This is a genomic window from Haliscomenobacter sp., from assembly GCF_041740695.1.
Lineage (GTDB): Bacteria > Bacteroidota > Bacteroidia > Chitinophagales > Saprospiraceae > Haliscomenobacter.
On record NZ_JBGSLK010000016.1, the window covers coordinates 1 to 50,911 of the forward strand.

Genomic DNA, 50,911 nt, shown 5'->3' on the forward strand with positions numbered 1-50,911 from the left:
TTTTTACTGCTCCTAGGCCAAACCTAGTGTACAATGTTTTAAATTTGCGTAGGTGCGAGGGAAGCATACGTTCTTAGCGTCTTGGTAAACTCTAATTTCGCGCTTTTCCTCGCATTTTTCAAAAATGTCCAGTAGTATGAAGATGTCCTAAAACCTTGGCTAATTCACTCGTATCTTCCTTCAATACAACTCCTTCTCGATCAGTGATGTATGTTTCTATATAAGGTTTAGCATTGACATCAATTGGTTCATCGATGTTTTTAGATTTTTGAGTTTTTAAATGTTCTTGTTTCACGCTTAACTCTGATTTATTTTTGCAAAAGGCGAGCAAAAACAAAAGCGATAATAATAGACAATACTGTTCTGATTTCATAAAGATAAAATGGCATATCCTTTGTTTTTATTTTGTTAGTAAAGTCAAATTTTAAATAGCCCTCCCAGATGAATCCTACACCAACAACTCCGTCTTCAAAACCACCACAAGGAAAACACAATGTAATCGATTGCTAAAATATCTGTTCTTTTGTCGACTTTTGGCGCTTAGCAATGGTGAAAATGTGAATTAATGGTATAGTATTTTGAACATATGAATAAGCTGCCGTGATCGCAATAACAGTTGAAATCGATTGAATAGAAAAAAATAGTGGAGGTTTATAAAATTATTTTTTGTTGTGATGCCATATAGCCAAATTAATAAGGAAAAAGTAAAAAGTCTTTTTTAAAAATGCAATCGATTACATTGGTTTTTTCCGGTGTTTTTTGACTAGCTTTGCTGTAGCCAATCACGGAAGCATGTAAAATGCTCACATTTTATTGTTTTCCATTGATTTACGCTTTTGTTTCTGTTTCTGAGTGTCAGACTACAAATGTTCGTGCGTGTTATGAGCAAGACAAAAAAGGATGTAACCATCTATGATATTGCGGCCCAACTTGAGATTTCCGTAGCCACGGTGAGTCGAGCCTTGAGGAACGATCCGGTGGTAAGCGACAAAACCAAAAAAAGAGTCTTTGAATTGGCCGAGAAAAACGGCTACCAAGCCAATCAGTTTGCCCGTAGTTTGCGTCAGCAGCATACGAATACCATTGGGGTGATCATTCCCCGACTCAATAGCTATTTTATGGCATCGGTGATTGCAGGCATCGAAAATGTGGCCAGCCAGGCGGGTTACAACCTGATCATCAGCCAGTCGTCAGAATCAGCAGAAAGAGAAGGCAGCAACGTCCGCACCATGTTTAACAACCGGGTTGATGGGCTCCTGGTGTCTCTTTCTTACCTTACGAGCAATTTGGATCCCTTTGAAAAATTTGCCAAAAAAAACATCCCCGTCATTTTTTTCGATCGTACTCCTGAGAGTAGTTCCTTTACCAATATCCGCATCAACAACGTTCAGGCTGCTTATGAAGCTACCAAACATTTGCTCAGCCAGGGGCGGCGGCGGATTGCCCACGTTACGGTATCGAGCACGCAGAGCATCTACAAGGAGCGCTTTCAAGGCTATGCCATGGCCCTCGCTGAGTTTGGGATTCCCTTGGATAAGAGTTTGATTTGTTTGGTCGACTTAAGTGTGGAGTCGGGGACGGATGCCGCCAAATACCTGCATGCCCTGCCCAATCGACCAGACGCTGTATTTGTGGCCAACGACAACTGTGCCGCAGGCCTTGTCATTGGCCTTAAAGCCCAAGGCATCCGGGTACCGGAAGACATTGCGGTGGTAGGCTTCAATGACGATCCGGTGAGTAGAATTGTAGAGCCCAATTTGACCACCATCCATTATCCGGGGCATGAAATGGGCGAATTGGCAGCGCGCAGCCTGATCAATCACCTGACTGGTGCCGGCGACATCATGTTGACCCAAACGATTTTGTTGCGTTCTGATTTGGTGGTACGGCAATCATCGGGTGTTCCCGTGGCCAGCCGTTGACCTCATTTTATGATCAAGTCTCAACAACAAACTTCATTTTACGCAGCTTCGCTGCTTATTTTTAACACGACGGCGCGACGGTACGACGACACGACGTTTAGCTACCGCTACAGCCCAACGCTAAGCGTTGGACCCACTCAGCGCACAGCGCTGAGGACGTCGTGTCGTCGTTTCGTTGCGTCGTCGTGTTGAAAGATTTGGCGAAGCCGAATCCAATTGATTCATCGTGTTTAGGCACACACAACGATCGGCAGCATGATTACTTCTGCTGCATGAATCTGGCCAGATTGCCCATCACCGTGCTGTTGACTTTTTTGCGGAAATAAGGAGTCCAACCCAGGAGGATGCCCGTAAAGCCAAAAGCCTGTCTGGCCCAGGCGTAAAAATCAAAGCGGTCGACGTGCTTTTTGATTTTGCCGTTTTCAAATTCAAAACTGGCCTTGATTTTATTAAGGACTTTTCGCCCAGTGGCAGAGAGGGTATAGCTGGCTTCCCAATAAGCGCTTCCTGTGTCTTCATCCGCAGTAACCTTACTAAACTCCAACTGTAAATCCTTGCCATTGCGAATCAACATCTCCCACATGGCCCGCACCTGAATAGCATCCAGGTTGTGAAATACCTCGTCGCTGAAGGTGGCATCGTCGGTATAGCAGGCTTGCATGCCCGCGTAGTCTTTGTTTTGGAAGGAAGTGTAGAAGTGTTCGAGGAGAGCTTGGTTGGGATGTTTGGACATGACGCTAAGTGTTAGTGTAGCGAAATGTACATCAATTTTCCCAAATTGGCACAAAGAACAACAAGGGAGCAGCAATAAATCGGCACCTCGTCAACAGTTGACGAACATCATTGGTGCTGCCTTGGTCCTTTGTGCTTACTACTTAGCGTAATGAAAGGTAAAACGAGCTTAAGGTTTATTAGAGTGTTGTTTGAGTCCCGTAATCATTGCCGTTGGATGATTATTTATGATACAAAAATGCGGCATGATTTTTATGTTAAAAAGTACAATTTCACTAAAAATTGGAATTATAAAAAAGCCCTAATTGTCATAAAAATCAAATTTTCAGACAATTAGGACTTCTTTTTTTATCTATTTCTGGTTTTTCAATACTTCAGCTGCATATTTGGCGCGTAGGTAATTGTAGGAATATTTTTGGCAATCAGCCGATTGATGTCGCGCAAGTAAGCTTTTTCTTCACTGTCACAAAAAGACAGTGCGATCCCGCTGGCCCCTGCCCGCCCGGTACGACCAATCCGGTGTACGTAGGTTTCGGGGATATTGGGCAAATCGTAGTTGATCACGTGGCTGAGGCTGTCTACATCGATGCCCCTGGCCGCAATATCGGTAGCGACCAATACACGGATTTTACCTTCCTTAAACCCAGAAAGTGCGCTTTGGCGTGCATTCTGTGATTTGTTGCCGTGGATGGCATTGGAACGAATACCAGCTTTAACAATGTCGCGGTTGATTTTATCAGCGCCGTGTTTGGTACGGGTAAAAACCAGCACCGACTTGATCTTGGCTTGTTTCAGCAACTGGATCAAGAGTTCACGTTTGTCCCTTTTTTCCACAAAATAAACCAGTTGCTCCACGGTTTCAGTGGTAGACGAAACGGGGGTAACCTCTACTTTAGCCGGGTTGTACAGGATGGTATTGGCCAGTTTCTGGATTTCCGGGGGCATGGTTGCCGAGAAAAACAGGGTTTGCCGACGTTCAGGCAATTTGCTGATGATCCGTTTTACATCGTGTACAAAACCCATGTCCAACATCCGGTCGGCTTCATCCAACACAAAGGTATTGAGGTATTGTAAACTGACCAGTTTCTGGTTCATCAAGTCGAGCAAACGCCCGGGAGTAGCAATCAGGATGTCCAAACCTCGGCGAATGTTTTCCACTTGTTTGGTCTGGTTGACTCCACCAAAAATCACCCCATGCCGCAAGTTCGTATGCCGTCCATAGGCACTGAAACTTTCGTTGATCTGGATGGCCAGTTCACGGGTAGGCGTGAGAATCAAGGCTCTGATTTGGCGAGTCCCGATTGTGGGCACTCCGTCATTGTGCAACAATTGTAGGATCGGGATGGCAAAAGCTGCCGTTTTCCCGGTTCCGGTTTGTGCACAACCCAGTAGGTCTTTTCGCTGTAAAAGAATGGGGATGGCCTGTTGTTGAATGGGTGTTGGAGTGGTGTAACCCTCAGTTTCCAGCGCACGCAGGATGGGGTCAATCAAATTTAAATCCTTAAAAGTCATGTGGTAATGTTAGCTGCTACCTTGGTATCTGTTGTCTCAGTAGCAATAATGGTACAGCAAGGGAAAAGATAGACTCTCTCCAGTTTGCACCGTAATCTCCTGAAATTGAATGAATCACAAGGTGAGCAAGGCAAAAATACCGAGCCGGAAAAACAAATGTAAAAGTGGCTCTTCCGTATCTTGAGCTACAAATCAACATCAAGTATTTTAAATATCGCTACAAAGGTACAGTTTTATCTGGTACTGTGCAGCTTTTTGTTTTTAACCTTAAAAATCCACCTTCCTTGTTTATATTTGTTACCATCGCTCTTTGGGGCGATAAAAAATAAGTGTTTCATTTTGCCAAAGGATTAGATGAGTAAACGGTTCATTTTAAGTTTCTTATCTAATCCTTTGGCTCAGAAAAAATGAACACTTATTTTTGCCCCACTACTAAGCTTATAAAGTATGCTGCACCTTTTTCTGCTCCTATTTTTTGTCAACATGCACGAACAAAACACCAATACCATCCAGCTCCGACCTGGCCAATGGACGCCTCTCGAGACTTCCACTTTTTTCCACTCTACCGATGGCACTGCTGCCGATTACCCAACCTCGGTGCAACTAAAAGCGGATGAGGACTACCTACACGTCGCTTTTTTGTGTGAAAAAGATGAGTACGTAGCGCAAAACACCTACGTTGAGCACAACCTCCCATTGTACAATCAAGAAGTGTTTGAGGTATTTATTGCCCCCGGAACTGCCGACCCAACGCAGTACCTGGAACTGGAGATCAATCCCAACAATGCCATATGGGTGGGTAAAATCACTTATCCGTCTTTGGGGGATAAAGGTGACATGAAGGGGGAGTTGCTAGACCCGGCCAGTAGTAAAATTGTGCACCAAGCCAGCAAAGGTCAACAGGCCTGGTCGGGCACCTTATCAATCCCCTGGGGCTTGATCTCGCCTGAAAAGTCGCCCCAATACCGCATTAATTTTTACCGCATTGTGGCCAAACAAATGCCCCTTGAAAAAAACTGGAAATGCAATGTAGACAATTGTGCTTTCCTCTGTTGGAGCCCTACGATGAGTGGTAAAACTCCAGCATTTCACCGGCCACGCCGTTTTGGATTGCTTAATATTCTTCCGCGTTAATTATCCTTTTTTTTAATAGGTTCGTTCTAAAATAAGGGATTTTTTTACCGCAGAGTTTCGCAGAGTACACGCAGAGTTTCTCAGAGTTTTTTAGCTTTTAGGAGTTCTGCCACCTCCGGTGGCTGGAGAAGGTGGCCTAAACTCCGAGAAACTCCGTGTGTACTCTGCGAAACTCTGCGGTAAAAAAATTAATTAATTCAAAACTCACGTTAACATATCTTGTAGAGACGCACGGCCGTGTGTCCCTACTTCAAAATCCCCCGCAACCCCTCCAAATTTCCCCGCAACACCAACTCCACATCTTCATCATCCCGGTGCCCCAGTACCCCGATCCGCCCTTTGTAGCCACTTTCCCGAATCAATTGAATCATTTCTTTTTCACTTTTCCCAGTGCCAATTGGGAGAATTTGGCCTTTGCTCAAATCCATACCATCCAGATTGATGGCCACGAGGTAAGGCAGCATATTTTTCAACATGCTGTAAAAACGATTGATTTGGTGGTGGCCATGGTGAAAACTGTACACGATGCCGACGCCTTTCAATCCAGCTTTTTTGATGATTTCAATTTCGTTTTCTGGTTCACCAAACCAGCCGCCGTGGTTGTACAAGGCAATTTTGCACTGCAAGGGAGTCAGGACGGAATGCAGGTATTTCAAAAATGCGGCGCCTTTGGCCACCCTTTCGTGGTGCGTTAGTCCCTCAAAAAAACCATTGTCAAAACCCAGCCAAAAGGTGGTTTTGAGCTTGTTTTTGGCCACAATATCGATCACTTTTTGGTTGTCGGCGCTCAATTGCCCCGTTTTATCCAGCTGGCTGTTGACCCAAAGCCAAACGCCTTCCATGGCGATGTTGTGCTGTTTGGCCAATTTGATTTCCTGGTCAAAAGAAGGGATGTGCTCACTACGCCAGTCGTATACGTACTGCTTGAAGCCCAATTTTTCCAACATGGCGATCCGCTCTTCCGGGCCACGTTTCAGTTTGTCGAAGGGGACGATGCACCAGGCCGTGAGTTTGTTTTGGTCAAAAATATCCTGGGCTACAGCAGGTATACTGTTTAGTGAAAAGAGCAGGATGAGCAATGGTACAATTTTCATAATGTAGCGGTTTGAGTGGCTAATTTAAGCAATCCCCGCAATCCAGCTCCCGCAATAATTGCCTATTTTTGCACCATGAAAAATGTATTGATTTTAGGGGCAGGTTTGACTGGCCTCACCTTGGCTTATCAACTCAAAAAGGCAGGCATCGCCGCCACCCTCATCGAGGCGCGCAACCGCCCCGGTGGGCGCATTCACACCCTCTACCCCACTGGTGAAGCACCAGTAGAAATGGGGGCGACTTGGCTGGGCGAAAAGCACGAAACTTTAGTCGGCTTGTTGAACGAATTGGCCTTACCCGTTTTTGAGCAGTTCCTGCAAGGTTACACTTTTTACGAACCCATTTCCACCTCGCCGCCTCAAGTCTTTTTGTTGCCAGAACAGGCACCCAACCTGCGCATTGCCGGAGGCAGCAGCGTTTTGATCAACAAACTACTGAGTCATTTGGCTCCAGATCAACTCCAGTTGGGGCAACACGTCCAAAAGATAGCCTACCTGGATGGCGTTTTTAGCGTGGAAAGCACTGATCAAAGCTTCACAGCGGACATAGTAGTATCCACCATTCCGCCGAAGTTGTTGGTTGAAAAACTTACCTTCCAGCCATCTCTGCCAGAGCCCCTGCTGCGAAAAGCCCAACAAACCCATACCTGGATGGGCGAATCCATCAAAGTAGCCATCACTTATCCAAGGGCTTTCTGGCGGGAGAAAAAATACTCGGGTTCGGTATTCAGCAATGTAGGGCCGATCAGTGAACTGTACGATCATTCCAATGTGGAAGCATCCCATTTTGCCCTAAAAGGCTTCATGAGCGGTGCCTTGCACGGGGCAACGCAGGAACAAAGAAAAGCACTCGTATTCCAGCAATTGCAAAAGTATTTCGGCGACGAAGCCCTGCAATATAGTACCTACTACGATTGTGTTTGGCAACAGGAGCAGGATACTTTTGCCCCCTATGCTGGCTACATTTTGCCCCATCAAAACAATGGAGATCCAATCTTTAGGGACACCTATTTTGATGGTCGCTTTATCATTGCAGGCACGGAAACGGCCGCTACATTTCCCGGCTACATGGATGGGGCTGTAGTGAGTGGACTGGAGGCTGCAGAGCGGGTGTTGAAGCTGCTTTAAGATTTTTTTGGTAGAAATGCCTTGATCTTGTACTTTTAGTCAAAAGACCTCGTGTCCAAAATCAATCAGTCCATGAAAACCTACTTGCGTAAAACATTATACTTATTGATGATCCTGCTGGCTGGATTAGAGGGCTTGGCCCAAAGTGGCCATTACCACGAGCCCCAGCGCCCCCAATTCCATTTCTCCCCACCCCAAATGTGGATGAACGACCCCAACGGCATGGTCTACTACAAGGGGGAATACCACCTCTTTTATCAGCATTACCCTGAGGATAAAGTTTGGGGCCCGATGCACTGGGGGCACGCGGTGAGCAGGGATTTGGTGTATTGGCGCAATTTGCCCATCGCCCTGTATCCCGATTCACTGGGGCTGATCTTTTCGGGCAGTGCCGTGATCGACTGGAAAAACACCAGTGGATTTGGCATCAATGGCCAGCCACCGATGGTCGCCATGTTTACCCACCACCTGATGTCGGGGGAAAAGGCTGGCCGCACTGACTTTCAATACCAATCCCTTGCCTACAGCAACGACGCTGGCCGCACCTGGACCAAATACAAGGGCAACCCCGTGATCCCGAACCCGGGCATCCGGGATTTTCGCGACACCAAAGTGATCTGGCACGAGGGCAGCAAACAATGGATTGTGGTATTGGCTGCGCAAAATCAGGTGCGGTTTTACGGCTCGCCCGATTTAAAAAACTGGACTTTCCTCAGCGACTTCGGGGCCGAGCACGGCAACCACGGTGGCGTTTGGGAATGCCCCGATTTTTTCCCTCTTGCGGTAGCGGACAGCAAACAAACCAAATGGGTGTTGCTGCAAAGCATCAATCCCGGCGGCCCCAACGGCGGCTCGGCTACCCAATACTTCATCGGCGAGTTTGATGGAAAAACCTTCCGCAACGACAATGCCCCCGATAAAGTCCTGTGGATTGACTGGGGCCGCGACAATTACGCCGGGGTAACTTGGTCGGATGCACCCGCTGGGCGGCGTTTGTTCATGGGCTGGATGAGCAATTGGGACTACGCGCAGAATGTACCCACCCACCCCTGGCGGAGCGCAACTACGGTTGCCCGCGAACTGAGCCTTCGGCAGACCTCAGAAGGCCTAAGGGTATTTTCTCAAGCGATCCCCGAACAGAAGAAGTTGCGTGCCAATGGGTTCACCTTACCTGCTCAATCCCTGACAGGGACTTTGGATTTGGGCAAAAAAAGTGGCCTCTCTCCGGCTCAACTGGAAGTGGAACTGGAGGTTATGCTGCCCAGTGATCCACAGGTAAAATGGGGACTTGAACTCAGCAATGCCAAAGGGGAAAAATACCGCATTGGGATGGATGCCGCTCAAAATCAATTTTACAGCGACCGCAGAGCGGCGGGCAATCAAGATTTTTCCAAAACATTTGGCAAAGACATTCACTTGGCAAACCGGGAAAACAAAGACCGCAAGGTGAAAATGCATATCCTAATTGATGTTTCTTCTATCGAACTTTTTGCGGATGGTGGCCAGGTGGTGCTTACGGATTTATTTTTCCCAAGTACTCCTTTTGATTCGATTTCCTTGTTTTGTGAGGGGGGAAAAGTGGAGATTGTGAAGGGGCAGTTGTGGAAGTTAAAGGGGATTTGGAAGTAGTTTCACCGCAACCACTCCCCCACCACAATACCCAATACCTCAAAAACCAGCTTAATCAGCCCCGGAATCAAAAACAACCCGATCCAGTACCCCCAACGGTACCCACTCGTGCACAAAGGCGCATGATATTCTCGCCCGGTAAACAGGCCAATGAACCCGTTTTGCACCGCAAAAAAACCGTGCTTGATCCCCGGCCAAAAACCATAGGTGATGGCCGGATCGATCCAGGCGGTATAGGCTGCGAGGATGAACATAATGAAGACCAACACGAACAAAAACATAAAATACAAACGTTGGGCAGGTGTAAACATGGTGAATTGATTTTGGGACAAAGTTCTGGAAATGGAGTGAAGGTTTACTCACGCAAATGGGTGATTTTATCACTAGTACAGGGAACTTACAGCCCCCTGAAGTGACTCTTAGGTGCCTTAGGTTTCTTTGGTGGTGAAAAAGAAAAAACCTGCGGAGCAGGGAATTATTTTACCACCTAAGAAACCTAAGGCACTCAAGAATCACCTAAGGATACTACTTGATTCAAAACCTCCCAAATCCATACCCCTTCCCCTTCAACTCCGCAATCAACTGCGGCAGCCGCCGATAAAACTTGTCCTTCCGCGCCGGATCCGTCCCCAAGTGGATCAGCACGATGGCCCCATTGAGGTGAGTGGTATTTTTTTGTTCAAAATCCAGCAAACGCTCGTACAGTTGATCACTACTGCGGTAGTTGCTCATGCTGGGCGTAGTGTAGTCTGCGTTGGTGCCCGTGCCGGGGCTGAAGTTGATCAGTTGTAGCCCCTGCTGCTGGCTCCAGCGGGTAATTTGTTCGTTGTACCACTCGTAGGGCGGCATAAAATGGGTGATGGATGCCGTGGGTGCAAAGCTTTTCAACACCTGCAAATTGGCTTGCAAGTCCTGTTCAAATTGCGGACGACTTAGCAGCAACGAGTCCCTTTTTCCCCAATCACAATACAACAAGTGTTTGTCCGAATGAGGCCCCAAGTAATGCCCATCCACGACCATTTGTTGAATGCTGCTTCTGAACTGCGGTGTTCGCAAAAAATCGCCCGTCAAAAAGAACGAAGCTTTGACCCCCTGTTTTTTCAAAGTCTTCAAGATGAACTTGCCGCCTTCACCGAAATCGTGGCCAGTAAAAGTCAAGTAAACGGTAGGTTCCTGCGGGTTCATCCCTTGAATGCCACCGTACACATCCCGCTGCTTTTGATCCGTCGCCGCTTTGCCCTCCTTTTCATACGCTGACAGGATGTAACTCAAGCTCGCGGTGCCATCCATGGTGGGTTCATTGCTGGAGTAATCGCCATTGTCGTCGTGGTACACCACCAGTTTGGATTGAAACTCGGCGTATTCATCCGCTTCGTGCATGGTGATGCCAATCAATCGGCCAAAAATGCTCCCGTAAATGGGGCCATCCACCAAGCCGCCGTCAATTGGATAATTGTAGAGGTTGGTAAAAGCGGAATGTGGATCCACCGGGGTATCGCCATCGGCTGGCAGGCCGTAAATCATACTTGTACCCCAGGGATTGCAGCCGAAGAGCCAGTCGCGCATGGCAGCCTCTAGTTCCTGGTATTGATCGTCTTTGGTCAGTTGGCGGTACAGGTGCATTTGGGTCAAAATGCCCACCGTGAGGTTGTTTGAGCACCAGATGAAGGGCACACCGTTGAGGAAAGGATTGTTTTGCCCCCGGACTTTTACCTTTTCAATGCCCGCCTGGAGGTATTGGCGAAAAGGTGCGCCCACTCCCCCACCCTGTTGGGCCATGAGGTAATGCCCCAAATTCACGAAGGGGTACCATTGGTAATGCCGCGCTGTGTCTGCACCCATCCAGGGGGTTGTGGGTTCAGCCTGGGCGTATTCGCTGGCCTGCTGGAGGAGTTCACTGCGTTGGGGAGCCACTTGTAGGAGCTGTGCTGCGGCCAGTTCCATGTCGTCCACGTAATTGTCTTCTTCGTAAAAATAGGGGGCACAGCAGGGTGCAGTTTGACACACGCCGGGGAATTTGCGGCCAAAGGTATAAGCGTCCCAGGCTTTGGGCAACAATTTTTGGGCGTATTCGGAGTAAAAGGGTGCCAATACCCGGCTGCCCAGCGCAAAGGTCGAAGCATATTTCCCCGCCGTAGAAGCGACACCCTTCGTGCGGTTTTGGTAACGCAACAAACCCTGGGGTTGCCCGGTAATGAAGTAGACCGGGCGGCGGAGACCCTGTTTGGGGTCGTACACCACCGAATCCAGGTTGGGAAGGCGCATTTTGAGGTGGTCGCGGTCGTCGGCCAATTGGTTGTACATTTCGTCTTTGGTGGGGTTCATTTTGAGCAACCAGTCGAGGCCCCATTTGGCTTCATCCAGTACATCGGGAATGCCATTGGGCCCGGGAGTGCCACTGGCATCATGCGCGTCGCCGAAAGAACCCGGATTTTGCTGGTAGGCAAACAGCATTTGGAAAGTGGCATTCGCCGAGGTGGTGACGTATTGCAAATAATCGGAGGCATCGTGCCAACCTCCAGAAACGTCCAGGTGGGTGCCATTTTTGGCCGGATCGGGATGATAGACGATGTAGCCATCCTGGGTATGGCAAGAATCTTTCAAATAGGGGTTGTAGCCACTGCGCTGCTGCCGCATGTAACGCAGGATGAAGTCGGCGGTGCCTGCATACACTTCGGCGGCAATGCGAAAACTGGGCGAGCGCACCCCGGCAGCCCGCACGTAGTACCGCCCCTCCCGATTAAAACTGGAAAAATTGAGCCGACAACCGGATCTGAAGGCGGCATATTCCCCAAAGGTTTGAATGCTGCGGCTGCTGAAAACGACCTTATGGGTACTCGCTTCGCACAACTCAAAACTGCTGACCTGGGGTGTTTCCTTGCTGACGAGTACCGCTACTTTTTTGTCCTCTGGGAGGTAACCGAGTTGGTTGACGCGGATCCAGGTGGATTGCGCAGAAAGGAGATATGGAAAGAGGCTCCAGAAAACTAGTTTCAAGTAAATTTGCTTCATTGGACCTGATTGCTGTGATTTGAAAATCGCCAATGAAGATAACAAATAAATATCAATGAAAAATGCTGGTGTTGGATGATTGACTCACCCAACACCAGCTCTGGCAAGAAAAACTAGCGAAGCGGAGAAACCGCTCGATACTTCTTGTCTACAAAATAAGTCATCCAGGAACAGGCTGGTTCTTCCAGATAGTAGTAGGTAGCATTGCCTGTATTTGGTGCCAAAGTCATGGTCCGACCCGGGAAATTTGAATCATACACGAAGATTCTCAACTCATCCTTGTATTGTCCCAGATTTCCGGTATATCTGCCCAATTGATAGCCTATTGCCAGAACTTGATGATGGGTGTTGAATCCACCATTTCCGCCTTTGAACAAGCCAATCGGTACAGGGCGACCTGCGTCAATTTCCCCTCTTAATTCTTGTAGTCTTCCGCCACCGAAGCCTTGCAAGCCCCAATTGAAGAATTCATTCGTACGAGCACCAAAAGGATTGACCGTCAGTTCTGTCCACTTATCCAGGTTGTCCGTGGTTGAGTTTTGTTGGCGGTCATAAATGTATTGGCGTAAGGGGGTGCCCAATTCCGGAGGAGTCGTTCGTGAAGGTACAACCATGTTCCGGTTGAAATAATCCAAAGCCGAATACGCCATACCACCACATAAACCATAAAAATCAATGCCTGCAAAATTACTGACAAAGTCATTCTCGAATCTAAAGCCATGGTTGGCAGGATTAAAGCGAGTCATTACCCGAGGATTGCCCGCTCTTCTCCAGATCATCCCGCTTGAATTGGTGCCCCAAGCAGCCCCGTCTTGTCCAGCAGAGATGTTTTCCAAACCTCCATCGGTCAAGACCATTGCGGATCCATTCCAGCGGTAAACGGGAAACCCACCTGCTACAGCATTCCAGCCCACCAACCAAACTGTTCCGTCTGCGCCAATACCGACGTCCCGGCCCTGGCCGCTGACACTTGCCCAACCCGCGCCATTCCATCTAAAAATGTTGCCCGCACTATTGACGACCCAGGCATTGCCAGTTGGGTCAACATCGATCCGTACTGCACCACCAGGCATTGTCTGCCAGGAAGAACCCGTCCAGCGCAAGATGTTGTAGCCGCCAGCTACTGCGGTTCTGCCGATGGCCCAAATGGCGTTGTTGGCACCAATGCCGATGTCTCTTAATTGGCCGCTGACCGCTACCCAGGTGCTACCATTCCATCTAAAAACATTTCCCGCCTGGTTGACCACCCAGGCTGATCCAGCTGCATCAACGTCAAGCCGGGCGGCATTACCAGGCATAGCTTGCCACGCTGTTCCCGTCCAACGGTGGATGGAATACCCAGTACCAATCACCCAGGTGGTCCCATTGGCACCCACGCCGATATCGTATCCTTCACCTGGCATTCTTTGCCATTGTGCAAAAAGAGCGCAGCAACTAAAGCAGATTAAAACGATTGCAATTGCCTTTTTCATGTTTAAGGGTTTTAAATAGACACCAGGATTTTATGGTGTTTTGATTTTTGTGATGAATGGGATTGTTGATGTAACTTAAGAATGCAGTTCGGCACCAGAAGTGAGTAATCCGGTTTGTTTTTTTTATTAAAAAAGTTTGTTGCGGAATTTAAAAACACCTAAGACCATCACAATCAATAAAGTAATTCCTGCATAAATATAAATCGGACTAAATCGGTTAAGCGCAATCGGTTCCACATCTCCAATCACCACCATCGCGGCCCAATAATTTGGTGCCCGCCGTTCAGATCCATCCTGAGACAAGTAATGCAGCTTCGCGCTTTGCAGGGCAATGTCCTTGGGTTTTCCTGCTTTCAACGCGGCATAAAATGATTTCACAATGTCATCCGAATAAACATCTTGGAGTGTCCACAGACTCATCACCAAGCTGCGGCAACCCGCGTAAGTAAAAGCACGAGATAAGCTCATGATGCCTTCGCCCCTTTGCAACTGGCCATTGCCGGTATTGCAGGCACTCAGCACGGTGAGTTCATTGTGCTGGAAACGCATGCCATAAATCTCCACGGCGCTAAGGGGCTCAATGGCCTGGTTTTTCACAAACATCAGCGCCGATTTAGCGGGTTGTTTTTCGTCGATTTTGCCATGCATGGAGAGGTGCAGAATGCGGCATTGTGGGGCATGCGCCAGAAAGTTTTCTTTGGTGGCTTGTCCCTTGTGTTGAGTCCAGATTTTGCCGCCGATTTTTTTTCGCAAATAGTCAACTTGCGCCTCAGCGAGTGGGAGCTTGGCCAATTTGGTTTCAACGTTGGCGTAGCCGATTCCAAAGCCTCCAAAGCGCAGCCTGGCGCGTAGCCGAGGGTTTAACTTCTTGTCCAGTAGTTGATTGGAAAAACTGTAACCAATGGCAAACTTTTTGATCAAATAGGCGGCATTACGTGCTTTGAGGTCGGGGGAAGGAGCTTCCAATAAGGCATCAAAAGACAGGTAATGCAACAAACCGTCGGGTACAATCCGCAAGCGCCTAATTTGATTTTTGGTATTGAGCGCAGCCAATGCCGGGTTCAACAAAGTTTGATAGGCCGAAAAGCTCGCCGCAGAAATATACCGCAAGGCAAGATCATCGGGGGCAGTATGGTGTAGATTTTTGATCAACAAACCCAGGGAGTCGATAAATCCAGGCCGAAGTATTTGGCTAAAAACCCGGCAATCCGCCTTAGAAATGGCAAATACGAACAACTGCGTAGTGCCCCAAAAATATTCTACACATAGGGTTGAATCGGGCAAAGTACCTTGAATCTCCGCTATCGACTTAGCGCGGATTTGGGCATATTTCAGGCGGTAGTACTCCGGTTGTTTTTTTTCAAGCAATTGAATGAATTGTTCAAAGGAAACTTGAACCCTGGCCAGCGAGTCTTGCCAAATTCCACGCAGGGAATCACTTTCAGTATCCAGAACCTTTTTTTGCCAAAAGACCAACCGTTGGCGCAGGGTATTTTCCCGGGCAAAACTTTCGGGAGCAATCTGGGCAGATTGTTTGGCAGATTGGTCTTGCAGGGCTTGTCGCAGGACTACCGCTTTGTTGCGTTCACAAAAGTTGAGCGCAGCAAGGGTATCGTTCAGCAACAACGCCGTATGAATGGCATTTTCATAAATGGGCAAAGCTTGTTGAGCTAAACTGAATTTGGAACCATCTTCACGCAAGGAAGACCTCAATTGGGTTATCAAAGTATCCAAGCGCCGGAAATTGTACAGCGCCAGAGGATATTGATGTTGTGCAATTTGACAACGGGCCAAGCCATGTAGCGCGATGAGGCATTTGTCGGTAACGGTGTTGATCTGTTGTACCGAATTGGGGAACTTGGGTACCACAATACGCAAGGCTTGCCTAAAAAAGGTACTTGCTATGCTTGGATTTCCTGCTTGCAAATGGGCCTCACCCGCGCTGGCATAGGCGCTCGACAAGTAGCGGTGCTGAGGATAATTTTGTAAAACACCAATCGCTTTTTGCTGATTTTGGAGTGCTTCCGGGTAGCGCTTTTGGGCCAAATAAAGCTCACCCAATTCGTTGTACACGTTGCCAATCTGCAGTGCAACATCACCTAGGTTGGATTGCTGATAATATCGCTGTGCCTGCTGTAAACACCAGTAGGCCGAATCGTAGCGTTGTAGGGCCCGGTAGCTGAGGTTCATGTTGGTGTAACAATCGGCAATTTCGGCGTTGAAATGGTCGGCTACATCGGTATTCATCGAGTCGATGCAGACCCGAATGGCCAAACGGTTTTTTTCTAAAGCGAGCGGATGCTCTGCTTTGACAAGGTAGGTCTGAGCCAATCTTTTGTACAAATCTTCCAACAAAATGGCCCGGTCGCGTGGACTGTTGAGCAGATGCGGATAAGCACGGTCGTAATAGGTAATACTCTGGTCATAATCCCCCAAGTAGTCATAAATATCCCCCAGCTCCAAATATTCTTTCGCCAACATGAAATAATTCTGGCCCTTTGAACTGATCTTCAAAGCGGCATTGACTTGTGCAAGCGCAGTGTTGTAATGGCCCAGGTATTTGTGACACACCCCGATCATAAAGGCACTGCGGGCAAGGTCGTTGTGGGCAGGATCTGATAAGTTCTTTTTGCGGATAGCATGGGCAAAAGAAAAACAGCTGAGTGCTTGGTTGTAGTTGGCCAAGTCGCCATAATAGAACAAACCCAGGTCGTGCCAAAGGTCGGCAGCAGCAAGCGAAGGGCTGGGGAGTGCTTTCAGTTTGGTCTGAATCCTTTGCAGTTCAGGGAGTGCTTTTTGTGGATGGTCGCCAATACTTTCCGTGCTGAGGTAAAATTGTTCAAACAAGGGCTCAACAGGATCTAATGTAGCCTGGGTGTAGATCCATACACGTGCCGCCAGGACCAGAAAGAGCATGAAAAATGTCGCTTTGTAGTGGAACGGAGGTAAGCACGGTAAACACTTTGGCATGTATTTTTTCTCAAAAATAAAAAGATGAACCAGACTGTTGTAGCTGATTCACCTTTTAAGTATTTTTAGTAGCTTAAGTAGCAAAAGCTCATCATCTACACGAACCCAAACTGGAAAGGGCACGACCACTGTGTACCCCACCACCACTGCTGCACAATGTACTAAAAACCGGGATTGGCGTCACTCCTCTGCGGATGGCACAATCCAGTGGCTTCCAGTTGCGCGTAGGGCTGTGGGTGCGCAATGCTGCCGCAATTCCTGCAACAATGGGTGCTGCAAAAGAAGAGCCATTTACCACCCTGTACACATTTCCCAATCCGAACACCGATATATTTTCTCCGGGAGCAAAAAGGTCAACGCTATATTTTCCAAAACTCGCAAAATAAGCCCTGGTGCCACTACAACCACCAGCGGCGACTACCATTTGGTTTGCATTCGGCGCACAAGCCGGATAAATCCTGTTTTCAAGCAGGTCGATATCCGTATTGCCGTTGCCTGCGGCAGAAACGACCAAAATGCCATTTTCTCCGGCTTTGCGGATGGCCAGTTCAATCGGGGTACTGTTCTTTTTGTAATCCGTTTTGTCTGGAGAAATGATGCTGATGTTGATAATGTCTACTCCTTTTTGAATGGCGTGATCAATCCCCTGGATGAGCGCAAACAAGTTACCTGAGCCCGTATTGCTGAGTACTTTGATGGGCACGATCCGGCAGTTGAGTTTTCCCAAACGCCTGAACCCATGTACTATTACACTTGCCACACTGGTTCCATGCCCGTGCTTGTCGTTGATGTCGTACTCAGAACGGTAATCGGTGGTAAAGTTCCGGGCATCCGCTCCTTCCGCATAGCGGGCTAACTCGGGATTTCTAAACCGAATGGGCAACTTTCCTTGATCAGTTTCTAAACCCGTATCCAAAATGGCCACTTTTACAACATTGGTCCCCATGGAGGGAACCACAAAATCAATTTCCGGCATACAACTGATCAAAGGAGGCAAACCGGAAGGTTGGCCATTTGGGGTTACCGGAGCATAGGCCTCTGGCAATCGAGTGGGTGTGCTGATTTGGATGGCAGTTCCTCCGGTGCCTACACCCGATGTTCTGCCCCGAACCCTTTCGACAGCATCTAGCGGATCGCTGTAAGAATAACTACCCAATGGAGAAGTCAGGGTAGATTTGGATGAAGTGGTCATTCGCCAGAGTCTGGCCTGGGTTACGGGAGTGATGGCAAGTTGAGTGGCTCTAAAGCCCAGGCGAATGGCTTCTATCTCAGTTTGTTTGGCATCATTTGGAAAGACAATGATCAAATCAAAATAACCTGTAGGAGGAGGAGGTACGATTTGCGCAAATGAACTATGGACTAAAAACAGGGCATAAATGAAAAGCAGAATGAATTTTCTCATAATGGTTGGTTTCGGACTTGTGATTTACCTTTTCAATGCAAGTTTGCAATAAAAGTGAGGTGGCAATGACAAAACTAAGTGTCCATTTTGAAAAAAATGTGCTAAGCCCGCTTAGATTTGTTAATAAAACTTTAACAAGCAGGCTCACTTTATCGGGCGGGTTGCATTCATAAGCTGAAACGATGTCGAATCAACAAAAAAACTGGGGACTTAGTGAAGCAGGTTTCAAGGAACTACAGGACGAACTAATCGGTGGCCTCGAATCGCGCTTCCAACTGGTATTCAAACAAAACTTCCAGCGTTACTGCAACTACATCCGTAGCGAGATGAAACTCAGCTACGACGATGCTTCCGATGTAACAGTCGAAGCATTTATCAAAATTCATCGCTTCATCCGCGAAGGGCGAATCAGCTACGGCAACCTGGACGCCTACAGCATGCAAGCCATCCGCAATGAATACCTAATGCTGCTCCGCAAGCGCAAGCAGCTGCCCGAAAGTGATGTAGAAGTAAGCAATTTGGAACTCCTCGACGAAGAGTACGACGAGTCAACTTTGCAACAGTTTGAACAGGCTTTTGGCCGCTTGGGGGAGGATTGCCGCAGTCTTTTGCAACAACATTATTTCCAAAAAATGTCCCACCGCGACATCGGTGCCGCGCTGAACATTTCGGAAGATGCCTCCAAAACCCGCACCAAAGTTTGTCGCAACAAATTGCGCGATATTTTTCAATCGCTCCTCAATGCAGCATAATAAGCCTGCATGTAGAGTCACAAAAAGCTAGGATTATGATCGACAAATACAAACAAGGGGAATTATCCGAAGCAGAAATGGAGCAGCTCGAAGAAGCATTGCTGCAAAAACTGGCCGAAAAACAAGCAGAGGATAAACTCAGGCAAAACCTCCGGGGCATCGCGGAATCACTGCGCACGGAAACAAACAAAGCGGAGGAAGCCAAGGAGAAACCTGCATCTCCCCGTCCTCTAAAAGTCGCCCACCGACAACTTTGGGTTGCTTGGGCCGCTGCTGCAGCGGTATTCCTGGTCTTGCTTGCCGTATGGTGGTTGATGAGCCCGGCCAATAACACGAACCTGAATGCCCCACAAATGGCGCTGCAATACCTCAAACAGGAGAACGCCCCCATCCTGAGCAACAGCATGGCCGACGATACCCTCAGCACTGCCGAACAAGCCGCGAGAAGCGCTTATCTTGAAAAAAATTATGCAGCGGCAGTACTATTTTTTAAAAAGCTCCCCCCAACTACCGCCTCCCATCATTTTTATTTGGGTGTGGCCGCATTGAAACAGGAAAATCCGGATTTCGCCCTTGCAGAAACCCAGCTCCTGCAAGCCAGGTCGCTTGGTCAAGGCTGGCAGGAAGATGCCATCAATTGGCATTTGGCACTTTTGTATTTGGGACAAAAAAATACCAGTAAAGCTCGGAAGGAATTGGAACACATCATCGTGGTAGGCAGGGACAATGTTACTAAAGCAGATTTGTTGTTGAAAAAACTGTAACTAGAAGCTATCTTAAAACCCCTAAACCGTCGACCATTCCGGGCCAATTTTCCATTGCATCAGCGGGTGAGTAGAATCATCAGGTTACCTTATTCTTTTTTGCATAAATTGTGGGAGTTTTAAAACATAGAAATGATGCATAAACTCTGCACTACACTCATCCTTATTTTGAGCGGAACCTCCATTTTTGCCCAACAAAAATGGACTGAAGAACCCAAGGGGAGCTTCAACTTGATTCGCCAAGCTGGTAAAACCCTCGCCTATTCACCCAGTTCCGGGGTTAAAATACTCACGGTGGATGGTTTTGCCTTCAAAGACCTGAACAAAAACGGCAAGCTCGACGCCTACGAAGATTGGCGTTTGCCCGCCGATGTACGAGCCAAAGACCTGGCTTCCAAAATGAGCATCGAACAAATTGCGGGTTTGATGCTGTACAGCCGTCACCAGTCCATTCCGGCACGCCCGGGAGGTTATTTCGCTGGTACCTACAAAGGCAAACCTTTCCCCGAAAGTGGTGCCAAACCCGAAGACCTGAGCGACCAACAAATCGAGTTTTTGACCAAAGATAACCTGCGCCACGTCCTCCTTACCACGGTACAATCTCCCGAACTTGCGGCCAAGTGGAACAACAACATGCAGGCTCTGGTGGAAGGTACCGGCCTAGGCATTCCGGCCAACAACAGCTCTGATCCCCGTCACGGCACCGTGGCCAACGCTGAATTCAATGCGGCAGCGGGTGGCGCAATTTCCATGTGGCCCGGTTCGCTCGGCATGGCGGCAACTTTTGACCCAATTCTCGTGACCCGTTTTGGCCAAATTGCGGCAACAGAATACCGGGCCTTGGGCATCACTACTGCTCTTTCGCCCCAGGTTGATATTGCTACTGATCCACGTTGGAGTCGGGCCAGTGGTACATTTGGGGAGGATCCCTATCTGGCTGCAGCCATGGCTAGCGCCTACTGCAATGGGTTTCAAACCTCTACTGGATACGATGCCGACCCCGATGGCTGGGGCATGAACAGTGTAAACGCCATGGTGAAACACTGGCCAGGTGGGGGCTCCGGTGAAGCTGGACGCGATGCGCACTATGCCATTGGCAAGTTTGCGGTCTATCCTGGCAAACAATTCAAAACCCATTTTATTCCCTTCACGGAAGGCGCTTTCAAATTACAAGGTAAAACCATGATGGCTTCGGCAATCATGCCGTATTACACCATTTCCTGGGATCAAGACTCCAAGAACAAGGAAAATGTGGGGAACAGTTACAATCGTTACATCATCCAGGACTTGTTGCGCGACAAATACAAATACGATGGGGTAGCCTGTACCGACTGGGGCATCACCGGAGACGAAACTGTGCTGGACAATTTTACGGCGGGCAAACCTTGGGGTGTTGAAAAACTAAGTGTAGCCGAGCGCCACTACAAGGTATTGATGGCGGGAGTAGATCAATTTGGCGGCAACAACGAAGCCAAACCCATCATTGATGCTTATGCAATCGGAAGCAAAGAGCACGGTGAAGCCTGGATGCGTGCACGGATGGAACAATCTGCCGTGCGTTTGTTGAAAAATATTTTCCGCGTGGGTTTGTTTGAGTTCCCTTACGTCATTCCTGAGACCACAAAATCAATTGTAGGACAACCATCTTACATGAAAGCAGGTTACGAGGCGCAATTGAAGTCGATGGTTTTGTTGAAAAATCAAAAACAAACCTTGCCGCTCAAAACCGGTATCAAGGTGTATGTGCCTAAAAAATTCACCCCGGCTGGCCGCAACTTCCTGGGGGTAGAAACGCCTGAAAGCATGAACTATCCAGTGAACATCGACATTGTCAAAAAATACTTCACGGTAACCGACAATCCCGATGAGGCTGACGTGGCGCTGGCCTTCATCAGCAGCCCCAACTCGGGCATTGGTTACAGCCCTGAAGATGTCAAAAAAGGTGGCAATGGCTACCTGCCCATCAGCTTGCAATACGGCGAGTACAAAGCTACCGAAGCGCGGGCAGTGAGCATTGCTGGTGGCGACCCACTGGAAAATTTCACCAACCGCAGCTACAAGGACAAAACCAATCAAGCCATCAACTATACGGATCTTGGCATGGTGACGGATACCTACGACAAAATGAAGGGCAAACCCGTTATTGTGTCTATCACCATGGATAACCCCATGGTTTTCCATGAATTTGAAAGCAAAGCCAATGCGATTCTGGTCAATTTCCGCGTCCAGGATCAAGCCATCCTCGACATCCTGACGGGCAAAGCAGAACCCTCTGGCCTGCTCCCCATGCAGATGCCTGCGGACATGGCCGTGGTAGAAAAACAAGCCGAAGATGCACCGCACGACATGCGTTGCCACAAGGACGCGGCGGGGCATGTGTATACCTTTGGTTTTGGGATGAACTGGAAAGGGGTGATTCAGGATGCCCGTACAGCGAAGTATGTGCCAAAGAAGAAATAATTGGATTTGAATTTTTCTGAGGTGATTCCTTAAGTGTCTTTGGTTTCTTAGGTGGTGAAAAAATGTCTTCTTTCACCACCTAAGAAACTTTAGGCACCAAAGAGGCACCTAAGCTCAGCAGTAGAATAGGTCGCTTTTTGCCGCCTTGTTTACATTTTTTTCCCACCCTCGCACAAGGGTAAAGTCCTCTCTCCACGTCTATCCATCCAAGCCATCGATTAAAACAAGGCATCATTCTAGCCAATCGGGTGAAGAATCTATTCCGCACTCCCTTTGTCCATCCGATCGCTTAACTTTACGATCTAGTTTAAAGTCGCAAACAAAAAATATGAAGCATCCATTGACTAAAGTAATATTGGCGGGTATTTTACTCCTACTCTTCCTACACAGTGGTTTTGGCCAAAATAGCAAACCAGCCAACATCAAGGGCAAAATCATTGAAGCCCAAAGCAAAGCGCCCCTCGCCTACGCCGCCATCCGCATCCTCAAAAACAGCGACAGCACCCTCGTCAGCGGGGGCATCAGCGACGACAAAGGGCAATTTTCGCTCGAAGCACCCTACGGTGACTACCACGCCATAGTGGAGTTTTTGGGCTATCAAGCCATCAAAATTCCCAGCTTCAGTGTGAGTGCGGGTAAAAATAGCCTGGATCTGGGCACCATCAACCTCAGTGCCTCGGCTCAGAACCTGCAAGAAGTAGTGGTGCAGGCCGAAAAAAGCAGCATGGAACTGGCCCTCGACAAAAAGATCTTCAACGTAGGCAAAGACCTGGCCAATGCAGGCGGCACCGCCTCTGACATCCTCAGCAACATCCCTTCCGTATCGGTGGATGGCGAAGGCAACGTCAAACTGCGCGGCAGCGACAACGTGCGCATCCTCATCGACGGCAAACCTTCGGGGCTGGTCAGTTTTAAGGGGGGCGCGGGTTTACAACAATTGCAGGGCAGTCTGGTCGACAAAGTAGAGGTGATCACCAACCCCTCGGCGCGGTACGAAGCCGAAGGCATGTCGGGCATCATCAACATTGTGCTCAAAAAAGACCGCCGCCAGGGTTTCAATGGATCTTTTGACCTCATTGCCGGTAACCCCGACAACTTTGGAGCGGGTGCCAACGTGAATTACCGCAAAGACAAAATCAACTTCTTCCTCAATTACGCCCTGGCCTACCGCCTACAACCGGGTCGCAGCGAGCAGTACCAGGAAGTGTACGACGGCGCTACCACCCGTATCCTGGAGCAAAACAACAAGGGTCAGATTCGGGCGGCCAACAACAGCATCAATGGCGGTTTGGACTATTATTTTGACGACAAAAACATCTTCACCGCCTCCTACCTTTGGCGCCGCAGCGACGCCCGACGCATCACCGATATCCAATACAAAGACTACATCAATACCCTCAGCAATCTGTACAGCACCACCGATCGGCAGCAGGATGAAACCGAAGATGAACCCAACTCGGAATACGCCCTGAGTTACAAACGCAGTTTTGAAAAAAAGGGCCACGAACTCCTCATTGACGCCCGCTACCTCGACTACTGGGAGCACTCCGACCAAACATTCACTCAAAAGAGCGTTTTTGCGGATGGCATCATCAACAAAGTGGCCAGCCGCACCCAAAAATCGCTCAACGATGAAACCGAAAAGCAGTGGCTTTTTTCGGCGGATTATGTACAACCTTTCGGCAAAGAAGGCAAATACGAACTCGGTGTACGCAGCAGTTTCCGCGACATGAGCAACGATTTTTTTGTCACCGAACAAGACAGCATGGGTGTTTTTGAACCCCTGGACAGCCTGAACAACAACTTCCTTTACGACGAAAACATCAACGCGGCCTACGCCATCATTGGCAACAAATTCAAACGTTTTTCGTACCAATTTGGCATCCGCGCCGAAAATACCGACATCAAAACCACCCTGGCACAAACCAATGAATCCAACCCCCGCAATTACACCAACTTGTTCCCCAGTGCCCACTTCACCTACCAACTAAGCAACGAGAACGCCCTACAAATCAGCTACAGCCGCCGGGTGCGCCGCCCGCGCTACAACGATTTGAGCCCCTTTATGACCTTCAGCGACAACCGCAACTTCTCCAGCGGCAATCCCGATTTGAATCCTGAATACACCGATGCCTATGAACTCGGGCACGTGAAGTTTTTTGACAAAGGATCTTTTGCTTCCTCTTTGTACTACCGCTACACCATCGACAAAATTGACCGCATCCGCCGAGTCAACAGCGATGGTTTTGCAGCCACCCGCCCGGAGAACTTGCTGGACGAGCACTCGTTTGGGGCCGAATTCACCAGTTCTTATACGGTCAACAAGTGGTGGAAACTGGACTTCAACGTCAACTTCTTCCGCGCCATCACCGATGGCTCCAACATCCAGGAGGACTATCAAAGTGATACTTACGCCTGGTTTACGCGCCAAACCTCGCGTTTTTCACTGCCCAAAAAGACGGATATTCAAATCCGGGCCAGCTACGAAGCGCCGCGCAAAACGCCTCAAGGTGAGGTGAAATCCTTGTTTTTTACCGACCTCTCGGTTAGCCGCGACCTCTTCAAAGGCCAGGGCAAACTCATCCTCAACGTGCTGGATGTGTTCAACAGTCGCCGCTTCCGCAGCATCACTCGCGGTGAAAACTTTTATACGGAAAGCAATGGACAAATGCGCCTGCGGCAGATCAATTTGACGCTGAATTACCGCCTGAATCAGGCCCAACAAATGACCCGACGCCGAATCGGCGGCGAAGAGGAGTAGGGGCAGCCCTCTGTGGCTGCCCTCTGTGGCTGCCCCGCTGACGTAGCCGAAGGCTGCCCAAGCACAAATCACAAAAACAATCCCCAATCAAAAGTGTTTCATCCAGGCACCAAAGCGACACAACAGCATCGCGGAGGACGCGGATTGGGCGGATTTGCGCGGATTTTGATCCCGCCTTCGGCGTGATAGGATAAGATTAGCCACGAATTATTTTACGCCGACGGCCATTATGCGCTTCGCGCTTTAACACCTTCGGCGTAGAGCGACAGGATGGCAAAACGGATGAAACGGACTAAACGGATTGAAACGGACTTTGACTCGCCTTCGGCTCGTCCTTATCCGCCGCAGGCGGAAAAAAATCCGTTCTTATCCGTTTAGTCCGTTTCATCCGTTTTGCCATCCTGTCGCTTTTAGTAAAAAGAGGCGAAGCCTCAACAGAACCACATGAAAACCCTCATCCTCTTCGACGTCGACGGCACCCTCATCTACTCCGAACGCAGAGACAGCCGCTGCTTTGCCCAAACCTACACCGACCTCTACGACCGCCCCTTCCCCACCATCGACTGGAGCAAGTACCCCCACGTGAGCGACACCACCATTTTTGCCCACCTCATCCAGCAACACTTCCAGCGCCCCGTGACCAGCACCGAAGTGGCCCACTTCAAACGCATCTACGGCGAGCGCCTCCGCCAGCACCGCCTAGACAATCCCCACCACTTTTACGAAGTACCCGGTGCCGCCCAGGCCGTCTCCCAACTCCTGGAACACCCCGCCTACCTCGTCGCCGTCGCCACCGGCGGCTGGAAAGAATCGGCCGAAATCAAAATGCAACACGTAGGTATCCCCTCCCAGCGCTTTTGGGTCAGCGGGGCCGACGATAAGTACACCCGCGAAGAAATCCTCCAGGAGGCCATCCAGGCAGTACAAAACACCCCGTCTACCTTCAATCGCATCGTCTACGTAGGCGACGCGGCCTGGGATGTACACACCACCCGCAACCTCGAAATGGACTTTGTCGGCATCCGCCACGGCCACGACCACGATGTTTTGCTGCATTTAGGAGCCACGCAGGTACTCAGCAATTTTTTAAACTTTGACCTGTTTATCAAGGCAATAGAGGCCGCTACCCCACCACTGGCCAACAACGCCAGAGAAAATATTTAGCCTTTTTGAAAAAAAAGGAATCTTTTTCTTGGACAAACGGTTCCTGTACTCGTATATTTGCAACGCTTTAGAAAAAAGGGCGATTTACTAGCCAAATCGTTTCTTCAAAAGCCGATCTCGTAGCTCAGCTGGCTAGAGCACTTGACTTTTAATCAGGGGGTCCTGGGTTCGAGTCCCAGCGGGATCACAACTTAAAAAAAGCCATAATTGGACGGTAACGTTTGATTGTGGCTTTTTTATTTTTACTCCTTTACGCTGTGATTTGTGGGAGCAGCTAAACAACCCAAATTTAAACACATCGAATTCGAAGCGTTTAAAAATGAGTCAGGGCGTGAGGGGTGAACCTTTCCCTATTTTTCGCGCAACGGGAGCCCCGCTAGGGGCGCAACATGGGTAGTCAATACACGAGACCCCAGTGTTTCTCGGAGTCCCGTAGGGACGAAATGTGGGTATTGGGAGCATTAAAGTCGGGTTTGGGGTAACATTTCGCACCAAAAATAAAAAGAGCAAAAAGGAACCAAAATCCCCCCGAAAGTGTTTACTTTGCATTAGAAATCAAACAAAAAATCAGGTATGATCATCGCCAATCCCATCTACGATGTAGTGTTCAAATATCTGCTAGAAGATGTGGAGATTGCTCGTGAGTTGTTGTCGACCATCTTGGGGGAGGAAGTGGAAAGTTTGGAACTGAAGCCTCAAGAAACCTCCACCGAAACGGCGGGAGATATCCGGATTTTGCGTTTTGATTTCAAAGCAGTGATCAAAAAGTCCAACGGAGAGATCAACAAAGTGCTCATTGAGTTGCAGAAGGCCAAACAAGCCTTTGATGTGATGCGCTTCCGGCGCTATCTTGGCGACAATTACCGTAAAGAAGATGCAGTGCTCAATGATGACGGGCAGTCTGAGATGCGCCCTTTGCCCATCATCACGATCTACTTTTTAGGTTTCCCGTTAAATAGCATTCAGTCAGGAGTAGTCAAAATCAATCGGGTGTATCGTGACGTAGTGACCCAGGAAATTCTGGACATTAAAGAGGATTTCGTCGAATTGTTGACCCACGATTCTTATTTGATTCAAGTGCGTAAGCTAGCCAAAGCAGCACGCAACAAACTGGAGCGCGTGCTGCACATTTTTAGTCCAATCTACCAAAGTACAAACGATAAACACCAGGTGGATTTTCAGGGTGATACCAATGACCCCTTGGTCAAAAAGATGGTTGATCGTTTGGGGCGAGCCATTGCTAGCGAAGAAATTCGGGACAAGATGGATGTAGAGGATGAGTTGGATCGGATTTTTGGGCGGGAGATGAGCAAAAAGGACGAAATTATCGCCGAGAAGGAAGAGATCATTGCGGAGAAGGAAGAAATCATTGCAGAAAAGGATAAGTTGCTTATTGAGGAGAAGAAACACGCCGAAGAATTGAAGAAACGTGCAGAGGAAGAGAAAAAACGTGCAGAGGAAGAAATCCAGAAAAACTTTGACTTGCAAAAGCAAATTGAAGAACTGAAAAAGCAAATCAAGCCCTGAACGGGAATGCGCTCAAAGTGGTTTTCATTTCCTTGGTTTTTTGCCACAAATTGGCAAAATGAGCACTTATTTTTTTTATCGCCCCTTAGTCAATAAATACCCTGGTATCCCAAGGCAAAGGGTAATGAAACTGTGACGAATTGTCACGGTTTGAAAATTTAAGGCTCTTGAGTAGATTCAGGTACCAATCCATTAGCGGCCAGAAAATCACTCAATTTACCATATTCCCCATTCCAGGTGGTGTCATCAAAATCGGGGTCATCCTGGATAGCTGAATCCTGATAAACGATGTTTTCCGCAGGCACAACAAAGCCATTCTCGGTCAACAATAACGCATCTCGAAATCCCAGTTTTTGGGTTTCAAGATCCAACAATATGACATCTTCTACGCTTTGTCCTTGGTGTAATAAATCGATTGCTTCAGTGGTTGTCATTGGTTTTGCCATTGGATTCATCTTTATCGATTTAAAAAATCCTATAAAAACTTGCACTACTTGGCTTTTGCCAATGGTTCTATTTGACACTTTTGACCGTCTTCTCTGGCAATTCTTTATCATGTTTAATCCTCAATATTTCTACTTGTTTTTTGTCCACAAAAATGCTGAACAAAATCTTGAAAGACCATTTTTTGGTATAACGTACCGGAGAACTTCTATCTTCAGTCCCTGCCAAAATTGGTTTGCGATGAGGAAAAGTTTGAAGTTTTTTGGCGGAATCAATTATCCCTTTACGTACTTTGTTTGCTACTTGTGGGGATGCAACCTTTCGATGATAGCTGGAAATTTCTTGTAAATCCTCTCGAGCTTTTTTGCCAAAAATGACTTTAAACATATTTACCATTGCTCCATTTCTTTTTCTAAATCTTCAATAGAAATGTACTCCCCATTGCGTATTTGCTCCTGACTTTCTTCCAGTTCTGCTAGCAGCTCCTCTTGTGTCAGCTGCTTCCACGGACCTTTTTCCGCATGCTTAGCTATAACAGCTGCCAACTCGGGATCGTCCTCTTCCAGATCAAGCTCCGTCATTACATCATAAACCATCATCAGCAAATGCTCGTCCGCTAGATCAATCCGCTGGTGCAATTCTTCCCTTATCTGTGCTAAGCTCATTTTTCCTTTTTTACGGCAATAAAAATAAACATTATTCCAACAAAAATCAAGGTAGAGGGGTTCCTTTCAAAAAACGGTTCCAAATACCGATGAATCTGCTTCAGTACTTCCCGGCTGAAAACCACGAACCCTCAGGCCAACCGCAAAATCAAACAGATTGCGAGTATGGCGGGCATCAATACCCCCGCTACGGAAAATGGGATAAATGCTCCGAAATGGACTTTTGTACGCACCCACTCTCCTTGATGGTCCAGTCAATAAGGCATTCCCTTTCCCTCCAAAAAAACTTCCCCCTCGCTTTCTCCCTCTTTTTAAATTTTATCGTACTTTTCAGCATCTACCTTATTCCCGTAACCTTTTGCACCCGGCCAACGTATAAGGAATCATAAAACCCAAGTACCAGCACCCGACAAAACCACCCACTCATCCATGTTCGAACAAACCTTCAAAAACATCGACGACATCCTCCACAAAGACGCTGGTTGCAGCAGCGAACTGGACTACGTGGAACAAACCTCCTGGATACTCTTCCTCAAATACCTCGACGATCTGGAGCAGGACAAGGCCACTGCGGCGGAACTCACTGGCAAACCCTACAAGAACATCATCAGCCCTGAATTTCAATGGACGACTTGGGCTGCTCCTAAGGACAAAGACGGCAAACTGGACCACCAACGCGCCCTCACCGGTGACGACCTGGCCGACTTCGTCAACATCGAACTCTTCCCCTACCTCAAAAAATTCAAAACCGAGGCCGAAAGCCCCGATACCATCGAATACAAAATTGGTGAAATTTTCAGCGAGCTCAAAAACCGCATCCAAAGCGGCTACAACCTGCGGGAAGTCATCAACCGCATCGACGAGCTGCGCTTCCGCACCCACGCGGAAAAGCACGAAATGAGCCACCTTTACGAGGACAAGATCAAAAACATGGGCAACGCCGGGCGCAACGGCGGCGAATACTACACCCCCCGCCCACTGATCAAAACCATCGTCAAAGTGGTCGCCCCCCAAATTGGCCAAACCATTTACGACGGTGCCGTAGGCTCGGCAGGCTTCCTGGTGGAGGCCTTTGAGTATTTGAAAAACGGTGGTGCCGATGGTCGCCCCAATTTATCCACCAAAGACGTAGAAACCCTGCAAAAAGGCACCTTCTACGGCAAAGAGAAAAAATCCCTGGCCTACATCATCGGCATCATGAACATGATTTTGCACGGTGTGGAGGCCCCCAATATTGTCCACACCAACACCCTCGCCGAAAACCTGAGCGACATCCAGGAAAAAGACCGCTACGACATAATCCTGGCCAATCCCCCCTTTGGTGGCAAGGAACGCGCCGAAGTGCAACAAAACTTCCCCATCAAAACGGGGGAAACCGCCAGCCTCTTTTTGCAGCATTTCATCAAAATCCTCAAAGCGGGCGGCAAAGCCGGGGTGGTGATCAAAAACACCTTTTTGAGCAATACCGACAATGCCTCCATCAGCTTGCGCAAACTACTCCTGGAAAGCTGCAATCTGCATACCGTACTTGACCTACCGGGTGGAACCTTCACCGGAGCGGGGGTAAAAACGGTGGTGTTGTTTTTTGAAAAAGGTGCCCCGACCCAAAAGGTCTGGTTCTACCAACTGAACCTGGAACGCAACCTGGGCAAAACCAATGCCTTGAATGAAAAGGATTTGGCGGAGTTTGTGGCACTGCAAAAGCTCAGGGCTGCCAAGGAAGAAGGCCCCGAAACGGAAAACTCCTGGAACCTCGCGGTGAAGGATATCGACCAAAACCCCTTTGACCTGAGTGCCAAAAACCCGAATAAAAAAGAGGAAACAGCTCTGCGCCAGCCGGAGGAAATCCTGGCGGAAATGCGGGCACTGGATGAGGAGAGTGCGGATATTTTGAACGCGATAATGGAGATGATATGAAGAATGGTAAAAAATATAGTTTACCAAAAGGTTGGGAAATTTTAACCATTGGTGATGTTTGTGAACGGGGTTCTTCGAATGTTTCACAGAATCAGCTTGAAAACAACACAGGAGATTACCCTATCTTTGGAGCAAGTGGTTTAATAAAAAATGTAAATTTCTATCATCAAAATAAGCCTTACTTATCAATAGTAAAAGATGGATCAGGAGTCGGTAGAGTCACCAAAATGGATGCCTACACATCAGTCATTGGGACCTTGCAATATATTTTACCAAAGGAAAATGTAGATTTAAATTATCTCTACTACAATTTGATATCTATTGATTTCAAAAAGTACTTAGCAGGAGCAGCTATTCCCCACATCTACTTTAAGGATTATAAAAATGAGCCCTTTTTATGGATGCCCCTCCCCGAACAACAACGCATTGTCGCCATCCTAGACGAAGCCTTCGCCGCCATCACCAAGGCAAAAGCCAATGCCGAACAAAACCTAAAAAACGCGAAGGGGCTTTTTGAAAGTTATTTGCAAGGGGTGTTTGAGCAGCAGGGGGAAGGTTGGGAAGAGAAGACTCTCTCAGAACTTTGTAATATCAAACACGGTTTTGCTTTTGAAGGGGAATATTTTTCAAACTCGGGAGATTTTGTTCTTCTTACTCCAGGGAATTTTTATGAATCTGGCGGCTACAGAGATCGAGGTGAAAAACAAAAATACTATGTTGGAAAAATTCCTAATGATTATATTCTCAAAAAAGGTGATTTACTTGTTGCTATGACGGAACAAGCAGCAGGGTTGCTTGGAAGCCCTATTCTTGTTCCTGAATCAAATAAATTCCTGCATAATCAACGACTCGGATTAGTTATGCCAAAAAATAACATTCCATGGTCTAATGAATTTTTTTTCCACGTATTTAATACTCGAAAAGTTCGAAAGGCGCTACACAGTACGGGTACAGGAGTAAAAGTACGACATACCTCACCAACCAAAATTGGAGAAGTTTTAGTTAGATTCCCTTCTTCAATAAGTGTTCAAAATGAAATCGTTTCTACATTAAATTCCCTTTCCGCCCAAACCAAAAAGCTCGAAGCCATCTACCAGCAAAAGATCAATGACCTGGAGGAGTTGAAAAAAGTCATTTTGCAGAAAGCCTTTAGTGGGGAATTAAAAACCGCTGAAATGTTGGCCGTATGAACGAAGCCGAAACCCGCGCCGAACTCATCGACCCCGCCCTCAAGGCCTGCGGCTGGGGTGTCGTGGAAGGCTCTCGCATCCTGCGGGAGTACCACATCACTGCGGGCAAAATCCAGACGGGTGGCCAGCGGGCCAAAAAGCTCAGTGCCGATTATGTGCTGGTGTACAAAGGCATCAAACTGGCCGTCATCGAAGCCAAAAGCGCCGAGCTGGAAGTAGGCGAAGGTGTAGCCCAGGCCAAACAATACGCCGAAAAACTCAATGTAGAAACCACCTACAGTACCAACGGCAAAGCGATTTACAGCATTTGTATGAAAACGGGTGTGGAAGGTTTGGTGGACCAATACCTGAGCCCCGCAGAACTTTGGCTCAAAACTTACCCCCAGGCAGGCAATCCCGGCGAAGCTGAGGCAGAAGCCTGGCGTGAAAAATTCGCCGCCGTTCCCTTTGAAGACAAAAGTGGTACCTGGCAACTGCGCTACTACCAGGAGCTCGCCGTCAAAAACACCCTGGAGGCCGTCGCTCAACAGCGCAGCCGCATCCTTTTGACCCTGGCTACGGGCACCGGAAAAACCGCCATCGCATTTCAAATTGCCTGGAAGCTATTCCAAACCCGTTGGAACCTCTCCCAACAGCTCGGGGGTGCCGCCGCAGTGAGCCGCCGCCCGCGCATCCTGTTTTTGGCCGACCGCAACATCCTTGCCGATCAGGCTTACAACTCCTTTTCGGCTTTTCCCGAAGACGCCCTGGTGCGCATCAAACCTACCGAAATCAAAAAAGGGGGCCGGGTGCCGACCAATGGCAGCATCTTTTTTACCATCTTTCAAACCTTCATGTCGGGCAGCGACAAGGAAGGCCAACCCGCACCCTACTTCGGCGAATACCCGCCCGACTACTTTGATTTCATCATCATCGACGAGTGCCACCGTGGCGGTGCCAACGATGAAGGCAACTGGCGGGCCATTCTGGAGTATTTTTCCCCCGCCGTACAGCTGGGCCTCACCGCCACCCCCAAACGCAAAGACAACGTAGATACCTACAAATATTTTGGCGAACCCGTTTTTGTCTACTCCCTCAAGGAAGGCATCAACGACGGCTTTTTGACCCCCTTCAAGGTCAAACGCATCAAAACCACCCTGGACGATTACCGCTACACCAGCGATGACAAAGTCATTGAGGGTGAAATTGAAGAAGGCCGTTTGTACGCCGAACCCGACTTCAATCGCAGCATTGAAATTGTGGAAAGGGAAGCCAAGCGGGTGAAGGTCTATTTGGAAGAGGCCAACCAAAAGGAAAAAGCCATCATCTTTTGTGCCACCCAGGGCCATGCTGCCTTAATTCGGGATTTGGTAAACCAGTATAAAACCAATAGAGACCCCAACTACTGTGTGCGTGTCACTGCCAACGATGGCGAAATCGGCGAGCAGTTCCTGCGGGATTTTCAGGACAATGAAAAAACCATCCCCACCATTTTGACCACTTCCCAAAAGTTGTCGACCGGGGTGGATGCGCGGAACATCCGCAACATCGTGCTGCTGCGCCCCGTGACCTCCATGATCGAGTTCAAACAAATCGTCGGTCGGGGTACCCGCCTTTTTGAGGGCAAAGACTTTTTCACCATCTATGATTTTGTAGATGCCTACCGCCACTTTAGCGACCCGGAATGGGACGGCGATCCCCTGGAACCGGAAGAAACCAACGTAGTCAATGAACCCAGAGAGCCTTACCTTCCTCAGCCTCGCGAGAAGCAAGAAGACGATGAAGAAGGTGGAAAACGCAAACGGGTTAAAGTCAAACTGCGCGACGGGAAAGAACGCGAAATCCAGCACATGATGTCGACCTCGTTCTGGAGCACCGAGGGCCGCCCGATTTCAGCCGAGGAGTTTTTGCACAACCTCTTTGGTGAACTGCCCAAACTCTTCAGTGACGAAGCCGAGTTGCGCCGCCTCTGGAGCAACCCACTCACCAGACGCACCCTCCTGGAAAAACTGGCCGAAGCGGGCTTTGGCAAAGATGAACTGGGCACCCTGCAACAACTCATCGATGCCGAAAAAAGCGACCTCTTCGACGTCCTGGAATACGTGTTCAATAGCGACATTAAACCCATGACCCGCGCCGAAAGGGTGGCCGCCGCACAAGCCACCATCTTCGCCCTGCTCAATGATCAGCAAAAGGAATTCATCGAATTTGTACTGAGCAAATACATCGAAACGGGCGTGGAGGAACTGGATCAGGAGAAATTGCCGCTTTTGCTGGTTAATAAGTATCAGTCTTTGCAGGATGCGAAAGGGGTGCTGGGCGAGGTGCGGGATATCAGTGCGTTGTTTGTGGAGTTTCAGAAGTATTTGTATGAGGAGAAGGTGGCGTGAGGGGAAATAAACCTCTCTCAGCACCATGCTTTTTTTCATAAAAACGACTGTCAAAATTTTAAAAATCTAAACGGGCCAACAAAAATACTTTGCTTACTCGTCTTTTTTATGTTGAGATCTATACCAATACCAAGTAAACAAGAACCCTGAAATTCCTCCTCCTATGCCAGTGCCAGTAGTTTGATTATAAATAGGTAAGATTAAGACAATCAATTCAATTGCTACAAGGAAAATAATACCATATTTTGCCTTAAATGAAATTGGGAGGTATGGGATTTTAAAAAAGACGTGATTTGGGAATAAATAACCAAATGCGATCATTATTCCAAATACTGCCCCTCCAGAGCCGAGCATTGGAATATTCAAAGGATAATTTCCAGCAATAATTTCTTGTCCATGCCTCAAAAAATTTACTACTAAATAAGACATATAAGCTCCTAATCCACTAAGTAGGTATAGAAATATAAATCGCCAATTACCAATGAATAAATTAACACGCCTTCCAAAAACATCTAAAAAAAACATACCAAAAACCAAGTCACCTAAATCTGCATGCATAAACATATATGTAAGAATTTGAAAAAATTGAAAGTTACTTGATCCCGGCAAATAGGCTGCATATTTATAACGCCCTAAATGCCCTTGATCATATATAAAGGAATTATAATCAGGGTTCCCTAAAAAAACTGTTGTACCTATATACATAAATAAATTAAAAATAATCAAATGCCAAACTGCTAAAATTTTCCAGGGGGCATTAATCCATTGAATAACCTTCCAGCGATAAGGAAAGTCCAATACGGACCTATTGATAGGCCCTTGGATGTGTTTTTTCAAAAATTTCAGAACAAATATCAATAACCCTTTAACAAAGATTAAGGTTCTAACTAATTGAGATGGAAACAATTTAGAAATCAGATTAATCTTAATATAATTACTAATACTCACATATTTTTTCCAGGCTTTGGGCACCGTGAAATTGGAATGATTTTCAGGTCGATTCAAATACTGAAGGCTGACCATATCAATGCCAATACCTGCTTTGAGCAATTGAGTTACCCGTGTTTCATGCTGTTTTTTATAAGTAGAGTTTTTTTCTCCAAACCAACGCTGGAGTGCAATGGTCATTTGCCCATCGTCCCAAGCACTTGATTTTGTGGGCGGTAGAGTTTGTTCTAGTACATCAGCTAAGGCTAAACGAATTTTAGAAAGGCCATCAGGGTTTTCGCGCTCAAGCCAGTTAAGGAGGTGAATACGTGCAGTACTGGGTATCTCTCCATCGATAAACCAGGAAAGTCGAAACAAGGATAACAAATTATGGAGGGAAACGAGAGGTGCCTTATTTTCAACGGTGCTTGGATCCTTTTCCATCATCGAAGTTTCCAACCACTCGCCAATCCATAAAGTTAGGTCAAAATGTAGTGAGGGATATATAGCACAAGCTGCTACCCATTGCATCAGAGAATATTCAAAATTTAGCAAAAGGATGGGTAAAGGAAATTCTGGATCAGGCTGGACTGGTTTGAAAAATGCATCATGAACATGATTACGCCACTGATCAAATCTCGCTACTTGTCCTGACTCTAGTTCCTCCACCCAAAAAATGAGGCTTTGAAGAGTGATTGGTAGCATTGGGATGAGATTATTCAAACGACGTTCATCGCGTGTCCAACTATCAGATGGAGTTGGAGATAATAACACACGCTCTCTCCATTGAGTTATTATAGCAGTCCAGCTCAACAGCCGACCTGTTAAAGGACTAATAAAATGTAAACTGGTACCAACAACCATTAATCGAGCATCAGCATACCGAACACGGAGATCATAAATACTGATGCCATCAATATGATGTTCATTATAACAAAGACGTGGATCTGCTTCAAAGAAAAATCGGTCAATATCAATTTCTTGTACCTTGAATATTTGATAAAGGTAGTCAAGTAGGCGTGCTAGATGGTTAAGTTGAGTATTTCGTTCAATCAATAATAAGTACCTCACTGGAACAGTACCAGATTGATAACGGAATTCAGGCAAACCACCTTTTGAGGCCGTAGCATGGATTGTATTTGGCAAGTCAAGAAACAGGTTGTCATCCGTAGTTCGACGACGCAATACTTGTAGTGTTTTAGGCAGGTCGTTGCCCAATTCAATATCTCTAACTTGTTTGATGCTAATATTCCAGAAATAAGGGGCAGAGTCATGGCGTTGCATCTCTGCAACAAGTTTACTGCCGCGAGCCTTTAAATAGCGCCAAAGCACAATGATAAAAAACGAAAACGAAATAAGCAGAACCCATCGTGGCAAAATCGGAATGAAATGTTGCCCCGGATTTGGGCTTGAAATTGGTTTATCCTCTTGGACCTGGACAATGAAGCGAATTTTTATTAGCGTCCCATTGTTTGTAAATACAGAAAAGGCCTTTATCGTGTCAAGACCAGCACGATGAGCATTATAAATGAAACAATCAGAGAGCGAATCGATGTAATATTCTCCTATCGAAGTTACATATTTACTCAAGGGCGGTTTTGAGATGGTTTTAGTAATCTTCCGAAAATTGTCCCAATCTGGTATTTGTGTGAGACAAAATTTTTGAAGGGAATCTATTGGTGCTTGAACAAAAAAATACCTTTCGATGAGTTTTTGTGGACGAGGGAATGCCCACCAAAGACTCGCTAATAATATTAAAAATGTTACTACAAGCAAAGCAAGCCATTTTTTAATATTGCGAGCTGGATTGGGGTTAAGTGGTTTAGATAAATCAGAATCTGTAAACGTATCCCTCAAAATATCTACTTCAACACAACACTCCTCAAACAATCGATAAAAAAGGGTTTGTTCTTGGGAATTGCGGGCAAGTAAAGGTACCAGCGCAAGACGGAGTGTCTTCGCATCAGCATTGGCTGGCAAATGCTGCAAAAGAATTTGTATTTGCAGGTGTTTGTCAGTCCCAAATCTAAACCCTTCCTTCTCCAATACGTGGAGAAAAGTGGCGGTGATGTGATGCAAGTAAGCGATATCCGTCATTTTGTAAGGGTCACAGTGAGTTCACTATGTTTCTAAGATCATCCCGGTCCTTAGCCAAAACAGAATAGGATGCTTTCAGTAAATTGATTTCGGATTCATTAAGCTTGTCTAGATTATGTAATTTCGCAGGTGGGAAACCCATTTTTTTGAGGAGCATAGCCCAGTTAAGTAATTCAGCAGTAGCAGGCTGTTTCCGTAATTTCGCAATACGTCCAGCTCTAATATCACTAAAATGGGCAATGATTCCACTAAGTTCTACCCCTGCATAGCCATCAGTTTTGGCAGAAACTATCTTTAGAAGCTCGACATCAGTTGGAAAAGTGATGTTGAAATAAACAACTCGACGCAAAAATGCATCAGGAAGGTTTTTTTCAGAGTTGGAGGTCATTATTATGAGCGGTCTCAAATTATTTGGAGCTTCAAAGGATAAGCCTGTTTCGGGAACATCAAAACGAAGATCTTCGATAGCAGCTAAAATGTCGTTTGGAAGATCTCGGGGAGCTTTGTCAATTTCGTCTAGTAGCACCACCGATCTTTTTTGGAACTGTAAAGCATCCAAAATCGCTTTACCAAGTGCAGAAAAACGAATGAATCGGGATTCTATGTCTTCAGCTTTAAGGCTTTGGGATTGTGTTTGACTGTATTGGAAGTGCCCCAGAGCGTCATAGCGATAAAAAATATCTTTGGCAATTGATGTAGTCTGGGCGTTAAAAATGAGTGGTTTCCCTAAATCGAAAAACCATGCAAGATGGTGTGCTAGTTCGGTTTTCCCTGTGCCTGGTTCGCCTGTTAAGAGTAGGGGCTGCCCCAAAGCAATAGCTACATTAACTGCACTTTGTAATCCCTCTGAGGGCATGTAAAGAGTTGGATCATGCAGTTTTTCATACTGAGGAGTATTCGGTAATTGGCCTTTCCCGCCTGCAGTATACAATCGAAAGTCGCTCATAATTGAATGGATTGTGCTCGAAATTTACCTTTTGGCAAGATCGAAGATGTTTTGTTGCATTGGTTCAATGTCTTTCATATGAATTTTTTGTTCATTTTTATAAAGATTGCGTTCATCATGATTGAGTGTTTGTACGATGGCATCAATTACATCGTGAATTTTGTTTGGATTCACATCAGCTAATCCATCGAGTTGATAAAACCAGTTGAAAAGGTCCTCTTGATCAACAGGTAGTAGATCTGCCAGCACCATTTTTTCATTTCCTCCACAGCAGTGTTGAAGGTCTGCCAGCATATTACGTTGCAACATGGTATGCATTTCGGAACTTTTCCAAAGACCAGGACTGTCAATAACGATAAAAAAAAGAAACTCTGGTGTACCAGGAGGCAGATTGCTGAAGGTATCCAAAAGCCATTTAAAATATTGATTCATAATGCCTTCATCATCTTCCCAATTCTTGGAATTGGTTTTAAAAATGGTGATGATGTATTTAAAATTATTCAGCCGAGGTAATCCATTTTGGAGAAAACTCTCAAGTGAAGTTCCTAAGCGCTCCTCAAAAGCTTTTTTGAACATGTTTTTACACGCACCTAGATTACCATCACTGAATGGTAAGGGCTTGATGCTTATTCGTTCGCCATTAACTCGAAATGGGAAAAAAACGAGTTCTTCTAAGTCTTTTGCTGCTGCTGCTGAATCCATGTTTAAGTCATCACAAAGCACCTCATATACCAACCTTCGAGCAAAGGATTCTGGCCGCTCATCACGACAACCACAAATAAAATAGAAATAGAAAGGGCTGGCTTGACTATTTCGTTTATCATTAAAATCAGATTTGAATCTTCGGGTAATTCTTTTTCGATTACAGTTGTACAAAGAAATTTCTCCAATGCTGTTATCAGCTTCAATCCCAAGCCCAAGAACTGCCTGTTCTACAAAATTTTGTCCACCTTCTTGAAATTGATCAAGCAATTTAAGTAGACTTTGTGTTATTCGAGAACGATCAGGACCTGCTTCAGTGAAGGTTGTTACCCCTTGATCTACCTTCTTTTCTAAAAAATTATATTGTGCTGCTAGCAAAATGAGATCGTTTTGCATTTCGGGAGGTAGTAACTTAATTAAAGCCTCAAAAGCTTTGTTTAAGTCACCCTCCACTATGTCTTTAATAATTCTATTTTTTTGTTCTTTCATAAAAAAAATTTAGCTCTGTTTAGCAAAACTCCAATTCAAAACAATTGATAATCAAATACTTAAATCATTGCCTTAAAATCAATAACACTTTTTATTAGCATTCAATTATTGCTGTAGTAAGCTATTGGCAATCGCCTTACGCTTGATTCTATAGCTCAAAATTGTTAACTATGTAGAAAAAAGGGCATCAACCCATTAAAAATCACAATGAACTTGACCTTTTTTTATAACCTATAATTTTTAATGGTCACTTTGATGTACAATGCAATTCCAACAAGTATTTTTTGCATGAGCATTGGTTGTGCAGCTGTTTTTTTAAATTCATCCAACGCTTTTAAACGCATCATTATCAACAAATTTAGAAAGCGGTTTCCAATTCTACAAACATTGTATCCATTAAATTCCCAATAGATCAAAGTGAAGCTTTTAACCATGGCACTATCTTATTTATTTGGGACAGGTCAATTCCAAGCGTGACACCCAACTTTTGAAATCTAAATCTTAAAATGGACAACTTCATTTTCTTAAATTCTTTTTATTTCCACTCTCCCACTCCCCCAACCCCCTGATTTCCAAACCACTACTTTCCTCACCCCTTCCCAGCGGGATCACTTCTTTAAAAAAAGCCATAATTGGACGGTAACGTTTGATTGTGGCTTTTTTGTTTTCTTTCTCTCCTAAGCCACGCACATTTTTAATTTTTCAACAAAAATTGTTGATTGTTTTATAAAAATCAATAATTTAGAGGGCTTAAAATTAGCAAAAGAAGTAGCCCTATGCATGGAATAGAAATCTACAAAACCAAAGATGGTCAAACCGCAATCGAAGTAAAATTTGAGCAGGATACAGTTTGGCTGTCTCAATATCAATTAGTTGAACTGTTTGAGACAGATAGAACCTCTATTTTAAAGCACCTTCAAAACATTTATACCACTCAGGAGCTTTCGGAAGATTCAACTTGTGCAAAATTTGCACAAGTTCGTCAAGAAGGGAAACGAAGGGTAAAACGTGAGGTTTTGCACTACAACCTCGATGCTATCCTCTCTGTAGGTTACCGGGTTAATTCTAAGCGTGGTACACTATTCCGCCAATGGGCCACCCAACGCCTAAACGATTATCTTGTCAAGGGTCAGGCTATCAACCATAAACGCCTACAGGAACTGGGCAAAATGGTAGAGCTGATTGAACAACAAGGCAAAACCGAAAATTTGCAGGTTACTGAAGCCAAAGGTTTATTGAACATTTTAAGCCACTATACCCGGAGCTTTGTTTTGCTCAATCAGTTTGACAGTCATTCCCTCAGTACCAATAGCCTGAACGAAGCCATTACTTACGAAATACAGTACGCTGAGGCAAAAGCGGCCATTGCTGAACTCAAAAAACAGCTGATGGAGAAAAAGGAAGCCACCGATCTGTTTGGCAACGAAAAAGACGATGGGTTTCAAAGTTCCCTACAAAGCATTGTACAGACCTTTGATGGTCAATATTTGTACCCCAGCGTTGAAGAACAGGCCGCCAATCTCCTTTACTTTGTCATCAAAAACCACTCTTTCAGCGATGGCAACAAACGCATTGGTGCCTTTTTATTTGTGTGGTTTTTGGAAAAGAACAAGTACCATCTTAAAAAAAGTGGAGAACTCAAAATCAACGATAATGGGCTTACAGCTTTGGCTTTGTTGGTCGCCCAAAGCAACCCGGAAGAGAAAGAATGGGTGGTAAAATTGATTATGAATCTGATCAATAGTCCCGAGCAATAAGAATATTTGTTCTTAAATTCTTTTTATTTTTCCATTAAGATGCATATAAACAATTGATTTTTAAAATATTAGTTTCATTACTCCTTCCCAGCGGGATCACTTCTTTAAAAAAAGCCATAATTAGACGGTAACGTTTGATTGTGGCTTTTTTATTTTTACTCCTTTACGCTGTGATTTGTGGGAGCAGCTAAACAACCCAAATATAAAGGCATCGAATTCGAAGCGTTTAAAAATAAGTCAGGGCGTGAGGGGGTGAACCTTGCCCTGTTTTTCGCGCAACGGGAGCCCCGCTAGGGGCGCAACATGGGTAGTCAATAAACGCGAACCCCCAATGTTTCTCGGAGTCCCGTAGGGACGAAATGTGGGTATTTCACCCCTCTATACCCATATTTCGTCCCTACGGGACTTTGGAAAATCCGAATATCACCCATTTGCTACCTATATCGCGCCCCTAGCGGGGCTCCCGTTGCGCGAAAAAAATAGAATCAATCGGACCCTGAGGCTGGCGGGGCTGCATCAATGGTGCGGATGCTTGCATATTTCTTAAAAAACACGGAAATTGGCAAAGAAAAAGTAAAAGCATTCATCCAAACGCTGCCTAAAGTATTAAATCCAGATGCCATGAGTACTTACGATATGATTGTAGAAGAAGAGGTAGAAGAATTGAAAGAAGCCTTGGCAGAAGAGCAACAACGTGCCAAAACCGCCATTCACAACCTTCATCACAACTTCAACCTACCCCTCTCTGAAATTGCGCTGATTTTCGGTAAAGACCTGGAGTATGTAGAGCAGGTGATTGCGGAAAAGCCTGTATAATTTGTAACTGTAAAGACCGCACTACATGCCACTGTCTAGCATTCCAATATTTAAGGCTCTTGAGTAGATTCAGGTACCAATCCATTAGCGGCTAGAAAATCACTCAATTTACCATACTCCCCATTCCAGGTGGTGTCATCAAAATCAGGGTCATCTTGGATAGCTGAATCCTGATAAACGATGTTTTCCGCAGGCACAACAAAGCCATTCTCGGTCAACAATAACGCATCTCGAAATCCCAGTTTTTGGGTTTCAAGATCCAATAATACGACATCTTCTACGCTTTGTCCTTGGTGTAATAAATCGATTGCTTCAGTGGTTGTCATTGGTTTTGCCATTGGATTCATCTTTTAAAGCATTACTAAGGTACGCATTTACCTCATTCTTCACTCTGCTCCCGAGGCTTATCCTTATCTTCACAGCCGAGAGCAACAAGAAACCATGAAGAAAAAATTCAACCGCATCAAGGCAGTCCTTGCTGAAAAGGATAAGTCTTCCCTTTGGTTGGCGGAACAGATAGGCCGGGATCGATCTACTGTGTCGCGCTGGTGTACGAATGATATGCAACCGCCACTTGAGGTGTTGTACCAGATTGCGGCAATTTTAGAGGTGGATGTGTGTAAGTTGTTGGTGAGGGAGGAAAAGTGAAGAACCACATGATTACTTGTATTAATCGGGAAAACTGGTGGAACGTTGGGAAAAGTACAAAACCAAATGCCCAAAACGACCAATGCCGAGGCGAACCGCAAAATCAAACAGATCGCGAGTATGGCGGGCATCACTACTCCGGCTACGGAAAATGGAGTAACGGCACCCAAGTGGACTTTTGTACGGACACATACGGCCAGGCGGAGTGCGGTAACTAACCTGGCCATGCGGTGCCGCTGGATTTTATTGCTAAGTTGGGGGCTGGAAGAAGTTGGAGACGCTGAAGAAGTACTTACTGGCTTCGGGGTTGGAAGTGGCGATGGTGGCGGCGGAGTATGAATTTTTTAGGTATGGTTTGGATTAAGAAAAAAAAGTATCTATTTTGTAGAGATTATTTTAAATTTTTATTGTACAATTTGGTACATCCAAAGCGGAAATACACGCAACTAAGCTGGACTTTAGCCCTTTTTTGACAAGATCAAAAATTGGGAGCCTAATGAAAACAAGGAGTTTGAATTTGAAGCGATTTAATTATCAACATCAGGTAAAAAAGCCGAGGTTAATAATTAAATGTCCTGATTCTTGGAACGCTTTGTTTTATTGAGGCTTGAATTTCTCCATCGCCCTCTAAGAGCATGTCTAAAGGGATAAAGTCCAGCTAAGTAAATGTAGAAGGAAAAATCACCTGTTCAGGTGAGTTGTGCCAGTTTTTTTACCTGCACCTTTGTGAGGTATTCAATCAAATGCTAAATGATTGGAGTGTATGACAAAATTGAGGCAACGCACCGTAGAGACGCACGGCCGTGCGTCTCTACAATCCGGCATCACCCGTGATGTTTTACGTTGCCCAGATTTTGTCATGCACTCCAATGATTGAATCATATTAATTGAATCTCAAAATCCTATTGAAATGAAAAAAGTATTGTTTTTGCTCGGCATGTTCACTTTGTTTGCAACAGTTACCTTTGCTCAGGAGCGCCCCAAAGCCAAGACTAGAACCGCAAAAACCTCTGGTTGGATAAATGACACTCAATTGTGGGTTAAAAAACCAATTGACAAAAATGTGACCATCAAAGACCCAAGTGAGACTGGACGGAAAGCCAAAGAAGATAAATTGGGTAATTTCGAAATGCAGGATAAATCCTCCAAGGTGGTTAGCCCCCGTGGGCAGGCTACCGGAAAACGAAGAAAACCAGTACGTCGGCCTGGTGGTGGACGTTAAATTTCTTTCAGAACACATCTAATTTTTTTGAACAAAGGCGAAAAAAAACTTAGACCTATTCTCAGCTGGACTTTAGCCTTTTTTTGACCTTGTCAAAAAAAGGCTAAAGTCCAGCTGAGAACTAAGTAAAATACGCAATGCGGGTTTCACTTAGTCGTTAGTTGCGAATAAGCCGTGTTCGATAACATTAGTCCAAATATAACTGAAAAATTTCAAGTATTAACTGTCACGTCTAAAACGACATGAATATGGATAAAAAACCAAGGACCTCACGCATTATGCGTTCTAACGAACCGGGCTTCGAAGCGGCTTGCATGGACACTCTTTTCAATAAGAGAACTCCAATTAACTTTCCTGAAATCCTTTTTCAGGTGCATCGTGTAGAAGACATTCTGGAGGCTATTCAATTGGCGAAGGCAGAAGGGCTGAAAGTGAGTGTAGTTTCCGGTGGGCATAGCTGGTCTGCGAATCATATGCGTAAAAACAGCCTCGTCATAGACATGTCGTTCATGAACGCGTATGCTGTTGACAAACCCCGTATGCAGGCAACGGCAGAACCTGGCTGTTATGGACATACGCTGATGTCGGCCTTGGTAAAGCAGGGGTTATTTTTTCCGACGGGTCATTGTAAGGGTGTTTGCTTGGGCGGGTATCTACTAAAAGGCGGCTTTGGCTGGCACAGCGTGGAGTTGGGTTTAGCTTGCGAAAATGTCGTCGGGTTGGACATTGTAACGGCTGATGGGCGTATTGTCCATGCAAGTGACAACGAAAACCCCGACCTCTTTTGGGCGGCCCGGGGTGCTGGCAGCGGCTTCTTCGGGGTTGTTTTTCGCTATCACCTCAAGCTGTATCGCAGGCCGGGTTTCATTGGTTTGAATACCCACATTTACAAATTTGAGCACATGGATGAGGTTGTACACTGGATGATGGGACTTAGGGGGCAATTATCCGACAAGGTGGAACTCAAGATTTCAATAACCCGGAAATCCTCCGTCATCCATCAACCTTCAATAGATGTGGGAGCATTCGTATTTGCGGACTCGTGGGCTGAAGCAAGGGCAGTTACCAAATTTATGCACGACTGCCCCATAAAGAAAAAGGCATCGCTTCGTATTCCGCTCATTCCTGTCACTATGGGTATCCACTACTATTTGACATCGCTTTACTATCCTGACGAGCAGCGCTGGGCTGTTGACAATATCTGGACACATGCCCAACCCGAAGACCTTTTGCCCTCGTTTCACCAACTAATGAAGGATATGCCTCCGGAACCCAGTTTTTTGCACTTTGAATACTGGGCAGGTGCCGCACGGAAACGTCTCGACATGGCATTTTCTATGGAAGATGACTTTTTCCTGACCGCCATGGCAGCATGGAAAAACCCCGCCGATGACGAACGTCATACGAAGTTCATAACAGAAGAAATGCAAAAGTTGGAACCGTTTGCTACCGGAACACAATTAGCAGATGAAAACTTGAACCATCGCACGAGCAAATTTATGTCGACGGAGAATCTTTTGAAATTAGATAAAATCCGTGCCAAATGGGATACTGACCGCTTGTTTCATGAATGGCATTCTCGACCAACCTCTTGATGGTTATTAAACTAACGCAATGAGGATATTAGAAAACTTCGAGAGGGAATTGAAGAAAGCAAGAAAAAATCAGAAGAAAGTAAAGCAGTAATTATCCAACAAGAGAACGCAATTAACTTGCTTATACCTCACGGAGTGAGGATTTGTGCAAAAAGGTATAAAAAAAGGGTAAGCAAAGTTAGATTTGAGTCGACCAAGAATCAATCCACATGCTTACCCTCAACATCAGCGAAGCCGACATTGAACGTGCAAAATACGAAAGACTTCATAATCCTCTAGCATCAGTTCGCAAACGGATGGATGTATTATATTGGACAAGCCAGGGGAATAGTCGCTCAAAAGTAAGTGACATCTGTCAGCGGTGTTCACCGCAATAGTATAGTCACGTATATCAAACGCTATCATGAAGGTGGGTTGAATCAACTACTGAGCTTTCGGTATAAAGGACCCGAGTCTCGACTTAGCGGACATCGAATGACTCTGGAAGAATATTTCAATGTGCATCCTCCCCGTACTGCTAAACAAGCCAAAGCTGCCATTACGCGCTTAACTGGAGAGACTTTAGGCATAGATGCAGTACGCGATTTTATGCACAAGTTGGGTATGAAACCCAGAAAAGCCGGGCATATTCCAGCCAAAGCCAACCCCGAGCAACAGCAACTTTTTGTGCAAAACAAAATTAATAAACTCATCCACAAAGCTCAAAGTGGGCGCTGTTATCTTTTCTATCCAGTAAAAGCAGATTATGCCCCCATGGCAAAACTGCTACAGCTTGTAGCAGTTTTGTATCTGCCTGAAAATAACGCTCATAGAAGCGTTTCATGTTCCACAAATTTCTTGGCGAAAGCCCCATATCTGGAAACTCCATTTTCAAATCTACGGACAATCTGTTGACCACTCCGGCACCATGCCCTTTTTCAATCTTCTTTTCCGAAAGCAGCTTGCCCAAATTCCAATACACGCCATTGGCGGCGGTGTTTACTTGTCGGGCAATTGTAGTCTTTGCACTTCTGATTTCAGAAACCGCCTGTTGAAAGATTTCGGAATAGTGTTGGTCTAAATCCATGACCTCGCTCTTTTAGTTCAGTTGAATTTTGTGATTTACTTTTTGTTGTAATTTACCGCTTAAAATTAACAAAAAAAACAATTGTAAAGGGACACTTGACTGTACAAAAAGAAAAAACTGTTGGTAAACATACTACTGGACATTTTTGTATTCTAGGAGCAGAGGACATGAATTATTAGCCCAGATGGATCCAGAAAAAGTACTCTCCTTTCGTACCTCGCCGAAAGCGCAGGAGCGATTGGAAGAACTTTTGTGGAAAAACAAAGCCAGCGAAGGTCTGGATGAGGCTAAAAAAGCAGAATTAGAACAGTTTATGTTGGTAGAACACATCGTCAGTGTGGCCAAAGCACGGGCATTAAAGTACATTTCAGCGGCTGCAGCATGAGTAAAACTTTTTCGATAGTACATTGTTATTGGAAGACGGTCCAATTCTACCCTTGTTCAATCCAAGGGCTGAGCTTTGGCATGAAAACTTTTACATCTTGCCCAGTGGACTGATCTGTTCCAAAACTGAAATCGGCGAAGGAACCCTCAGGCTTTTGGACTTTAACGCGGTTGAGCGGATTTTAGAACGCCAGATATTGGTGGAATTAGGATTTTATGCCTGAGGAAATGTGACCTTTTACAGTTTAATCAACAAATATCTTGGAGATGAGTAAGATAAAGGAACCAAGCTACGAGGATTTAAGGAAGGAACTGTCGGATGAAGAAATAGTCGAAAGTTTTGTTTTCAGAAGCACAATGACCGCTGAAGAAAAAAAACAAGCTGACGAGGAATTTCGCAAGCTCCGCTTTGAGCGGCTGAAAGAAATGTCCGATGAGCAAATCCTGCAAAGTGAATTGATGCGGATGAAGTTGTTGATGAAAGACTAGCAGAACAAATATCCTAGCATCCCAAGGCAAAGGGTAATGAAACTGTGACGAATTGTCACGGTTTGAAAATTTAGGGCTCTTGAGTAGATTCAGGTGCCAATCCATTAGCGGCCAGAAAATCACTCAAATAATGGCAAAACTGCAACGCAGCGTTGCAGTTTTGTGTTACGATGGCTTATTACCTTGTTTCTAACCTAAAACTGCGACAGCTTGTCGCAGTTTTTGACGGAGCATCGTTACACGGCTGCCCTAACCCTATGGCCTTATCTTTTTGTTTTGAAGATTCAAAAGAGTTCGGCAACCCCAACAGCAATTGTCCCCCTGGTGACCATGTTCAACCACTGCCGTGGTTGTAGAACGCGCCTAAATCCTCTAAATCCCCGGACGACCGGGGCTATTATGAATTGAACCGCTCCGCGGTTGGTCGTTGAACTTTGGAATGGCGCTTTGTTTTTTATTTTCTCTTCCTTTTACATTATTCAAAACCGGTTACGAACAAGAAGCGCTATTGAATTTTGCGGTTTGTGGGAACAGCCAAACAACCCAGATTTTAAACCCCTCGAATTCGATGGGTTTAAAAATGAGTTGGGAACAAGTAACCTGATTCATGATCAATTGGCGGGTATCTTGGATGAAGTTGAACCAATCGCCCCCAACCTCACCCCCCCACATAAATCTTCTGATACTGCTTCGGGCTTTGTCCCTTCATTACTTTAAATTGGCTATTAAAGTTAGATACCGTATTGAAGCCACTCTCATACCCCACCTGGGCAATCGACATTTTGCCCGCCAATAAAAGTTTGCAGGCGTGACCAATGCGGATTTCCCGCACAAAGTCTGAAAAAGTCTTGTTGGTGCGGGTTTTAAAATAGCGGCAAAACGCGGCTTCGGTCATGTTGGCCAAAGCGGCTACTTCGGATAAGCTGATTTTCTCCTTATAGTGTTTGAGCACATATTCGTGGACCAGCCGCATGCGTTCCGTTTCAGAAATTTTATGCGTGTTTTCGTAATTGACACTGGCAATGAATTGGTAATCCGTACAAGTGGATAGTTTTTGTAAAATCGACAAGAGTTTCAAGACGCCCTCAAAACCACTTGTGGCCTCCAATTCGATTAAATCTCTGACGACGTCTGCTCTCAGGTTGTGGCTATGGGTCAGGTCAAGGCCCCGTTCACTGGAGGCAAGCAATTGTTTGATGACATACATTTCAGGCTTTTCGAAAAAGTCTTTGCCCAGAAAATCTTCGGTAAAATACACCACGATGCCCTGCGTTTGCAGGGTCGAATCCCGCTCAAAGTAGGCGCGGTCGCTGCGCCACAAGTGCGGCATATTTGGGGCTAAAAAAACGGTATCCCCGGCTTCAAAGTGGCGAATGTCGTCGCCGATAAAACGGGTTCCACTGCCCTCCACAACCGTGAACAATTGATAATGGGGGTGAAAATGCCAATTGGGGTCGAAATGCGCCTCTTTCAGGTTCCGCACGATGTAGGACTGATTGAGGCTTTCGAGCGACTTTTTGAGCAGCGGTTTCATGATTGAGCACTTATCTTACTGAATATTAACAAAAATTCTACCTTGTTCAGGAAAAAATATCAAAATACAGTCAAAAATAGTAAAATCACGCCTATTTTAAATTGTCGATTCCAAGTAGATTTGTTTATCAGTCTCTTAAACGCAGATCGCATGCAAATTGGAATGAATCTTTTGCTCTGGGGTACCGACATCACCCCGGCGCTCTTCCCCGTACTCGATGAAATCAAATCCCTGGGTTTTGCCGGGGTAGAAGTGCCTATTTTCAATTTGAACCCCGCCGATTGGCAGGTTTGGCGTCAAAAACTGGACAATCTGGGCTTGCAACGCCTCGCGGTGGCCATCAACGGCCCCGATACCAACCCACTCAGTGCCGACGCCTCCATGCGGGCTCACGCCCTGGCCAGCAACAAAAAAGCCCTGGACTGTGCCGCAGTGATCGGCGCAAGTTTGCTGATGGGGCCGATTCACTCAGCCTTGGGGGTATTCACAGGCCAACCCGCTACCGAAGAAGAATGGCAACGCGGCGTGGCGCACATTCGCGCCCTGGCTGAATACGCAGCGACCAAAAACATCACCTTGGGCATCGAATATTTGAACCGCTTTGAAACCTACCTTTTCACTTGCACCGACGACATGCTGCGCTTTGTCAACGAAGTCGATCATCCACACTGCAAGATCATGTTTGATACCTTTCACGCCAACATCGAAGAGAAGGACATCCCCGCCGCCCTGCAAAAATGTGGGGATCGGCTCGTTCACGTACAACTATCCGAAAACGACCGGAGCACCGTCGGCAAAGGCCATGTTGATTTTGAAAAAATCATCGCTACCTTGAAGTCGATGGACTACCAAGGCATGTTGAGCATTGAAGCCTTCAGCATGAAATTGGCGGCGGCGAATATCTGGCGCCCCATGTTTGAATCCGAAACACAACTGATGCAAGACAGCATCAACTACCTTAAAAAATTACTCTAAACGCGAATGGGTTTACGTTTACTAAACTTTTGAAGTTTAGTAAACGTAAAATCATATCCTATAACACCTGCACAGCATGAAAAAAATAAACATCGCAATCGTTGGCCTGGGCTTTGGGGCAGAATTCATCCCCATTTACCAGCGCCACCCTCATGCACATATGTATGCGATTTGCCAGCGCAATGAAACCAAATTGAACAATATTGGTGATGCATTCAACATCGAAAAACGCTACACCGATTATGATGAACTGCTCAAAGACCCCAACATTGACGCAGTCCACATCAATTCGCCCATCCCCAACCACGCGGAACAAACCCTGAAAGCCCTGAAAGCGGGCAAACACGTGGCTTGTACTGTTCCAATGGCCACCTCGGTGGAGGAGTGTATGGAAATTGTGAAACTGAGCAAAGCCACGGGCAAAAAATACATGATGATGGAAACGGTGGTGTACAGCCGCGAGTTTTTATTCGTCAAGGAATTGTACGAGCAAGGTGAACTGGGCAAAGTACAGTTCCTCAAAGCCTCACATCAGCAGGATATGGATGGATGGCCCGATTATTGGCCTGGCTTACCGCCCATGCATTATGCCACGCATTGTGTGGGCCCGGTGGCCGGTTTGTTGAAATTGGAAGCCGAATACGTTTCCTGTTTTGGTTCGGGTACGATTCGGGAGGAATTGTCAAAAATCCACAATTCCCCTTTTGCCGTTGAGTCGGCCCACATCAAGTTTAAGGACAGCGACTTGAGTGCTTATGTGTACCGTTCCCTGTTCGATATCGCCCGGCAGTACCGCGAAAGTTTTGAGGTGTATGGCACCAAAAAATCCTTTGAGTGGCCACTCATTGAAGGGGAAGATGCCGTCATTCACACCGCCAAAAAAGAAGAGCATGAAATCCCGGAACGGGTAAAAGTGCCCGATTTCGCCCATTTGTTGCCTGAAGGCATCCAGCGCTTTACCACGCAAGGGGTGTACGATGTGGCTGAAAATACCCACCTGAGTTTCACCCAAGGTGCGGGTCATGGTGGCTCACATCCCCATTTGGCGCATGAGTTCCTGATGGCTTTGGTTGAAGACCGCGACCCTTTCCCCAATGCCTGGGAATCCGCCAACTGGACTTCGGTGGGCATCCTGGCCCATGAATCGGCGATGCAAGGCGGGAAAATTTTGGCACTGCCTGATTTTAAAAATGCGTGATTTTTGTTCCGGGTATTGTCGGGGGGGGGGGGGGTGGGGGGGGGGG

The 50,911-nt window shown here is 46.4% G+C and carries 43 protein-coding genes, 1 tRNA gene and 2 pseudogenes; 26 read left to right on the forward strand and 20 right to left on the reverse strand.

Features of this window, described 5'->3' with window-relative positions:
* Positions 1-118: 118 nt before the first annotated feature.
* Complete coding sequence (locus tag ACEW9O_RS02550; protein WP_373548551.1) at positions 119-295, reverse strand: hypothetical protein; 177 nt, start codon at positions 293-295, stop codon at positions 119-121.
* A 586-nt stretch (positions 296-881) separates the two neighbouring features.
* On the opposite strand from ACEW9O_RS02550, the gene ACEW9O_RS02555 reads away from it, so the two are divergent.
* Complete coding sequence (locus ACEW9O_RS02555) at positions 882-1,922, forward strand: LacI family DNA-binding transcriptional regulator (RefSeq protein WP_373548552.1); 1,041 nt, start codon at positions 882-884, stop codon at positions 1,920-1,922.
* 259 nt (positions 1,923-2,181) lie between these two features.
* Here the strand turns inward: ACEW9O_RS02555 and ACEW9O_RS02560 are convergent, their stop codons facing one another.
* Positions 2,182-2,655, reverse strand: a complete 474-nt coding sequence (locus tag ACEW9O_RS02560; protein WP_373548553.1) for a nuclear transport factor 2 family protein — start codon at positions 2,653-2,655, stop codon at positions 2,182-2,184.
* A 365-nt stretch (positions 2,656-3,020) separates the two neighbouring features.
* Entirely contained in the window at positions 3,021-4,166 is a 1,146-nt protein-coding gene (locus tag ACEW9O_RS02565) for a DEAD/DEAH box helicase (protein WP_373548554.1), read from the reverse strand.
* Positions 4,167-4,613: 447 nt separating this feature from the next.
* On the opposite strand from ACEW9O_RS02565, the gene ACEW9O_RS02570 reads away from it, so the two are divergent.
* Positions 4,614-5,300 (forward strand): carbohydrate-binding family 9-like protein, encoded by a 687-nt coding sequence (locus ACEW9O_RS02570; RefSeq protein WP_373548555.1) that lies wholly within the window; start codon positions 4,614-4,616, stop codon positions 5,298-5,300.
* A 245-nt stretch (positions 5,301-5,545) separates the two neighbouring features.
* Here ACEW9O_RS02570 and ACEW9O_RS02575 read toward each other — a convergent pair whose 3' ends face one another.
* Positions 5,546-6,394 carry a sugar phosphate isomerase/epimerase family protein gene (locus ACEW9O_RS02575; protein WP_373548556.1) on the reverse strand — a complete coding sequence of 283 codons (849 nt, stop codon included), beginning with the start codon at positions 6,392-6,394 and terminating at the stop codon, positions 5,546-5,548.
* A gap of 75 nt (positions 6,395-6,469) precedes the next feature.
* Here ACEW9O_RS02575 and ACEW9O_RS02580 point away from each other — a divergent pair, with 75 nt between their 5' ends.
* A complete protein-coding gene (locus tag ACEW9O_RS02580) occupies positions 6,470-7,522 on the forward strand; it encodes a flavin monoamine oxidase family protein (RefSeq protein WP_373548557.1) in 1,053 nt (350 codons plus the stop codon).
* 72 nt (positions 7,523-7,594) lie between these two features.
* Complete coding sequence (locus ACEW9O_RS02585) at positions 7,595-9,151, forward strand: glycoside hydrolase family 32 protein (RefSeq protein WP_373548558.1); 1,557 nt, start codon at positions 7,595-7,597, stop codon at positions 9,149-9,151.
* A 2-nt stretch (positions 9,152-9,153) separates the two neighbouring features.
* Here ACEW9O_RS02585 and ACEW9O_RS02590 read toward each other — a convergent pair whose 3' ends face one another.
* The 5 genes from ACEW9O_RS02590 to ACEW9O_RS02610 all read right to left on the reverse strand — a co-directional run bounded on the left by ACEW9O_RS02590 (position 9,154) and on the right by ACEW9O_RS02610 (position 18,007).
* Positions 9,154-9,462 (reverse strand): hypothetical protein, encoded by a 309-nt coding sequence (locus tag ACEW9O_RS02590; protein WP_373548559.1) that lies wholly within the window; start codon positions 9,460-9,462, stop codon positions 9,154-9,156.
* A 223-nt stretch (positions 9,463-9,685) separates the two neighbouring features.
* Positions 9,686-12,163: a glycoside hydrolase family 9 protein gene (locus tag ACEW9O_RS02595; protein ID WP_373548560.1), complete on the reverse strand. Its 2,478-nt coding sequence runs from the start codon at positions 12,161-12,163 to the stop codon at positions 9,686-9,688.
* Positions 12,164-12,276: 113 nt separating this feature from the next.
* A complete protein-coding gene (locus ACEW9O_RS02600) occupies positions 12,277-13,635 on the reverse strand; it encodes a tectonin domain-containing protein (protein WP_373548561.1) in 1,359 nt (452 codons plus the stop codon).
* Between the two features lie 126 nt (positions 13,636-13,761).
* Positions 13,762-16,551, reverse strand: coding sequence for a CHAT domain-containing protein (locus ACEW9O_RS02605; protein ID WP_373548562.1), 2,790 nt, complete (start codon positions 16,549-16,551; stop codon positions 13,762-13,764).
* A gap of 145 nt (positions 16,552-16,696) precedes the next feature.
* Positions 16,697-18,007 (reverse strand): S8 family serine peptidase, encoded by a 1,311-nt coding sequence (locus ACEW9O_RS02610; RefSeq protein WP_373548563.1) that lies wholly within the window; start codon positions 18,005-18,007, stop codon positions 16,697-16,699.
* Positions 18,008-18,189: 182 nt separating this feature from the next.
* On the opposite strand from ACEW9O_RS02610, the gene ACEW9O_RS02615 reads away from it, so the two are divergent.
* The 7 genes from ACEW9O_RS02615 (at position 18,190) to ACEW9O_RS02645 (ending at position 27,435) form a co-directional block, all read left to right on the forward strand.
* On the forward strand, positions 18,190-18,759 hold the full coding sequence (locus ACEW9O_RS02615; protein ID WP_373548564.1) for an RNA polymerase sigma factor: 570 nt from the start codon (positions 18,190-18,192) through the stop codon (positions 18,757-18,759).
* A gap of 35 nt (positions 18,760-18,794) precedes the next feature.
* The gene (locus ACEW9O_RS02620) at positions 18,795-19,523 is read left to right on the forward strand and encodes a hypothetical protein (RefSeq protein ID WP_373548565.1); all 729 of its coding nucleotides are present in this window, start codon (positions 18,795-18,797) and stop codon (positions 19,521-19,523) included.
* Between the two features lie 135 nt (positions 19,524-19,658).
* A complete protein-coding gene (locus ACEW9O_RS02625) occupies positions 19,659-21,983 on the forward strand; it encodes a glycoside hydrolase family 3 N-terminal domain-containing protein (protein ID WP_373548593.1) in 2,325 nt (774 codons plus the stop codon).
* Positions 21,984-22,311: 328 nt separating this feature from the next.
* Entirely contained in the window at positions 22,312-24,744 is a 2,433-nt protein-coding gene (locus tag ACEW9O_RS02630; RefSeq protein WP_373548566.1) for a TonB-dependent receptor domain-containing protein, read from the forward strand.
* A 444-nt stretch (positions 24,745-25,188) separates the two neighbouring features.
* On the forward strand, positions 25,189-25,908 hold the full coding sequence (locus ACEW9O_RS02635; RefSeq protein ID WP_373548567.1) for an HAD family hydrolase: 720 nt from the start codon (positions 25,189-25,191) through the stop codon (positions 25,906-25,908).
* Positions 25,909-26,021: 113 nt separating this feature from the next.
* A tRNA-Lys gene (locus ACEW9O_RS02640) sits at positions 26,022-26,095 on the forward strand.
* Between the two features lie 386 nt (positions 26,096-26,481).
* Entirely contained in the window at positions 26,482-27,435 is a 954-nt protein-coding gene (locus ACEW9O_RS02645; protein ID WP_373548568.1) for a hypothetical protein, read from the forward strand.
* Between the two features lie 158 nt (positions 27,436-27,593).
* On the opposite strand, the gene ACEW9O_RS02650 is transcribed toward ACEW9O_RS02645, so the two are convergent.
* The 3 genes from ACEW9O_RS02650 to ACEW9O_RS02660 all read right to left on the reverse strand — a co-directional run bounded on the left by ACEW9O_RS02650 (position 27,594) and on the right by ACEW9O_RS02660 (position 28,544).
* Positions 27,594-27,869 carry a hypothetical protein gene (locus ACEW9O_RS02650; RefSeq protein ID WP_373548569.1) on the reverse strand — a complete coding sequence of 92 codons (276 nt, stop codon included), beginning with the start codon at positions 27,867-27,869 and terminating at the stop codon, positions 27,594-27,596.
* Positions 27,870-27,948: 79 nt separating this feature from the next.
* The gene (locus tag ACEW9O_RS02655) at positions 27,949-28,266 is read right to left on the reverse strand and encodes a type II toxin-antitoxin system RelE/ParE family toxin (protein WP_373548570.1); all 318 of its coding nucleotides are present in this window, start codon (positions 28,264-28,266) and stop codon (positions 27,949-27,951) included.
* A 2-nt stretch (positions 28,267-28,268) separates the two neighbouring features.
* A complete protein-coding gene (locus tag ACEW9O_RS02660; protein WP_373548571.1) occupies positions 28,269-28,544 on the reverse strand; it encodes a hypothetical protein in 276 nt (91 codons plus the stop codon).
* 429 nt (positions 28,545-28,973) lie between these two features.
* Here ACEW9O_RS02660 and ACEW9O_RS02665 point away from each other — a divergent pair, with 429 nt between their 5' ends.
* Genes ACEW9O_RS02665 through hsdR form a run of 3 tightly spaced genes read left to right on the forward strand, consistent with a single transcriptional unit; the run spans position 28,974 to position 34,020 of the window.
* The gene (locus ACEW9O_RS02665; RefSeq protein ID WP_373548572.1) at positions 28,974-30,461 is read left to right on the forward strand and encodes an N-6 DNA methylase; all 1,488 of its coding nucleotides are present in this window, start codon (positions 28,974-28,976) and stop codon (positions 30,459-30,461) included.
* Entirely contained in the window at positions 30,458-31,651 is a 1,194-nt protein-coding gene (locus ACEW9O_RS02670) for a restriction endonuclease subunit S (protein WP_373548573.1), read from the forward strand. The genes ACEW9O_RS02665 and ACEW9O_RS02670 overlap by 4 nt, the downstream gene beginning before the upstream one ends.
* Positions 31,648-34,020, forward strand: coding sequence for an EcoAI/FtnUII family type I restriction enzme subunit R (gene hsdR / locus ACEW9O_RS02675; RefSeq protein WP_373548574.1), 2,373 nt, complete (start codon positions 31,648-31,650; stop codon positions 34,018-34,020). The genes ACEW9O_RS02670 and hsdR overlap by 4 nt, the downstream gene beginning before the upstream one ends.
* A 93-nt stretch (positions 34,021-34,113) precedes the next feature.
* On the opposite strand, the gene ACEW9O_RS02680 is transcribed toward hsdR, so the two are convergent.
* From ACEW9O_RS02680 to ACEW9O_RS02700, 5 genes are all read right to left on the reverse strand, one after another.
* Positions 34,114-37,044 carry a rhomboid family intramembrane serine protease gene (locus tag ACEW9O_RS02680; protein ID WP_373548575.1) on the reverse strand — a complete coding sequence of 977 codons (2,931 nt, stop codon included), beginning with the start codon at positions 37,042-37,044 and terminating at the stop codon, positions 34,114-34,116.
* A gap of 10 nt (positions 37,045-37,054) precedes the next feature.
* Positions 37,055-37,990 (reverse strand): AAA family ATPase, encoded by a 936-nt coding sequence (locus ACEW9O_RS02685; RefSeq protein ID WP_373548576.1) that lies wholly within the window; start codon positions 37,988-37,990, stop codon positions 37,055-37,057.
* A 24-nt stretch (positions 37,991-38,014) separates the two neighbouring features.
* A complete protein-coding gene (locus ACEW9O_RS02690) occupies positions 38,015-39,181 on the reverse strand; it encodes a hypothetical protein (protein ID WP_373548577.1) in 1,167 nt (388 codons plus the stop codon).
* Positions 39,182-39,405: 224 nt separating this feature from the next.
* Positions 39,406-39,528, reverse strand: coding sequence for a hypothetical protein (locus ACEW9O_RS02695; RefSeq protein WP_373548578.1), 123 nt, complete (start codon positions 39,526-39,528; stop codon positions 39,406-39,408).
* Between the two features lie 169 nt (positions 39,529-39,697).
* On the reverse strand, positions 39,698-39,871 hold the full coding sequence (locus ACEW9O_RS02700; RefSeq protein ID WP_373548579.1) for a hypothetical protein: 174 nt from the start codon (positions 39,869-39,871) through the stop codon (positions 39,698-39,700).
* Between the two features lie 86 nt (positions 39,872-39,957).
* Here ACEW9O_RS02700 and rhuM point away from each other — a divergent pair, with 86 nt between their 5' ends.
* Positions 39,958-40,938, forward strand: coding sequence for a RhuM family protein (rhuM, locus tag ACEW9O_RS02705; RefSeq protein WP_373548580.1), 981 nt, complete (start codon positions 39,958-39,960; stop codon positions 40,936-40,938).
* 528 nt (positions 40,939-41,466) lie between these two features.
* Positions 41,467-41,754 carry a hypothetical protein gene (locus tag ACEW9O_RS02710; RefSeq protein ID WP_373548581.1) on the forward strand — a complete coding sequence of 96 codons (288 nt, stop codon included), beginning with the start codon at positions 41,467-41,469 and terminating at the stop codon, positions 41,752-41,754.
* 50 nt (positions 41,755-41,804) lie between these two features.
* Here ACEW9O_RS02710 and ACEW9O_RS02715 read toward each other — a convergent pair whose 3' ends face one another.
* Entirely contained in the window at positions 41,805-42,092 is a 288-nt protein-coding gene (locus tag ACEW9O_RS02715; RefSeq protein WP_373548582.1) for a hypothetical protein, read from the reverse strand.
* 103 nt (positions 42,093-42,195) lie between these two features.
* Between ACEW9O_RS02715 and ACEW9O_RS02720 the strand changes: the two genes are divergently transcribed.
* The 5 genes and pseudogenes from ACEW9O_RS02720 to ACEW9O_RS02740 all read left to right on the forward strand — a co-directional run.
* Positions 42,196-42,402, forward strand: coding sequence for a helix-turn-helix transcriptional regulator (locus ACEW9O_RS02720; protein ID WP_373548583.1), 207 nt, complete (start codon positions 42,196-42,198; stop codon positions 42,400-42,402).
* A 66-nt stretch (positions 42,403-42,468) separates the two neighbouring features.
* On the forward strand, positions 42,469-42,741 hold the full coding sequence (locus ACEW9O_RS02725; protein ID WP_373548584.1) for a hypothetical protein: 273 nt from the start codon (positions 42,469-42,471) through the stop codon (positions 42,739-42,741).
* 571 nt (positions 42,742-43,312) lie between these two features.
* Positions 43,313-43,624, forward strand: a complete 312-nt coding sequence (locus ACEW9O_RS02730) for a hypothetical protein (protein ID WP_373548585.1) — start codon at positions 43,313-43,315, stop codon at positions 43,622-43,624.
* A gap of 248 nt (positions 43,625-43,872) precedes the next feature.
* Entirely contained in the window at positions 43,873-45,219 is a 1,347-nt protein-coding gene (locus tag ACEW9O_RS02735; RefSeq protein WP_373548586.1) for an FAD-binding oxidoreductase, read from the forward strand.
* A gap of 474 nt (positions 45,220-45,693) precedes the next feature.
* Positions 45,694-45,879: pseudogene (locus ACEW9O_RS02740) on the forward strand (winged helix-turn-helix domain-containing protein); the annotation flags it as partial.
* 28 nt (positions 45,880-45,907) lie between these two features.
* On the opposite strand, the gene ACEW9O_RS02745 reads toward ACEW9O_RS02740, so the two are convergent.
* A complete protein-coding gene (locus ACEW9O_RS02745) occupies positions 45,908-46,285 on the reverse strand; it encodes a DUF1016 N-terminal domain-containing protein (protein ID WP_373548587.1) in 378 nt (125 codons plus the stop codon).
* 184 nt (positions 46,286-46,469) lie between these two features.
* Here ACEW9O_RS02745 and ACEW9O_RS02750 point away from each other — a divergent pair, with 184 nt between their 5' ends.
* From ACEW9O_RS02750 to ACEW9O_RS02760, 3 genes and pseudogenes are all read left to right on the forward strand, one after another.
* Positions 46,470-46,670: a hypothetical protein gene (locus tag ACEW9O_RS02750; protein WP_373548588.1), complete on the forward strand. Its 201-nt coding sequence runs from the start codon at positions 46,470-46,472 to the stop codon at positions 46,668-46,670.
* Between the two features lie 266 nt (positions 46,671-46,936).
* Positions 46,937-47,158 (forward strand): hypothetical protein, encoded by a 222-nt coding sequence (locus ACEW9O_RS02755; RefSeq protein WP_373548589.1) that lies wholly within the window; start codon positions 46,937-46,939, stop codon positions 47,156-47,158.
* 471 nt (positions 47,159-47,629) lie between these two features.
* Positions 47,630-47,758 (forward strand): annotated as a pseudogene (locus ACEW9O_RS02760) (KilA-N domain-containing protein); the annotation flags it as partial.
* Positions 47,759-47,816: 58 nt separating this feature from the next.
* On the opposite strand, the gene ACEW9O_RS02765 reads toward ACEW9O_RS02760, so the two are convergent.
* Positions 47,817-48,692, reverse strand: a complete 876-nt coding sequence (locus tag ACEW9O_RS02765) for an AraC family transcriptional regulator (protein ID WP_373548590.1) — start codon at positions 48,690-48,692, stop codon at positions 47,817-47,819.
* Between the two features lie 150 nt (positions 48,693-48,842).
* Between ACEW9O_RS02765 and ACEW9O_RS02770 the strand changes: the two genes are divergently transcribed.
* Both ACEW9O_RS02770 and ACEW9O_RS02775 read left to right on the forward strand, forming a co-directional pair.
* A complete protein-coding gene (locus ACEW9O_RS02770; protein ID WP_373548591.1) occupies positions 48,843-49,667 on the forward strand; it encodes a sugar phosphate isomerase/epimerase family protein in 825 nt (274 codons plus the stop codon).
* A 76-nt stretch (positions 49,668-49,743) separates the two neighbouring features.
* Positions 49,744-50,865, forward strand: a complete 1,122-nt coding sequence (locus ACEW9O_RS02775; RefSeq protein ID WP_373548592.1) for a Gfo/Idh/MocA family protein — start codon at positions 49,744-49,746, stop codon at positions 50,863-50,865.
* The last annotated feature ends 46 nt before the right edge of the window (positions 50,866-50,911 follow it).

Coding starts and splice junctions, on each gene's coding strand:
- ACEW9O_RS02660 (WP_373548571.1), bottom strand. CDS start 28,544: ATGAGCTTAGCACAGATAAGGGAAGAATTGCACCAGCGGATTGATCTA.
- ACEW9O_RS02575 (WP_373548556.1), bottom strand. CDS start 6,394: ATGAAAATTGTACCATTGCTCATCCTGCTCTTTTCACTAAACAGTATA.
- ACEW9O_RS02585 (WP_373548558.1), top strand. CDS start 7,595: ATGAAAACCTACTTGCGTAAAACATTATACTTATTGATGATCCTGCTG.
- ACEW9O_RS02670 (WP_373548573.1), top strand. CDS start 30,458: ATGAAGAATGGTAAAAAATATAGTTTACCAAAAGGTTGGGAAATTTTA.
- ACEW9O_RS02710 (WP_373548581.1), top strand. CDS start 41,467: ATGCTTGCATATTTCTTAAAAAACACGGAAATTGGCAAAGAAAAAGTA.
- ACEW9O_RS02765 (WP_373548590.1), bottom strand. CDS start 48,692: ATGAAACCGCTGCTCAAAAAGTCGCTCGAAAGCCTCAATCAGTCCTAC.
- ACEW9O_RS02620 (WP_373548565.1), top strand. CDS start 18,795: ATGATCGACAAATACAAACAAGGGGAATTATCCGAAGCAGAAATGGAG.
- ACEW9O_RS02775 (WP_373548592.1), top strand. CDS start 49,744: ATGAAAAAAATAAACATCGCAATCGTTGGCCTGGGCTTTGGGGCAGAA.
- ACEW9O_RS02560 (WP_373548553.1), bottom strand. CDS start 2,655: ATGTCCAAACATCCCAACCAAGCTCTCCTCGAACACTTCTACACTTCC.
- hsdR (WP_373548574.1), top strand. CDS start 31,648: ATGAACGAAGCCGAAACCCGCGCCGAACTCATCGACCCCGCCCTCAAG.
- ACEW9O_RS02725 (WP_373548584.1), top strand. CDS start 42,469: ATGCCCAAAACGACCAATGCCGAGGCGAACCGCAAAATCAAACAGATC.
- ACEW9O_RS02615 (WP_373548564.1), top strand. CDS start 18,190: ATGTCGAATCAACAAAAAAACTGGGGACTTAGTGAAGCAGGTTTCAAG.
- ACEW9O_RS02595 (WP_373548560.1), bottom strand. CDS start 12,163: ATGAAGCAAATTTACTTGAAACTAGTTTTCTGGAGCCTCTTTCCATAT.
- ACEW9O_RS02625 (WP_373548593.1), top strand. CDS start 19,659: ATGCATAAACTCTGCACTACACTCATCCTTATTTTGAGCGGAACCTCC.
- ACEW9O_RS02685 (WP_373548576.1), bottom strand. CDS start 37,990: ATGAGCGACTTTCGATTGTATACTGCAGGCGGGAAAGGCCAATTACCG.
- ACEW9O_RS02655 (WP_373548570.1), bottom strand. CDS start 28,266: ATGTTTAAAGTCATTTTTGGCAAAAAAGCTCGAGAGGATTTACAAGAA.
- ACEW9O_RS02590 (WP_373548559.1), bottom strand. CDS start 9,462: ATGTTTACACCTGCCCAACGTTTGTATTTTATGTTTTTGTTCGTGTTG.
- ACEW9O_RS02750 (WP_373548588.1), top strand. CDS start 46,470: ATGGATCCAGAAAAAGTACTCTCCTTTCGTACCTCGCCGAAAGCGCAG.
- ACEW9O_RS02645 (WP_373548568.1), top strand. CDS start 26,482: ATGATCATCGCCAATCCCATCTACGATGTAGTGTTCAAATATCTGCTA.
- ACEW9O_RS02745 (WP_373548587.1), bottom strand. CDS start 46,285: ATGGATTTAGACCAACACTATTCCGAAATCTTTCAACAGGCGGTTTCT.
- ACEW9O_RS02605 (WP_373548562.1), bottom strand. CDS start 16,551: ATGCTCTTTCTGGTCCTGGCGGCACGTGTATGGATCTACACCCAGGCT.
- ACEW9O_RS02630 (WP_373548566.1), top strand. CDS start 22,312: ATGAAGCATCCATTGACTAAAGTAATATTGGCGGGTATTTTACTCCTA.
- ACEW9O_RS02695 (WP_373548578.1), bottom strand. CDS start 39,528: ATGATGCGTTTAAAAGCGTTGGATGAATTTAAAAAAACAGCTGCACAA.
- ACEW9O_RS02650 (WP_373548569.1), bottom strand. CDS start 27,869: ATGACAACCACTGAAGCAATCGATTTATTACACCAAGGACAAAGCGTA.
- ACEW9O_RS02555 (WP_373548552.1), top strand. CDS start 882: ATGAGCAAGACAAAAAAGGATGTAACCATCTATGATATTGCGGCCCAA.
- ACEW9O_RS02635 (WP_373548567.1), top strand. CDS start 25,189: ATGAAAACCCTCATCCTCTTCGACGTCGACGGCACCCTCATCTACTCC.
- ACEW9O_RS02665 (WP_373548572.1), top strand. CDS start 28,974: ATGTTCGAACAAACCTTCAAAAACATCGACGACATCCTCCACAAAGAC.
- ACEW9O_RS02770 (WP_373548591.1), top strand. CDS start 48,843: ATGCAAATTGGAATGAATCTTTTGCTCTGGGGTACCGACATCACCCCG.
- ACEW9O_RS02690 (WP_373548577.1), bottom strand. CDS start 39,181: ATGAAAGAACAAAAAAATAGAATTATTAAAGACATAGTGGAGGGTGAC.
- ACEW9O_RS02735 (WP_373548586.1), top strand. CDS start 43,873: ATGGATAAAAAACCAAGGACCTCACGCATTATGCGTTCTAACGAACCG.
- ACEW9O_RS02600 (WP_373548561.1), bottom strand. CDS start 13,635: ATGAAAAAGGCAATTGCAATCGTTTTAATCTGCTTTAGTTGCTGCGCT.
- ACEW9O_RS02570 (WP_373548555.1), top strand. CDS start 4,614: ATGCTGCACCTTTTTCTGCTCCTATTTTTTGTCAACATGCACGAACAA.
- ACEW9O_RS02610 (WP_373548563.1), bottom strand. CDS start 18,007: ATGAGAAAATTCATTCTGCTTTTCATTTATGCCCTGTTTTTAGTCCAT.
- ACEW9O_RS02580 (WP_373548557.1), top strand. CDS start 6,470: ATGAAAAATGTATTGATTTTAGGGGCAGGTTTGACTGGCCTCACCTTG.
- ACEW9O_RS02720 (WP_373548583.1), top strand. CDS start 42,196: ATGAAGAAAAAATTCAACCGCATCAAGGCAGTCCTTGCTGAAAAGGAT.
- ACEW9O_RS02715 (WP_373548582.1), bottom strand. CDS start 42,092: ATGGCAAAACCAATGACAACCACTGAAGCAATCGATTTATTACACCAA.
- ACEW9O_RS02730 (WP_373548585.1), top strand. CDS start 43,313: ATGAAAAAAGTATTGTTTTTGCTCGGCATGTTCACTTTGTTTGCAACA.
- ACEW9O_RS02680 (WP_373548575.1), bottom strand. CDS start 37,044: ATGACGGATATCGCTTACTTGCATCACATCACCGCCACTTTTCTCCAC.
- rhuM (WP_373548580.1), top strand. CDS start 39,958: ATGCATGGAATAGAAATCTACAAAACCAAAGATGGTCAAACCGCAATC.
- ACEW9O_RS02755 (WP_373548589.1), top strand. CDS start 46,937: ATGAGTAAGATAAAGGAACCAAGCTACGAGGATTTAAGGAAGGAACTG.
- ACEW9O_RS02565 (WP_373548554.1), bottom strand. CDS start 4,166: ATGACTTTTAAGGATTTAAATTTGATTGACCCCATCCTGCGTGCGCTG.